This window comes from Kingella kingae ATCC 23330, assembly GCF_900111845.1.
In the GTDB taxonomy this organism is placed as follows: domain Bacteria; phylum Pseudomonadota; class Gammaproteobacteria; order Burkholderiales; family Neisseriaceae; genus Kingella; species Kingella kingae.
The window spans coordinates 1-41,530 of the sequence record NZ_FOJK01000008.1; the positions used below are offsets into that span (position 1 = coordinate 1).

Consider the following 41,530-nt stretch of genomic DNA (forward strand, 5'->3'; position numbering starts at 1 on the left):
CCCACTCCTTCCCATCTCGAACAGGACAGTGAAACAAACCAGCGCCGATGATAGTATAGTCCCTATGCGAAAGTAGGTCATCGCCAAACTCTTTATTACAAACCTCCTGCTAATAATCTATATTCGCAGGAGGTTTTGCTTGCTATCTGCATATTTGTTGCGTAACAAGATAAAACGAAAAAAATTCAGGCTGAATGCTTTGCCCCTAAAAAACAAAAAATAGCTGAAATCCCATCACAGAATTTCAGCTATTTTTTTATTTTCTCATTTTCTTGCCTAAATTATGTCCAAATTAAGCCTTAATCCACCCATTTCAGGGCATTTCTACCCTTTTAAGGCAGCAATAGACGCGACAAGCCTTAACTTGTTTGCCGCTTTGAGCAAATTCAAACAAATTACTTTTAATTGCAACTGACCTTGCACCTTGGCTAAACCAAAATAACTCGCTCTCTTACGCTTGAATCTGTTATGCAGTATGGCAAAACTCTGTTCTACACGATAACGAATTTTGGCTAATCTCTTGTTGCGTTCAATGTCTTGCTGCGATAAGGGCGTATTCCTTTTCGCCTTACGCATAATGCCGTCTTTTAAAGCCCTCTCTTCCAGCCATACTCGATTGTCTTAGCTATCGTAACCTTTATCGGCATAAACGGTCGTATTGGTTTTAACCTTATTCAATACAGGTTTTAAATTATTGACATCACCCGTACTAACATCAGTAAACATGAATTTCTTCAATAAACCCTCTCCATCTGTGCCGCGAATGCCGTCGGCATAATCATTGGCGATATTAGACGTGATTTGCAGCAACAGCACCGTGAGCAACACCCACACCAGCACGGCAACACGTGCATCAGCATCATGCCACGCCAAAGAGTTTGCTGTGATAACTGTTGTTACTGCCAATGGCAAAGTCCGCAAACGCATCAATGAAATCAGATTTTTGAACATAGAAATATGTATGTTTGAAAGATAAATAAAAAGTGCAGGCTGCTTTTTTCAGCCAAAGCAGCCTGCACTTTTAAAAGGGTGGTTAAAATAAATAACGCACATTTTGCGCCGCATCAATTTGAATATGGTTTTGCTCTTGTAAACCTGCCAAGATTTGCTCGGCAAATTCTGCGTTGTGGCAGCGTTGAGTTAGCAGGCGCAATAAATCATTTTTCTTTTTGGGACGATTTTTTTTCAGCGCGACCAAAGTATCGGATACATCGTGGTTTGGCTGCACGAGTGTATCGCCCAATAATGTGAACACAGGATTGGGCGCGGTATAACGCTGTGCCATAGTTTGAATGGCTTGGGCAGTTTGTTGTAGTGATGCAGATTCTGTCGTGTTTGACATAGTGCAGGCTGCTTGTTCGGCATGCAGTTGCGCCAACAATTCTTGTTGGTTTGGCTGATGATGTTGGTCGGATTGCGAGTCAATCACCAATGGATTGGGCTGTTGATTCAAAAAACGGCGTGTTTTTTTACCCAATTTCTTTTGATGAAAAATCGTGGCTTGCGGATAAGTCTTTTGCAGTTTGGCAAGCAAATCGGTTAATTTTTTGCGTGGCGAAACAATGGCTAATCGTGCTTGTGGGTGATGCGATAAAATCTCAAAAGCAGCCTGCACAATGCTGTGCGCTGCATTTTTATCGGGCAAAACATAAATGCCGTGTGGTTCTTCTGGGCTGGTTAGGCGTTTGGCGGCTTTGGGTCGCACAAACAAAGCTAAACGCGCTTGTTTAAATGGGATATCGCGTGTTTTGGTTGGCACTTTGGCAAGGTCTAGCAATAAATAATTCATGATTTCGCTCCAAAAAAGGGACAAGCAGCCTGCATTTTAGTCGCTTGTTCGTGTGTCTGCAAAGGCTTGAATAATGTTTTGAATCAGCTCGTATTTGGTTTTGAGTGCAGCTTTGTTCACCACCAAACGGCTGGAAATGTCTAAAATATGCTCCACTGCTTGCAAATTGTCGGCTTTAAGCGTGCCGCCTGTGGAAACTAAATCCACAATCGCATCACTCAATCCCACCAATGGCGCAAGTTCCATTGAGCCATATAGTTTAATGATGTCCACATGAACGCCTTTTGCGGCAAAGTGTTCGGCGGCGATGCTGGGGTATTTGGTTGCGTTGCTACACGCAAGCGTTTGCCTGCTTTGGACGCGCTGGCGTAATCAAAACCATTTTGGACAGCAACCATCATGTGGCATTTGGCGATGTTCAAATCCAAGGGTTGATATAAGCCTTCGCCACCGTGTTAGATGAGTACGTCTTTGCCTGCAATGCCCAAATCGGCTGCGCCATATTGCACATAAGTTGGCACATCGCTGTCGCGTACAATAACCAGTTGAATATTATCGTGATTTGTACCGATGATGAGCTTGCGTGATGCTTCTGGATTTTCGTTTGGCACAATGCCTGCGGCTGCCAATAACGGCAAGGTTTCTTCAAAAATACGCCCTTTGGATAGGGCAATGGTTAGTGTGGAAGTCGTCATTTTTTATCTATTTCATAGGAACAGGCAGCCTGCACAACAAATCGTATTGTACAGGCTGCTTTTTTGGGATTACTCGGCTAACAATTTGCTCAAATCGGCAGCAATTTGTGGTGCATGTGCGCCAAATGGTTCAAAAATTGCCACTTCGCCGTTTTTATCAATCAGATACGCGCCAGACGAGTGGTCCACGTTGTACACGGTATCCGATTGAATTTCGGTTTTTGCCGATACGATGCGGTATTGCTGTTTGACCATGGCAATATCGCGACCGCCATTGCTGTCGGTTAAGCCAATAAAGTTAGGATTGAACTGTGCAACATATTTGCCAATCAATTCAGGTGTATCGCGTTCGTAGTCCACGCTCACAAATACGACTGCCACGTCTTTGGCTTTGTCGCCCAGTTGTTTGAGCGCATCGCTATATGTTAGCAATTCGGTTGGGCAAACATCGGGGCAGTTGGTAAAGCCAAACGACAAAATCACAGCTTTGCCTTTGAGGCTGCTCAACGCAAAAGGCTTACCGCTGCCATCGGTTAGCGTGAAATCGCCGCCAATATTGTCTTTGCGAACATCTACGCTGGGTATGCCTGCATCGACAGCCGAAGCCGTTGTTGCGCTATCAGATACGGTGTTATCAGAAGCCGCAATCGTTGTGCTAGCTGTTTCGGAAGCAGCCTGCACCGTGTTGGTTTGACTTGCCGTAGCAGGTGTTGCCGCAGATTTGGAATCGCAAGCCGCCAAAGCGGCCGCCATCAATAAAGGCAAATATTTTAGTTTCATTTCTATTCCTTAATTATTTGGTTGAACAGGTTTCGCTGTGCGTCCACACATCAGGCGTGTAGTCAGCAGGGTTCACTGGGCTGTGGCGCGTGATGTAGTCTTTCATGATTTCTGCATCAACAAAACCTGATTCGTTGTATTTAGGCAAACCACGCAACACGGGATAGCCATCGCCACCTACTGCTAAATATGAAGCCACCGACAAAGTGTAGGTTTGATTGTCGTCCAAAGGCTTGCCCTTAACCAAGATGCTGGTCAAAGTGTTGTTTGCACCACAAGTTTGCACTTTCATGCCAATTAATTGTGGATATGCACCTTCGCCTTTTTTCTTGTGGACGATGTTTTGCAGATAATCGCGCAATTTCGCACCCTTTAAAGGTACGCTGGCAACGGTGTTACCAAATGGCTGCACTTTCAAAATATGTTTATAAGTGATGTCGCCAGCAGGCAAGGTATCGCGCAAATTGCCTGAATTAATCACACCCACATCGGCTTGAACACGTTCCATTTGGGCGCGACCAATTAACTGACCCAATGGCATTTGCTGGCTACGTACCAATTCGCGCTTGCCGTTAAATTCTTCGGTTGCTGTGCCAACTTTTACGCCCAACAATTTATCGCCTTGGTCTTGATAGGTTTTCAGTTTTGCCAACAAAGCGGCATTGGGGACGTATTCCGCGCCAACGATACGGTATTCGGTTTTGCCATCTGCCGTGGTGTGTTTGGCTTTCAGGTTGATTGGAATCAACTGATACGATACCAAACGGCTTTGACCGTCTTTAAACTCAAAGTCGGCGCGACCAATGTATTTGCCCCATTCGCCAGCCTGCATAATTGCCATGCCATTTTGTTGATTTGGATGACACGCTTGGGTCGGTTCGTATTTGCTTACCAATTCACCTTTGTCATCAACGCAAGCAATCGTGTGGCTGTGTCCGCCAATAATCGCGTTAAAGCTGCCTGCTGGCAGGGCTTTTGCCAACGCCACATCGTGTTCGTAGCCCAAATGCGTCAAGGCAATGCGAACATCAACTTTTTGGCGATTCAGTTGTGCCAAACTGCGTTGTGCTGATTCGGCAACAGGTAAGAAACGCACGTTTTTGGTGTAATCTGGGTTACCCAAATACGATGTTTCTTCGGTGGTTAAGCCCACTACGCCAAATTTCAAACCACCGCGATTAATCACAACGTGCGGTTTAACAAAATGGCGACCTGTGCGTTTGTTGATAATGTTTGCCGACAAAAATGGGAATTTTGCCCAGCCTTCTTGTTTGGCAAGCAGTTGGTTAGGGAAATCAAATTCGTGGTTGCCGAGAGCCATCGCGTCATATTTGATGGCGTTCAAACCTTCAATATCAGGGCGTGCATTGAGCAAGTCTGATTCTGGTACACCTGTGTTGATGTCGCCTGCGTGCAAAACCAGCACCGTGCCACCTTGTGCTGCGACTTCTTGGCGAATGTGGTCAATCGTGGTTTTTTGAGCCGCAAAGCCGTATTCGCCTTTTTCGTTTGCCCAGAAGCGACCGTGCGTATCGTTGCTGTGAATGACCGTATAGCGATAGGTTTTGCCCGCTTCATACGCTTGTGCGCCACTAGCAAACAGCAAAGACGTTAATAAAACGATGGTTTTGGTTTTCATGATGATGTCTCCTGAACGTTCGTCAAAAAAATAAAACAACAACAAAAAGTGCAGGCTGCTTTTGCTTACTCTGGCAACGCTGCTGAACCCATACGGCGCAAAATCACATTGGTTTTGCGTTTAAGTGCGGCATCGCGTGGATTATCCGCATAATAGAGTGGACGTGGCACGCGAGCGGCTAACTGAGCAGCCTGCACTTTGGTTAAGCGATGTGCAGGCTGCTTATAAAAATACTGCGCGGCAGCTTCTGCGCCATACACGCCATAACCCCATTCAATCACGTTCAAATACAACGTGTAGATGCGGTCTTTATCGGTGGTGGCTTCAATCATTGCCGTGAGCGCGGCTTCTTCTGCTTTACGAAAATAGCTGCGGCTTTCGTTTAAAAACAAATTCTTGGCAAGCTGTTGGCTAATCGTTGAACCGCCTGCGCGAATTTTGCCGCTGCGTTCATTGCGCGCCAATGCGTGTTTGATGCCGTTCCAGTCAAAGCCATCGTGTTCAGCAAAATTTGCATCTTCCGAAGCGATTAAGGCTTTTTTTAGGTTGATAGAAATTTGCTCGTAATCCACCCAACGATAGTCCAACGCCACATTGGGCTTTTGTTCCGCCAGCTCTGCCATACGCATATTCATAAATGCGGTGCGATGCGGCGCAAGGGCGCGATAGGCAATAATGTTGCCATAGGCATATACGTTGAACAAAATTAACACCAACACAGGCAAAGCTAGCAGCCACGTCCAGTTGATTTTCACGCGGTCATCTCCGCACGAATTTGGGCGATAACAGGTGCGATTTCGGGCGTGAATTGTCGCCATTGCTGATACGATGCCGCCGCTTGCCCGACCAACATACCCAAGCCGTCAGATGTTTGCTGTGCGCCATGTTGCGCGGCAAATTGCATGAACGCGGTGGGCTGGTTCGCATAAAACATATCGTATGCCAACGAGCAGCCTGCAAAAATATCGGGCGATACATCTGGAATGCTATCGTCTATGCTACCCGATGTTGCGTTGATAATAATGTCATAAGATTGATTTAATTGATGAAAGGGCAGAGCGGCAATATCAAACAACTGAGCCAATTCAATGGCTTTATCGTGTGTGCGATTGGCAATGGTGATGCTGGCAGGATTGCAGGCTGCTAGCGGCAAAACCACGCCACGAGTCGCGCCACCTGCGCCCAAAAGCAAAATGTTTTTATTGTGTAGATTGAATTGCAAGTGCTGGCATAAGTCGCGCACCAAGCCTTCGCCGTCGGTGTTGTCGCCCAGCAAAGTGCCGTCTGCTTGCGGAATCAGCGTATTGACTGCGCCCGCTGCCCGAGCGCGTTCGGTGTGTGCCTGCACCAAATCGTAGGCAAAACCTTTAAACGGCAGGGTCACATTTGCTCCACGTCCATTTTGTGCAAAAAAAGCGCGAACGCCATCGCCAAAATCTTGTGCGGTGTTTTCGGCAAAGGTGCGCGTGTATTCAATTTGTACGCCTTCTTGTGCGGCAAAGCATTGATGAATTTGTGGGGATTTGCTGTGTGCAACAGGATTACCAAAAACGGTGTAACGTGGTGTCATATTCGCATTCCCTAATCATGTGTTAAGTAAAGTTAATGCAAATGACATTGTAGCCTTGTTTGGCGCAAAAACCAAATATTGTCGCAAAAAAGCAGCCTGCACTTTAAATCACACTAAAGTGCAGGCTGCTTTTTACTATGTTTACATACACCCTTCGTTTTGCAACAAAGTAAACAAAGGCACATTGCTATCGCGAATTTTTTGCGCGCCTTCCAAATCGGTAAACTCCAAAATCGCGCAGGCTTCCACCACCACGCCGCCCAGTTGGCGAATCAAATCCACGCTTGCCAGCATCGTGCCACCTGTTGCCACCAAATCGTCCACCAACAACACACGGCTGCCGGCGGTGAGCGCATCGGTATGGATTTCAATCGTTGCTTCGCCGTATTCCAGCGCGTAGCTGCGCGACACAGTGTTAAATGGCAACTTGCCTTTTTTGCGAATCGGCACAAACCCTACGTTTAATTGATACGCCAGCGCTGCGCCAATAATAAAGCCTCGCGCGTCCAAGCCAGCAACCACGTCAATTTTTTGACCCATGTAGCGATAAGTAAACAAATCCACCAACAAGCGGAAATATTCTGGGCTTTGCAACACAGGCGTGATGTCGTGGAACAAAATGCCGTCTTGTGGCCAGTTGGGAACTTTGCGGATTTTGTGAGCAAGGGCATCAACGCCCATCACATCGGGGTGAAATATCATAATGATTTCTCTCGTTTGTACACAAAAAAATAAAACGGCATTTTAGCCCTAATCGCATAAAAACGCTATAATTCAGCCTTTTCATCTATAAGAATATAGTGGATTAAATTTAGATTAGGACAAGGCGACAACGACCGCCGTGTACATCTAGTACATAAGGGAGTTGGCAACACTGTACTAATCTAAATTTAATTCACTATGAATCAGAGGAACACTCATGTGCCAGCTACTCGGCATGAACTGCCACCTACCCACCGATATATCGTTTTCGTTTTCAGGTTTTGCCAAACGTGGCGGACAAACCGACCACCACACAGACGGCTTTGGCATCGGTTTTTTTGAAGGACGCGGCTTGCGCTTATTTTTGGACGACCACCCGTGCGCCCAATCGCCTGTTGCCGAATTGGTACGCAATTACCACATCAAATCCAAAAACGTAATTTCGCACATTCGCAAAGCCACGCAAGGACGCACATCGCTGGAAAACACGCACCCATTTCAGCGCGAATTGTGGGGCGGTTATTGGCTGTTTGCCCACAACGGCAATTTAAAAAGCACTTTTCAGCCCAAAACGTATTACTATCAACCTGTTGGCAATACCGATTCGGAACGCGCTTTTTGTTATATTTTAGACCGATTGCGCGAGCAGTTTCCCAGTAAACCCAGCCATGTTGAGCTATTTCACGCGCTGCAACCTTTGTGTGTCGAAGTGCAACAATACGGTATGTTCAACATGATTTTGTCGGACGGCGAGGTGATGTATGCACACGCCAGCACGCTGCTGCATTACATTGTGCGCGAAGCTCCGTTTGGACACGCGCATTTGGTGGACACCGATATTGAAATTGACTTTTCCAAAGTCACCACGCCAGATGACCGTGTGGCAATTATTACCACCTTGCCTTTGACCGATAACGAAACGTGGCATCAATTTGCCTGCAACGAATTGGCAATGTTCCAAGACGGCAAAATTATTTTGCGCCACTTGCCCGATAATCCGACTTATCTGACGATTGAAGAAGGCTTGGAAATTGCGCGTAAAGCGGGCGTTTGTCGCGAATAAAGTGCAGGCTGCTTTTTTATTTAACCAAAACTAAATCAACAAAATGACCGAACAAAACACTAACAACCCAACCCCCGAAGTCCCCCAAGAACATCGCCGTAGCATTAAATCGTTTGTGTTGCGACAAGGACACATGACTGCCGCGCAACAAAAAGCGATTGATGACAACTGGGCAAGCGTGGGCGTAGATTTTCAAAATTACGCCATAGACCTAAATCAAACCTTTGGGCGCAATCAACCCAAAGTGTTGGAAATTGGCTTTGGCATGGGCGTGGCAACTGCCGAAATCGCCCAGCGTTTGCCCGATTGCGATTTTTTGGCGATTGACGTACACGGGCCTGGCGTGGGCAATTTGTGTAAATTGATTGCCGAGCAAAATATTTCCAACATTCGCGTGATGCGCCATGACGCGGTGGAAGTGGTAGAACAAATGTTGCCCGATGGCAGCCTGCACGGCATTCACATTTTTTTCCCCGACCCATGGCACAAAAAACGCCACAACAAACGCCGTTTGATTCAGCAGCCGTTTATTGAAAAACTGTTGCCCAAATTGGCGCAGGGCGGTTATATCCACTTGGCGACCGACTGGGAAGAATACGCGGTGCAAATGCTGGAAGTGCTGCAAAGTTTCCCCGATAAACTGCAAAACACCGCCACCGATTACGCGCCCACGCCCGATTATCGTCCCGAGACCAAGTTTGAAGCGCGTGGTAAGCGGTTGGGTCACGGTGTGTGGGATTTGGTCTTCATTAAAAAATAACCATTCGTGCAGGCTGCTTTTGCTACAATCGCGGGCTTGCATCAACCTAACCAAGGATATAGATATGAATATGAAACGCTATTTAGTCGCAGGCATATTAGCAGCCTGCACTTTAACCGCCTACGCCGAAACTCGTGCTGTGATTGAAACCAATCTGGGCAACATAGAATTGCAGTTGGACGAAAAACGCGCCCCAAAAACCGTTGCCAACTTTGTGCAATACGCGCAAAAAGGCTTTTATAGCGGCACGATTTTTCATCGCGTGATAGACGGTTTTATGATTCAAGGCGGCGGTATGACGGCGGATATGCTGGAAAAACCAGCCACCCAAACCGTTGCCAACGAAGCGGATAACGGCTTGAAAAACACAGTTGGCACAATCGCTATGGCGCGTACGGCTGCACCGCATTCGGCAAGTAGCCAATTTTTTATCAACGTCGCCGACAACGATTTTTTGAATCATCGCGATAAAACCGAGCAAGGCTATGGCTATGCCGTGTTTGGGCGCGTGAGCAAAGGCATGGACGTGGTGCAACGCATTGCCAAAACACGCACCACCACACGCATGATGCACCAAAATGTCCCAACCCAAGCGATTGTGATTAAAAGCATTCGCATCGTAAAATAAACTTTTTGTAACAAGGAAAATAACTATGGCAGTGAAATTACACACCAATTTTGGCACGATTACATTGGAATTGAATCACGAACAAGCTCCAATTACGGTAGCCAATTTTGAACAATACGTTAAAGACGGTTTTTATGATGGCGTGATTTTTCATCGCGTAATCAAAGGCTTTATGATTCAAGGCGGCGGCATGGACGCGGATATGCACGAAAAAGACACGCGCGACAGCATTCAAAATGAAGCGCATAACGGCTTGTCTAACGACAAATACACGATTGCTATGGCGCGTACTTCGCAGCCGCATTCTGCCAGCGCACAATTTTTTATCAACACCAACGACAACGTGTTTTTGAACTACCGCGCCAAAGAATTGCACGGCAAAACGGTGGTGCAAGAGTGGGGCTACGCGGTGTTCGGCAAAGTAACAGACGGCTTTGATGTGGTGGACGCGATTGAAGGCGTGAAAACCAAAAGCCACGGTTTCCACGATGATGTGCCTGTTGATGCGGTAGTGATTACCAAAGCGGAAATCGTGTAATATCAATTAAGTTGATAAACAAAAAAAATCGGGTGGCATTTGGGTTGCCCGATTTTTTTGTGTGATAAGGAATCTATCCGATGAAATTAACGCTGATGTTTCGCCCCTATTGCGGTTTGTGTCATCAAATGCACGATGCGTTGCAGCCGTATCAAGCCGAATTTGGCTTTGAATTGGAGATTGTGGAAATTGACGACTTCCCCGATTTGGAACAGAAATACAATGAGTTAGTCCCTGTTTTGTTGCACAATGACCACGAAATTTGTCATTGGCATTTGGACGAAGTGGCTTTGCGCGAATATTTGGAAAAAGTGCAGGCTGCTTTGTAATCATGAAAAGCAGCCTGCACTTTGAATCAACCAAAAAGTGCAGGCTGCTTTGTTTAATCAATCATATGCCCAATGCGGCTCAAATCAGTTGGATTTAGCCAAATCAAAAAGGCTTTGCCCACCATCAATTTATCATCAACAAAACCCCAATAACGGCTATCGGCACTCGCATCGCGGTTGTCGCCCATGGCAAAATATTTGCCTTCTGGCACGGTGCATTTAAAGCCGCTGCCATCGGCTTCGTAAGTGCAATGTTGCTCCAAACCGCTGGCAAAGTTTTGTTTGTGCATCAAATCTTGATAATTATTCCACGTTCCTGCGTCCACAGATGGCATATTGTTTTCCTGCAAAATTGCAAATTCGCGTCCAAAAAATTGGGTGTTGAACTGGCTGGCCTCGCGCTGAATCATTGGTTCGCGGTCATCTGGATAAACATAATTGGACGCAGATGCTGGAATGGTGGTTTGTACTTCGCCATTAACCGTCAAAACTTTGTCTTTGTATTCAATCACATCGCCAGCCACGCCGACAATGCGTTTGATGTAGTTTAATTTGGTGTCCACAGGATAGGTAAACACGGCAACATCGCCACGCTGCACTTGCCCTGTCGGAATCAACACGCTATTGATGACGGGAATGCGAATGCCGTAAGCAAATTTGTTCACCAAAATAAAATCGCCTTTGACCAAACCTGGACGCATAGAGCTGGACGGAATTTGAAACGGCTCGGCGACAAAGGTTCGCAACACAAACACAATGGCGATAATCGGGAAAAAGCCTGCCATGTAATCGCGAAAATGGTTGTTGTCGGGAATGTCTTTGTTTTTATGCGAGATTTTTTTCCACAGCCATGTCGCGCCTGTGATGAGTGTGAACAGCAGCAAAACGGCGGTAAAACTCCACGCCAGCGAAAACGATAGCAAGCCAAAAATGCCCATCATCATGAGCAAATAGCCCCATTGCAAGGTGTTGCTCCACTCGTTTTCGGCGGTGCGCTGCTTGCTGCTGCTAAACAACATAATCGCGCCAACGCAAATAATGCCAATGGCGGCGTATGAGATTTGATTGAATTCCACGGTTAATCCTGTATTGCAAAAAATGAGCGGTATTTTAGCATGATTTAATGACTGGTTTTGAGCGAGCCTAAATAAATCGCCAACATGGTTAAAGCTGCGCCAAACCATTGCAATGTGTTGATGTCTTTGCCCAAAAAGATGAAGTCAATCAGCAGGGCGGCAACGGGTTCGCTCAACAATAACAGCCCTGCTAAATTGAGTGATAACAAGGGGATAGCATAAGCAATCATGCCCCACGCGAAGCATTGCATCACCGCGCCATACACCAAAATCCAGCCGATTTGCGCCCATGTTTGTGGCAAAAAATTGTGGCTGTTGAATACCAATGCTGGCAACAGTAATACCGCCACACCGCCTACGCTCACCAATAGCATCAGCGGAAAAATAGCAGTGCGTTCTACTTCGTGGGTTTTGCGAACAAACACCATAGACAGCGACAACATTAAGCCCGACACAATGCCCGATACAAAGCCCCACAGCGCGTTGCTATTGTGTCCAAATTCGGGGCTGCCGATGAGTGCCATGCCTGTTAATGCCATGATTAGACTGATGATTTGCAGGCGCGATAATTTTTCGCTAAACCAAATCCAGCCGATAAGCGATAGCCAAAAAATTTGCAAGCTGTTGAGTAGCGTAGAAATACCCGGCCCAACTGCGTAAATACTTTCGTGCCAGAGCGATAAATCCAAACCCAAAAAGCAGCCTGCAACCAGCGCGTATTGTCGTGCGGTGCGGTTTTGGGGCAATTTGTGTCCAAACCAGCGCGACAGCAGCACGAAAATCACGCCTGCAACCAGCAATCGCCAAAAGGCAATCGCATACGCGCCAACTGGAACGTGCGCGACAATCACGCTGCCCATGCCAAACACGATGCAGCCGACTACCAAGCCCAAAGGGGCGAGCTTTTTTTGTTGCTCAATGTTCATAAATAAGTATTTGTAAAGTTATAACAGGTTATTTTAATAAAAAATTGTTGGTAATGTGCAACAATTTAAAGGTTTTTGTTAAGAATAATTAAATTGTATTAGGTTTATCGTGTATATTAGTCATTCTATTTTAAGTGGAATGCCTAAACCCTTTTTTTCTTTTTTTGAATGGAATAATAGGATTATAAAATGAAGAAAACCAGTTTTGTTTTGGCTTGTTTACTGGTTTTGGCAGCATGTGGCGAGAAATCTGCATCATCACAAAGCTCAACCAACAATACCCCAGCTGTGCAAGCCAGCAGCACAAAAGCCGCTCCTGCTGCAACCGCAACCAAAAAAGCAGAGCATTATATTGTGGGTACAGATGCCAGCTATCCGCCGTTTGATTTTAAAGACGACCAAGGTCAAATTACTGGCTTTGATGTGGACATTTTACGCGCGATTGGTGAAGACCAAGGCTTTTCGGTTGATTTCATTTCAACCGAACGCGCACAATTATTCCCATCGCTCAAAGAAGGTCAGTATCAAATCTTGGCAGCTTGCTTGGGTCTGAGCGCGGAACGTTTGGCACAATCTGAAATGTCTGTACCTTATGCATTTGCACCAAACGTAATCATGGGTAAAGCAGGTGGCACTGAACCGCAAACTTTGGCTGATTTGGGTAGCAAAAAAGTGATTACCCAAGAAGGTTCACACACGCATGATGTGTTGAAAGCCGCCAATGTGCCTAATGTATCTACCACCAATGGCTTGTATAACGCTTACTCTACTTTTGTTCGTGGCGAAGCGGATTATGTTTTGGGCGATGCTGGTGTGTTGAGCTACCACCACAAAAATAACCAAGCAGCGAACAAACCGAAAGTTTATACTGCTGTGTACGACAAATCGGAAGACGTGCGCGTGGGCTTTGCCGTAAAAAAAGGCAACACTGCTTTGATCGGCAAAATCAACGAGGGTTTGAAAAACATTCGCGCCAACGGCAAATATGACGAAATCTATGCAAAATGGTTTGGCGATGACCAAACATTGCGCGTTCCACAAGCGAAATAATTGGATTTAATCGCGTAAAAAAGCAGCCTGCACTTTGTAAATAAGTGCAGGCTGCTTTGTTTACCAATCTCTACGTTTCATTCGGTCTAACTGACGGCGGTCGCGTTTGGTTGGTCGTCCGTCTGGATAGGCGGCGGTGATGCGACTGGCTTGGTCTAGTGCTTTTTGCGCTTCACGTTTGGCGATGGTGGGTGCGTCTTCTTCATACAGCAAACGTGCTTCGGGCGCAGGTCGGCGCTGATGATTGAGTGCCAACACTTTGATTTTGTAGGGCAATGAGTTGAGCGTTAAATCCACCACATCGCCTACCACAATATATTTGCTGGTTTTGGTTTTGATGCCGTTTACCGACACGCGCCCTAGTTCGATGTGTTTGCTGGCAAGGCTGCGGGTTTTGAAAAATCGTGCTGCCCACAGCCATTTGTCTAGGCGCATGGTGTCGTCACGTTCGTCTTCGTGTTGATGTTTTGACATGGGTTTCCTTTGAGTGCAGGCTGCTTTTTATGGCTTAAATTGCTGAATTGTTTTGATGATTTCGTCTTCATCGTCCAACACGTAAATCAAATCAAAGTCATCGGCATGAATCAAATTTTGCGTGAGCAGTTGTTCGCGCAGCCAATCCAACAAACCTTGCCAAAATGCTTTGCCCACCAACACCACAGGGCAGGGCTGGATTTTGCGCGTTTGGATTAGCGTGAGTGTTTCAAACAATTCGTCCAGCGTGCCAAATCCGCCTATCATCACCACAAATGCAAATGAGTGATTGACCAACATGGCTTTGCGCGATGGAAAATTTTCAAACGTGAGCGTAATATCTTGATATGGATTATTTTTTTGTTCGTGCGGCAAAATAATGTTCATGCCCACGGTTGGGCTTTTGCCTGCAAACGCGCCTTTGTTTGCCGCTTCCATAATGCCTGGCCCACCGCCCGAAAACACCGAAAAACCGCTATCGGACAGCAATCGCGCCAAACGCTCGGTTCGCAAATATTCAGGGTGGCTGGGGGCAATTCGTGCGCTGCCAAAAATGGTAACGGCTGGCGGCAGCTGGCTTAATAATTCGTTGGAGTCGGTAAATTCGTTGCAAATAGTGGCTGTGTTCATGTTTTGTCCTTGATTTAGATTTTTTGTACCACAATCAATTCTGGATTGTTTACCTGTTCTACCAAAATCGCTTGCACTCGCGCTTGCCACAGTTCGCCAAATCGCGCCAACGTATCGGCATCGGCTTGACCACTCACGGCTAGAGGCATGATGTCGCGCATTTCGGGTGCAAACGGCACGAGTTGTCCATTGAATGCCACGCTCACGCTTGCGCCTGTGTCTTGTCGGCGTAACACGATTTCGCCCGACAAATCTGGGGCAAACTGCAATAGATTGCGCCGTGCAAAACGGGCTGCTGCGCCAATGCCGCCAAAGCCCAAATCGGTTGCCGCGCCTGTGAGCAAAGTCGCGACTGATGCGGTTACGCCTGTCGTGCCTTGATTGCGTTCGCCACGAATTTGCACGCTGATGTTGCCGCGCTCGGGCATTTCATCGCCATACAAAGCCTGTATGCCGCGAATGGTCATCAGATACGCACTGGCAACGGTGGGGCAGGAATGTCCGCACAGTTTGACGGCATCTTCGTAGCGATAAGTGATGATGCCGCTGGCGGTCGCACCCAAAAATTGCGCCAATGGGTCGCGCAGTTGAATGGTGGGGGCTTGATTGAAAAAAGTGGGGAAGGTCATGTTTTATTTCCTTTTTGTTTACAAAATACATCATTTATCGGTAAATCGTGAAAATTCAGCAATTTGGTTCTCTCTCCTGTGAGAGAGAGCTAGAGAGAAGGTAAAACAGTTGCGTTACAGCAAATTGCTATCAAAATAATACAACGCTTTTCCCTCTCCCTAGTCCTCTCTCACGGGGAGAGAGGACGAGTTGGCGGTATTCAATCCAAACACACCCAAGCATTCTCTTGTGCGACATCGCGCCATTGCTGGGCGGTTTCTTGGTGCAGGCTGCTTTCGTTACCATTGTGCAGCAAACGCAACACCACACCGCTTTGGGCTTGGCTGGCAAGCTGTTGAATGCGGCGCACATTGCCGCGGTCGGGCAAACTGGCTGCGCGTATGCCAATCAATAATTGCACGTTTTCTTGTGCCAAAGCAGCCTGCACTTGGGTAAACTCGCTGCGTTCGGCAACGCTGCCATAGTCCACCCAATCGTGTCCCAAAGTTTGCGCGAACCAATTGGATTGATGTTGGCTGCTGGGCGAATCCAATAAAACTGCCCAATGCAAAGCGTTTTCGCTGAACACGATTTGTGGTGCAGGCTGCTTTTGTGGCGCATCGGGGCGATAGTCGTCTGCGCTATCGGTAATGCGTTGTTGCCATTTTTGCACGATGTTTTGGTAATACGGTAAACGCAAATCCAGCGTGGTTTGATGGCGTTTTTGTTGCGCCCAACACAGTAACCACGCCAACAAACGCGGTGCAATGCCATAGCAGATGATGCTGCCGAGCAATAAGTTTGCCCAAGCTGAAGCAGCCTGCACATTGGCTTGATTTTGCGTGGCGTACACCATTTGCTCGTTGGGTGTTTGCCAACCCAGTTGCGCGGGCAACCACGATAGCGCGTACACCCACTTTGCCAAAGTCGGGGCTTGCAACAGCGTGCTTTGCCAGTCAAACGTGTATTGGCGCACGGTTAGGAGCAGCAAAGTGGCGACAAACATACCAAGCAGGCTGCACAAGGCAAGTTGATGTGCGGTCGCGTCCATGCGCCAGCGTCCGTGCGGCGTTTGTTGCTGTTGCAGCGTGTGTTGCCATAAGGCTTGTTGGATTGGGTTGTCCGATTTGGGGCGCAGCAGCGCGTTTTGCCAAGCGTATCGCGTTTTGTTGGGTCGCAACACGCGCCACAGCCACCACAGTAACATTAGCGTATTTGCGCCCAACACGCCCCATAAAATCAGAAAAAATTGCAAATTGCTTTGCTGCATCAGCGCAAAAGTCGCCACAAAACCCAAAATCGCCCAAACCACGCACAACACGGTCTTAAACCACGCCAAACGCGATTGCCAATGGTGCAGGCTGCTTTGGATTTCTTGCGTTGCGTCCATGATTTTGGCACGTTGATGTAAACGGTGCAGCACATCGCCCGAAGCAGCCTGCACCAGTTGCGTTGCCTTGTCGGGTTCGCTGGCAAAACGATGGTTACGCTGTTCCAGCAGTCGCACCAGTTCAATATAATCTATCATATTGTTTATATACAAAAATTCAAAATATCCAACGGCTGATTGGCAGCGACATCATAACCCCACGTTTCGGGCGTATCGTGTTCGCCAATGTAGCCCCACGCCGCCAACACCGTTTTCATGCCAGCCGCGCGTCCTGCTTGAATATCGCGCTCTGCGTCGCCCACATACACGCACGAAGCAGCCTGCACGCCCAGTTGTTTGCAGGCATACAACATCGGCAACACGCTTGGTTTGGCTTCGGCGCAAGTGTCGCCACTCACCACCACCGCAGGCGGCACAGCAAAGCCCAGTTTGGGGACAAGGCGGTCGGTAAAGCGTTTGGGTTTATTGGTGATAATGCCCCACGCAAAGCCCTGTGCGTGCAGGCTGCTTATCAATTCGTTAATGCCGTCAAACAGCACCGTATCGCGGTCAAAACAACGGTCGTATGCTTGCAAATATTCTTCGCGCCATTGAGCAAAATCGTGGTGTTGCGCGGATATGCCTGCGCCAAATTGCAACAAAGCCGCGCTGCCGTGGCTGGCGTGTGGGCGAATGTCTGCCAACGCTTTTTCGGGCAAACCTTTTTCGCGCAATAAATCGTTGAGCGCACCGCCCAAATCCACTGCCGTGTCTGCCAATGTGCCGTCTAGGTCAAACAAAACTGCTTGAACGTTCATGTGATTTCCTTGTTGATGTGGGATTTCAATCGCGCATGATTTTGTAAAACATGAATTGTAGCCATGCTTGCAGCCATACCGCAAATACTTTACTATCCAACGCTTTGCAGCGCAAAAGCAGCCTGCACTTTTTATATTTTATTTTTGACGAAGTAACACCATGAATGCCACTCAACTCCACCACACCGCCACCGTATTAGCCCAAATGCTCACGTTTGCCGACCCAGCCGATGTTGTGCTATCCAATTATCTGCGCGACAACCGCAAACTCGGACGCGCCGACCGCCACGAAATTGCCGAAACCGCATTCGCCGCCATTCGCCATTATCAAAAAATCGCTGCAGCCTTGCGCCGTCCGCACGTTCAAGCGCGAAAAGCCGCTCTTGCCGCGTTGATTTTGGGACGCAGCGTCAATATTTCCCAAATTGAAGATTTATTAAACGAAGACGACAACGAAAAAGAATTTTTGAGCAGCTTAAAATCACGCAAAACCGAATTCGCAAGCAGCCTGCACACCGCAGCCGAGTTGCCAGAATGGTTGATTGAAGTGCTGCAAAAACACGATTCAGACGAACAAATCTTGCAATTTGGGCGCAGTGTGGCACAACCAGCACCGCTAGATATTCGCGTAAATACACTCAACGGCAAACGCGACAAAATTCTCGCGCAACTGCAAACCGAGTTCCCCAATGCCATTGCTACGCCATTCGCACCACACGGAATCCGCTTCAACGACAAACCTGCGCTGAACAAACACCCGTTATTTTTAGACGGCACGATTGAAGTACAAGACGAAGGCAGCCAACTGTTGGCGCAACTGGTGGGCGCAAAACGCGGTGAAATCATCGTGGATTTTTGTGCAGGCGCAGGTGGCAAAACACTTGCCCTTGGCGCACAAATGGCAAACAAAGGGCGAATCTATGCCTTTGATATTGCAGAAAAACGCCTTGCCAACTTGAAACCGCGCATGACACGCGCAGGTTTGACCAATATTCACCCCGAAAAAATTGGCAGCGAACACGACCCACGCATTGCGCGATTGCACGGCAAAGCCGACCGCGTGTTAGTGGACGCGCCGTGTTCTGGTTTGGGGACGTTGCGCCGTAATCCTGATTTGAAATACCGCCAATCGCCCGAAACGCTGGCGAATTTGTTGAAACAACAGCAAAGCATCGTGCAGGCTGCTTCGCAACTGGTTAAATCGGGCGGACGTTTGGTTTACGCAACGTGTAGCGTGTTGCCCGAAGAAAATGAAATGCAAGTAGCGCAATTTTTGCAAAACAATCCCGATTTTGAATTGTTAAATTGCGCGGAATTATTGGCGACGCAAAAGATTGATTTGGACACAGGCGAATTTTTGCGTATGGACACGGCGGTGCATAATACAGACGGTTTTTTTGCGGCGGTGTTGCAACGGAAAGCATAAATAAAACAACAGGAGCGAATGATGTTTCATTCGCTCCTATTTTTTTGATTTTGTACCCAATTATAGTGAATTAAATTTAGATTAGTACCGCGTTGCCAACCCCCTTATGTACTTACTAGGTGTACACGGCGGTCGTTGTCGCCTTGTCCTAATCTAAATTTAATCCACTATACTTTGGACAAAATCAAAGAAAGTGGCACGATTGTGTTGGGGCATCGCGACTCATCTATTCCGTTTTCGTATATTGCCGACCAACCCAATCAACCTGTTGGCTTTGCATACGATTTGCAATTAAAAATCGTGGAAGCGGTCAAAAAAGAATTGAATATGCCCAATTTGACAGTGCGTTATAACTTGGTTACATCGCAAAACCGCATTCCGTGGTGAGCAATGGTACGGTGGATTTGGCTTGTGGCTCGGCAACCAATAATTTGGAACGCCTGAACCCCACCAATATAAATACCCATACTCAAGCAAGATAAACAGGATAAAACGGGACAATTCAAAACAAAGTGGGATTAAAAACTGCAACGCCATTTCACACAGTGAAACAAAAAAACAAAGCGGACAACATCGTCCGCTTTTCGCATTTTTGAGCAAATCACAACCCACGAGCCAACGACGCTTTCACAATATCCAGCAAACGCTTCTCGCCGCCAGACTGTAACGCCCCTGAACCATCAATCGGTAAATAAGGACGAGCAGGAATGTGAACTTTACGCCCCCGCCCTGCTTGCCCACCTATGTGATGAATTGCTGCATACGGTTTATTAGACCCAATCCGTGCAAAATCATTACCCGACTGCGTAGTCAAACTCGCGGCAAGCTGACCACTTAATTGCAGTTTTTTGCCACCGCGATGGGTTTCTTTCCATTTATCTCCACCCCAGCTTTCGCTTTCAAAGTTATCTTCTGTCATCGATAACAATTCTGCTGCCACACTTGCCATCATCGGTCGGCGGTTTTGTATGTTTTGCAAGAGCTGGTTTAAACTGTGTTCTAAACTTTCACTTTCTACGCTGATTTTAATCATGGCATTAATCCCAGTAATTCAGCCACCCAAGCCAGTTCAGCCAAAGTCAAGGCATTGCGAAATTTTTCCTGTGCCATCATTTCTTTAACCGCTACACGAGCCAATTCGGGTGGTACGTTTTGTACTTTTTTTATCGCTATCCGTGCAGTGCGTTGTAGAAACGTCTGTCCTTGATTGGCATTGAAACCTGCATTGGGCGCAATAAATTGACCGTCCACACGAATGCCTGTACGTTGGGCGTAACGCTGCTCGCCCGTGTGTTTGTTTTCGCCAATATCTACGGTAATGGTTTCCAGTTTTGGGCTGGGTAATACTTGGCTTTCGCCACGCTCACGCGAGAGTGGACGAACCCGACAACGGCAACGGTAATCCAACGGTGGATACAAACTGTCCCATACGGGGTCATCTGCGGCATACACATGACCGTGCAATAGACGATGCGTTTCGCGTGTACGTTTGTCGTTGATGGCGACATATTGCCAATAGGGGTGCGTATCTTTGGCGGCAACCATTTCCGCGTATCGCCCTGCCATGTAAGCGGATTGCAAATTGGTTAAATAAATCGTTTTCAGGCGGTATGGGCTGCCAAGTTGTACGTTTTGAATTTCGCCCATATCGGGGTTCGGGTGTTCTTGTTTGCCCCACCAGCCTTTGCTTTGTAATACAGGCGTGAGTTCGCGTTCAAAATCTTTGAATGGTTGCCCTTGTTCGGCTGCCTTAACCACCGCTTGATAAATGTCGTTGGCTACGTCCATGCCAGCCGTTTTGGCTACCGTAAACGCGGCAACATGAGCATCGTCCAACATATCTTGCCAATCCCACGATACATCAACACGCTTTTGTTTTAGGTAGGCAATGGCATTTTCAGGTGTCATACCAAATAATAAGTAAATATCAGGTTTCATCAGTCAACTCCGCTTGCACTTCCAAACGCCCCACTAAATCCGCCAAGAAAATCAGTCGTGCCAATTCATCTTGTAAGGCTTGGTCGTTCATGTTTGGATAATTTTCGGCTAATTGATGTAACACGATTTCGGGCGTTGCACCGTTTTGTAAATTCTGAACAAATGTATTTGTGAAATCAGCTTTACCGCCTACGGCGTACCCTTTTATACCCAAATCAGAAGATTTGGACAAAAGGGCAAGGCTGCCCGAAACTGTGTTTTCAAAGGTTTGGTAAACATCGTTTTCGGCAAAATCTGTGCTTTCAGGCTGCTTTTCAGGCGGCAACAAGTCATCATCACGCAAACCATAAGCGCGCTTGTAATAGTGATTGGAAAAACGTGCGCCCATTTGATGTAGAAGTTGGTCGCGCTGGGCTAATTCGGTTGAGCCGTACTCTTCTGCTTCATGCAACACAAATTTAGGTCGCGTTACATCGCCGAAATTCAGCTCACAAATCCAGTCAATCAACTGGTTAAACGTTGCTTCAATCATGCGACTGTCGCTGTCGCGAATATCGTCCGTTACCTCCAAACCAGCCGATGCGCTGGCGTGATTGGTGTTGGCTTCGGTCGTTTGGTCTTGACCGAGCAAGGCGATGTTGATTTCTGAACGGCAATAGCGGATTAACTTGTCATACGCATCAACAGACGCGGATTTGCCTGTGGCTTCGTGAATTTCCACGCTGCTGTCATTGGGGATTGTGCCAATCGCGTTGCCCATTAAGGCTTCCAGTGCGTCCAGCAATTTGTCGGTGTCGGCTTGGGTGTTGGAACGCGGTTCTTTACCAATGAGCCACGGGCTACCGTATTTTTGCGTAAACTCCGCCCAAAATTTCAGCCCTGCACGTTTGAACGTAACCGCCCAAAACACCAAACCCAAATCACCTAAACCGTAGGGGTTGTCGTAGCTGGCTTCTTGTTTGGGGCAAAGAAATTTGTATTCAGGCAGCCTGTTATTATGCAAACCGTGTTCAATAAAATACATTTCGCCCTGTTCGCCAAACGCAAACCATTCTTGCGGTTTGACCACGATTTTTTCAGGCAGCCACAATTTGTCGCGTTGCCACACAATTTCAATCGGCTGATAACCGAATAAAGTCGCATTCAAAATATCTTTAATCAGGTTAAAAATATCTAACTGCTCAAAAGCAGCCTGCACCGTATCGCGGACATTTTGCGGTACGTCATCGCCGTCCAATCGCCATTCCAAACGTGCAACGGCTGCTTTGCGTCTGCGAACTTGTCCACCTACCAATGGGTCACGCAACAATTCGCGGTATACATCAATGTGTCGCCCCATTTTGCGTAAAATCGGGTCGGGATTGGGCAGCCAGCCGTTAAAGCCGTGCATACCAAATCGCGCTGAAACCGCGATTTGGCTTGCCATTTGTTCGGGTGTGGCAAGAATTGTGCCATTGGGGGTTTTGAGTTTAATGTGGGGTTTCATAAATCTTTCCAGTTTTCAGGCTGCCTGAAATCAAAATCCGTCTGTTAATCGGCTACTTCGGCGCACGGCTCGGCTGCTGACACGCACCGCACCAACATTTAACTCTCGGCTAGCATAATGCGCCAAAAGCAGTGCGATTGCGGTATCGCCGTGGCGTTTGTTGCCGTCCGCACCACGTGTGCGCGTGTCAGGAATGCGTGGGATACCTTTAATCAATTCAAAGGCGCGCAAGTCCGCCAAGATGTCTTCATCACGTGGTAAGCCGTCCAGCGTGCCGTCTTCCAATGCTGCTTTAAATGGTGCAGTGTGGCTGCGATACCAGTTTTCAGACAACATCACGGCTTGTACGCACTCGCCACCAAACTGGTCTTGCATGGCTTCGGCTAAATACTGACCATTACCACGAGCGTCCAACGCCGCACCCAATAAATTTGGCAAACCCACCAACAGATACGCGCAAATCTGCTCTTGCTGCTTAAACGGCATATTGCCCAATTCCAAGATAAACGGCGTTTTGAGCATTAAATCAGGCTGTTGAATGAGTGGCACAATTGCGGTGCGGTCGCCATTTCGGGCAAAATCTACACCGACAAAGCTGTGGCGCGTGTTGTCCAATTGCTGCAAATAAGGGTGCAGGCTACCTGAAAGCCAGTCTTGCACTTCGGCGGCGCGTTGATGTTCGGGCAGTAACTGGAAATTATCCGTTTGGTCGTAACGCAACACAGGCGTGAACGGCGACATTCGGCTTTCAATCAACGTGCGGTTCAGCCATTTACCACCACCATTTTTGGGAATGCAGTCCAGCTCTTCACTGGCATCATCGCCGTAACTGGCGCGGATTTCGGCAACCCATTCGCGTTCGGCTTGCTCCGTCCACTCTTTGCCTAACCGTAAACAAATGCGTTGATATAAGCCATCTTGTAGCGCATCATCAAAGGTAATGCGATGCATGGAATACGGTTTTTTGCCTGCGCGGCAGTCGTTGATTAACTCATTAAATGGGTTATCCACGCCATCGTGCGTGGAAATGATGTGAACCTGTCCGCCCCACATCAGCAACGCCATCGCTGCTTTGAGCAGCTCGGGCAAATCATCGTGGAACGCTGCTTCGTCCAAAATCACGCGCCCTTGTTTACCGCGCAAATTGTTCGGGCGGCTGGATAAAGCAGTAATGCGAAAGCCTGATGCAAAGCGAATAATGAACGCCAAAATCGCTTGTTTGTCATCGCCTTCTACAAACACTTCTTCGGTTTCTTCAATTTCGCCAGCCGCCAAGCCGTAAAATTTTGCCCAGTTGCCGCAATCGTTGATGAATTCCAATGCCATGTCTTTGTTGTAGCCGATGTACCACACGTTCATGCCGTTGGTTTGCGCGGCGAGCAATGCGCTATCCGCCGCCTCCGCCCACGACAAACCGATGCGGCGCGATTTTTCACAAACTTTGACGGGGTTGGTATCGGCAATCCAGCGTTGTTGATACGGCAGCAAAACCATTGGGGTGCGGCTTTCAGGCTGCTTGAAAATGGTTTCGCTCATGTCGCAATCCCTAGAATTTGTTTACGGATTTGTTCGGCGGTGTCGTCTGATAAGCCGCCTTTTTTCACGGCTTTGGCGACTTCATCGGCAGCGGCTAGGGCGCGTGATTTGACCTTGTTTTGATATTCTTTTAAGCGCGTGGATGCAGAAATCAACCCTGCAATACGTTTACCGCCCTCGCTCAACAAATCAAACCGCGCCTCGGGTGCAAGCTCTTCGCTGTCTTTTTCGCTGATGTCCACCAAGGCTTCAAACAACTGATTTTGCAACAATGCCATCAAGGCTTCGCTGCGGCTGTCGTTTTCATCATCGGCATTGGCGACAATTAACTTGGCGGCTTCGGTGCTTTCCTTAATGGCTTGCAAACGGCGTTGGATTTTGTATCCGTGGCGATGCACGGCGGAACGGCTAATTTGAAAACCCTGTTCATTGAGCCACGCCGCCAATTCGGTGTAATTGGCAAAACCGTTTTCAATCAAACGGCGTTCAAATTCGCGGCGGACGTTTTCAGGCAGCAATTCCATGCTACTGCGTGGCGACATATCAGCTCTCCCAGTATTTTTCAGGTCGGGCAATGCCAGCCTGACACTCAATCGTGTATTCGGCAATATCCACACCCAAACGGTTTAAATCGGCAAACCACATTCCGCTTGGCTGTTTGGTTAAATCCAAGAGTTTGCGGTCTTGCAAATATTCAAGCTGTTGGCGTAATTCTAGGGCGGTTACATTGGGATAAATGCCACGCATTACGTCCAATAAAAAGACTTCGCTTGATGTGTAGGGGCGAGCTTTGTTCAGCGTGTTGATGATGTGCCAACGCATACCTTCGCGGCGGTATTTTTCGTTCATTTTTTCGCGCTTTCCATTTTGTAAAGGTCGGTCAAAGTCTTTTGAATACTGTCCATTTTGGCTTCTAAAATCGCTTGATTGCGAATGTAGTCTTCACGCAAGACAAATTTTTCAGGCAGCAAGGCTTTTTGTTCGGCAAATTGCGTTTGTAGTTTTTCAAAGTTTTCAGATAGGCGGTCTTGCTGTCTTTGGCGTTCATCTTGTTGCGCCTGAAATTGACTTAACAGCATTTTGCCAAAGCCCCAGCACACCGCCAAAAACGACAACAAAAAGCTGACAAGTTGCCAAAATTCAATGCTGATAAAAGTTTTGTTATCCATTTATTTCTTTCAAAGTTTGGCAAATCACGCACAAACGGCAACCTGAAACAATGCGTTGTCGTGCTTCGGGGATTGGGTCGCCACATTCTTCGCAATGTGTGGCGGACGGCGCGTTGTTTTCAGGCTGCCTGAATTGCGCCAACGCTTGTTCGCGGAATCGCTCTTCGTTTTCGCAAGCGCGGTCAATAAAATCAGTCATGTTGGGCTTTCTTGTACCACGCCAGCCAGCCTGAAACTTGCGTTTCTAATTTTTGGCAATACGTGCCATAGCGCACTGCGTGGTTTAACAGTTGTTCGGGTGAGCCATCGGTGGGGCGTTCGGGACGCTCGTAAACCACCAATAGCTCGGAAGAGATGGGCAGTAACACCGCTCGTTTAATCGGTGTAGCCAAAGGCGCGGTTGTAGAGGTGCAGGCTGCTTATTTGAGCAACATAATGACGTTTTGCCGATAAATAACCGCTGCCCCACGCACACGCAATCAATGACAAAAACAGCGTGAAATAAACTGCGTAGCGGTATTTATTCAACATTGCCCACATCGTTTTGACCTTTCTGCGCGATTTGCGCCACTTGTGGCACGGCAGCAATGCCGCGTTTAATCAAAGCATAGCCGCCCACCATCATGCCGTATGCCCACCATTGCCATTCGGGCGCATTGGGCGTTTGCATGAATTTGTAGGTCATGCAGCCTGCGGCAATGTTTGCCCATAGCTTGGTATGGCTGATTTGCCCTGTGGCTGGGTTGCAAACCAATCCGCTAAACCATTTGAGTACCTTCATGGCTATTTACCTTTTTTACGCTGTTTACGCCGATTAGCAGCAACACCTGAAAAACGATGTGCGCGACGCTTTTGTGGAATAGCAGGCGCAGAGAGTTTGAGCTTCCAATTAGGAATGTGGTCGCTAACGGCTAATAAACTGAATGCGAGTAACATCTTTTTCATCTTTAATCTACTTTTGCATTAAAACCAATCCCTAGCGCGTAAACCACCGCCAAAAAGACAAACCAGCCTGCATACATCACACGGTTTGTAACGGCTAAATAGGCAATATAGGCAAATCCTAATTTGGATAACAAAAATGCAATCAATGCCAGAGTGTGTAATGTTAGTTGATTCATATGCAGGCTGCCTTTACGCTTCGTTGCGACTAAACTCGCCAGCCAGTTGCAACACAGGCAAGTCATAGCGCGATTCTTTGGGCAACGATGACACGCCGTCTTTGCCTAGCCACACATACGCGACCGCCCGTTCACGCGCAAACTTGGCAACAGACACGCGGTTGCCTTGATTACCACCCAAAATCCACAAATTGCCTTGTTCGTCTTGTCCAACACAAAAGCCCACATGACCGCCACCTTGACGCGCAAACACCACCACGCAACCATAAGCAGGCGCGTTCAATCGTGTGCCTGTGTTTTGCCAGTCCAACGCTCTGTACCAATGCTGGGGCAAATCGCGCCCTGTTGTGCGAGCGCAATGGGCAACAAACGTGCCACACCACGGCGTTTCATTGTCCGTCCACCACGCTTTTAAGCTGATGAGCCAGTTGCCAATGGTGCTGTTGTGTTGTTTGCCTGCGATTTCAGTTAAGCCAATGTGTTGTCGGGCTTCGGCAAGCCAAGGGAGTTCGGTTTGATTAGACATAAAAAAATCCCCATAACGGTTAAATCGTTATGGGGATTATGCTTTCAGGCTGCCTGAAAGGCTTTTAATGCGGATTAAAAAAGTGAGATTTATAAAATCATCCAAATAATAAAGATGACAACAGCCACAATGATACCTATACAACCTGTTTTTTCATTTTGCTTATTTGCATTTATGCTGTTGGGTGGCGAGGTGGGTATCTTGGGATTTGATGAACGATTTAAACTTGCTGAATCTTGAATTAGCCTTGCTGATATTCTAGGTTTGTTTGTTATAGGTTTAGATTCAGGCAGTGGTTGCTTGTTATCATCTAATTTCTTTTGTATCTCATCTGCTAATTCTTGATATTGCTTTGCAAGATTTTCAAAATATTCTGCTTGTTCATTCAATTTTTCGCGTTTAAAAGATAGGCGAATTTTGTCAAAAACTAGACTTAAATACAGATGATTGAGCCATTTTTTGTAAAGTGCTTTTTGATTGTGATATTTTGCCTCTCGTTCAACAATCTCACCTAACTGATTTATTAACTGGATAAACTCAAATTTAGAAGATTCAAAAAAACCTGCTTGTTGCAAGAACAATGGCAATCTCAAATAGTTGTGTATACTTTGCCACTCTCCATTTTGTCCGTCAATTTCTTTTGCCCGAAATAGACATTCTATTGCCAAATCCCACTGTGTTTTTTTGAATTGTGTAGCCGTGCCATGCAATTTCCACACACCTAATTGCAACAGTTCCCCTGTAAGTATTGATGGCTTTCGTTCATATGCTTTATTTGGTTCAAGCAGTTTTAGAAAATCATGGTCTTTTACTGCTAATTTTTTTGTCTTTTTTGCTGATGATGCAATTGGCACATTTGCTAATTGCTCATATGTTAATGCCAATAGGTAGCTTCGTCCTTGCTTACGGCGATAAATATCCTGACGCACTTCTGCATAATACAGTACATAGCGCAATACTTCTACTTGTTGTTCTCCAAAGTGATTTTTAACGTAAGCGGTCATATCACTTTGTAGAACAGGTTTATTTTGTTCTGCAATATATCCTCTAATTAGTTGAATACCTTGCCGATATGTTGGGTCTTCTCCTGCAAATTGAGCGACCTCTTGGGTAAAAGCATCTTGATTGGTTTTATCTGTACCATGAATGCCATAAGCTGCTTTTTGGTAATACATTCTCGCGGTATCAAAATCACCTACTTTCCATGCTTCTCTGGCTAAATAAACAAAATCCATTGCAAAAATCCTTGCTATTTAAAATGCATATTCTCGGAGCTTGTGGTTTTACACGTTCATCTACGTCCCATAATATCTTTGAATTTGATTATCTTGGTTTGCTTTTTTCTCTGTGCTACGCGCCACGCTTGAAATAACAAATTTTCCGTTATCACTGGCTTGGCGGTAGTTTTCCAGCAATTCTTTTTCATCTACATCTAACTTTATTTTTTCAGGCTGCTTTTCCTGAATAAATGGTTCGCCTATTCCACAGACAAGCCAATTTAGGTTTACACGCAATCGTGTACAAATAACTTCTAAACCTTCCGCATTTGGGGTGCGTGTACCGTTTAAATAGCTTTGAGCTGTTCTATATGGCAATTCTGTTAATTCTTGAAAATCCTTTAATTTCAAATTCTTATTTTCACAAATAAAAACCAATCTTTCTTTTATACACGTTTGCATCAAATATCCCTTTACTTTATACGCGAACGCGTATATTATGCACACATCGCAAACAAAAGCGCGATTTATCGCAAATAAATAGCGTGAATTTTATCACAACAAGGAGCTTAAAAATGGCTTTAACACCCGAGCAAGTTAAGAAAAATTTTAAACAAAAAGGCATCACGTTTTCAGGCTGGGCAAGAGAACATGGCTATCGTCCGCAAGAAGTTATCCGCGTCCTGAATGGTTTTTTCAAAAGCCAGCCGTGGTCAAGGACATGAAATTGCCGTCAAACTGGGTTTGAAATAGGAGCAACCTAATGGCAATCAGTAAAAAAGGCAGCCGTGTGCTGAAAGTATTTAAGGCTTTGGAAGCGCATCCGATTATCGGGTTGAGCAATAAAGAAATTGCGGACGGCTTGGGTATTTCTGCGGTTCATGTGAGCCGTGATTTGGAAGATTTAATCGCTGAAGGTTTGGTAACGAAACTAGATAACGGCAATTTTGCATACAGCATTAAAACCTTGCAGATTGCGGAGCGTTTCAGGCAGCAGCAAGCTCATTTGACTGCTAAATTGGAAGAAACCGCAGAACGTGTGAACAGATTTTAAGAAGTTCCGACGTCGGAACTTTTGGGAGATAAAAAAATGAGTAGTGAAGTGGAAGTGATTGATGTGAATGCAACCAGTAATCACGCAGCGATGCACAGCGTGATGGTAATGGAACAATGGGGAAACGGCGAAACCTATAACGAAGCAACTTGGATTGAACGTGGTCGTCATGCAGTCCGCCAAACATTGGAAGGTATGTTTGAACTGGGGCGTGCGTTGATTGTATTAAAAGAACATACCGAATACGGTCGTTTTGAAAGCATTGTTAAAGAACAATTTGGATTAGGTAAAGCAGAAACATCGCGTTTGATGAATGCAACTAAACGTTTCGCCACCCCACAAATGCAAAAAGCCGCGCCCAAACTGATGGACTTGGGCAAATCTAAACTGCTGGAACTCTTGGTAGAAGAAGACGTTACCCTAGTCGGTTTGGCGGACGGCGAAGAAGTAAACGGCATGACTTTGGACGATGTGGACAGAATGACGGTGCGCGAATTGCGAATTGCCCTGCGTGAAAACCGCGAGCAAATGCAAGCCAAAGACAAGGTGTTGGGCGATAAAAACGCCAAGATTGATGAACTTGCCGAAAAACTGGAAAAAGCCAAGAAAAAAGGCAGCCTGAAAGAACCCGACCCTGCCGATGTTGGCAATGAATTATACATGGCGGTCGGTGCAAAAGAAGTAGCGATTCGCAGCCACATTGTGCAACTGGGCGAATATTTCACGCAGCTTGCCGCACACGAGCAAGCCCACGGCATTTCACATCAGGCAAAAATGACTGGCGTCATCAATCAAATCATTATGGATTGTCAGCATTTACGCGACCAGTATGGGCTGCCTGAAACGATTCCCGAAGACGATATGCCCGAATGGCTGACTGGTAGCGATTTGCAGCCTGAAAGCGAGTAATCCCCAATGAATGCGGTATTAAACGAGCGATTAAACGCGATTGCCACGCAACTGGGTAAATTACCGCACGGTGGCAAAACGCCTTTTTTGCAAGCCGAAGCCGAGAAATTGGGCATGAGTGTGGCAAAACTTTACAAAGAATTGGAGCGTGTGATGGTTAAACCTCAACGTAAACGCCGTGCTGATGCAGGAAAAACGGCGTTGGAACTCAAAGATGCACAGATGATTTCCGCCGTGCTAATGGAAACCATGCGGAAAAACGGCAAACGTTTGATGACGGTGGAACGTGCGGTCCGACCAGTTGTTGCAGCCTGCACCTGTAACCAGTCTGCAAAGTTTGCACCCAAATCATGTTTGGCAGATTGACGCGAGTTTGTGTGTGCTGTTTTACCTGCCTGTATCGGGCAAGGACACAGGTTTACGCATGATGAATGCGGACGAATTTTACAAAAACAAGCCAAAAAATGTCGTGAAAATTGAGCAAGACCGCGTGTGGCGGTATGTCGTAACTGACCATTGTTCAGGCTGCCTGTTTGTGTGGTATGTGTTTGGTGGCGAGAACTCGGAGAATTTGTGCGAGACGTTTATTCAGGCAATGCAGCCGAAAGCGGAGCGTTTGCAAGACCCTTTTTGCGGTGTGCCTGTGAATGTGATGCTTGACCCAGGGTCGGCGAATACAGGGCATGGATTTAAGCACCTGAATAAACAGCTTGGCGTGAATGTGATTATCAACAAAGTGGGCAATCCACGCGCCAAAGGGCAAGTGGAAAATGGCAATAATTTGGTGGAAACGCAATTTGAAAGCCGCCTGAAACTGGTACGCATCAACAGCATTGAGCAGTTGCAGGGTTTGGCGAATCGGTGGATGCGTTATTTTAACGGTCAAAAAATCCACAGCCGACATGGTATGAGCCGTTACAAGGCTTGGCAAAAAATCATGCCCGAGCAACTGATTATTCCGCCGCCGACTGAATATTGTCGTGAATTGGTGTTGAGTAAGCCCGAAGAACGCAAGGTCAATCCCGATTTAACCATTGATTTTGGTGGACGCAAATATGACGTACGCAACGTGCCGTTTGTGCTGGTGGGCGAATCGGGTGCTGGTAAATCCACGCTGCGCGAAGACTTGCAAGACCGCATTAACCGAGAAGGTCGTCAAGTGGTGGTGATTGAGCCATATGTATTGGCGATGGAAGACAACGACCAAAAAGGCAAAACGCTCAAAGCGGTACACATTGCCGAAGCGATTTTGGAAGCCGTGTCGCCCAATACATCACCCAAACGCAGCCCCGAAGCGCGTTTCCGCCAAATTCACAAAGCCCTTGCCGATAGCGCGAAAGCTGGCAACAAGCACGTTTTAGTGATTGAAGAAGCGCATTGTTTGCCCATTCCCACGCTGAAACACTTGAAACGCTTTTTTGAACTGAAAAACGGTTTTGAACGCTTGATTGGGATTGTGCTAATCGGTCAAACCGAACTGGGGCAAAAGTTGAGTGAGAACAACCCAAATGTGCGTGAAGTGGTGCAACGCTGCGAAGTGGTAACGCTGTTGCCACTCACGGACGGCAAATTGCAAGGCTACCTGAAACACAAATTTGAGCGCGTAGGCGTGAACGTTGCCGATGTTTTAACCGACAACGCCATTGATGCCATTGCTGCACGGCTGACGGTTACCAGTCGCAACAAAAACCAGTTACAGCAGCAAAGTTTGTTGTATCCATTGGCGGTCAATAATTTGGTATCGGCGGCGATGAATGAAGCAGCTAGTTTGGGTTTTGCCAAAGTAGATGCGGATATTGTGAAAGGGATTTGAGATGGAGTTGCTTTATTATTTATCTGCCCTGCGTTTTTGGGAAACGGTAGAGCTGTTGATTAAAGTGTGTGTACTGGGTTTGTCCATTCGTTTTGTGCTGAAAGTGTGCATTTTGCAACCGATTGACGAAATGCGACGCACATGGAAACAATAATTTTTTTGCTTGTTGATTTTTATAACTATTTGATTTTAATTTAAAAGGAAAAATCAAATGATGACCGACCCAAATTGGATTATCCAAAAAATGAATGAGTGGGAAGAGAAATTGGCAGTAGCGCGTGATGAATCTGATTACAAATTGGAACAACGCGCCACAAGAGAAATCAAAGCCTACCGTCAATGGTTGGCAAGATTAAACACAGCGAAAGGGAAACCATGAAAACCCGATGCCCCTGCTGCGGAGCAGAAAACAGCCTAGACGCATTACTGGCACACGAAGAAGCAAGACAAGCTGTGTGGGCGGTAGCGCAAATCAACGGCGAATTAGGGCGACTAGCCGTGCAATACATTGCCTTGTTTCGCCCTAGTAAAACCGCGCTGACATTTGACCGCATGGCAAAACTGCTTGGCGAAATTCAGCCCGACATGGAACGTGGCGCAATCAATCGCGACCGCATTGAATACCCAGCACCGCCCGAAGCGTGGGGGTATGGCTTTCGTGAAATGCTATCGCGCCGAAATGCAGGCTGCTTGAAATTACCGCTCAAATCACACGGTTATTTGTATGAAGTGATGAGCGGTTGGAAAGGGCAAGGCTTGCGTAGTCCTCTCCCCACCCCTCTTCCAGAAGGCGAGGGAAATCCAAGCAGCCTGCAACCCGAAGCCAGCCAAACGCTGACCGCAGCCATGCAATTACAAGGATTGCGCCGATGAAACCACCGCGCAAAATGCCTGATTGGGCGTATAACCAAATGATAGAAGGCTTACAAAAATTACTCGTGTTGCGTTTACAAGGCGCACCGCCAGCCGATGCGATTGTTGCGCTTGCCTCGGTGTGGGAAGAAGCCCTCATCCCCCACACATGGTTTTACGATAGAGATTTAGACCACAACCGTTTGCCCACCGCCTTCAAGCGCGTGATTCAACACGCGGAAAAATGGGTGCAGCCAGCACAAGTTATCCGCGAAATTCCACCACGCAGCGAATCGGCTGTGTCAGGATTGATTGAACAAAAGCAGCCTGCACTATCCGAAGCCGAACGCGAGCGCAATCGGCAATATATTCAGCAGTTGTTGAACACGATTGCGCGAGCCAAACGCCCCAATGATAGTGAATTCACTTCAAACTAATACAGCGTTACCAACGCCCTTATGTACCACGCGTACACGGCGGTCGTTGTCGCCTTGTCCTAGTTTGAATTGAATCCACTATAACCCAAACAAGGAAATCCAAAATGAACGAAATTGATTTAAGCCAATACCGCCAAGACGCTCGCGGCAATTTAATCCCGATTGAGAACATCAAAGAAATTGATTTAGACCGCGATGAACTGGTCAAAGAAATTTTTGCAGCGATTGAAACGCCCATGCGTGAACTGGAACAAGCACGGCGCAACGGCATTGAAGATGTTCGCGCTTTCGTTGAATTAGCCGCCGAAAAATATGGCGCGAAACCGAGCAAAAAAGGCAACGTAACTTTGCATAGCTTTGACGGTGAATTACGCGTTACTGTGGCAATGGCGGACGTGCTGACCTTTGACGAACGCTTAACCGCCGCCAAAACGCTAATTGATGAATGCTTGGACGAGTGGACGCAAGACAGCCGCCAAGAATTGAAAACGATTGTGCAGCAAGCGTTTGATGTAAACAAAGAAGGCAATATCAGCACGGCAAAAGTGTTGGGCTTGCGTCGTTTGAATATTGAGCATGAGAAATGGCAACGCGCCATGACGGCGATTGACGACAGCATTCACACGCAAACCACACGCGAATATATCCGCATTCATCGGCGCGATGAAAATGGCGCGTATGTGTTGGTGTCGCCTGAATTGGGGAAAGCGTAGTTTGCCCTCTCCCTAACCCTCTCCCACAGGAGAGGGAATCAACTCGCAAACGGCGGAGCGGTTTTCCAAGCCGACTTGCAGCCTGAAAAGATTTCAACGTAAAGGAAAATACAATGTTTATTAAACAATTAAGCGTTTATCGCTTGAACCCTGAAACCGCTCCTAGTGTAGATAAGCTGGAAATGGCATTGGCAAAATCCCCTTTTTCGGAAGTAACGGGTTTAGATTGGTACAGTCTCGGTTTTGTACCTCCTCATGATTTTGGACACGAGCTGGTTTTTCAGGCTGCAAACACATGGTCGGTTAGCTTGAAAAAACAAGAACGTATTTTGCCTAATTCTGTCATTAAAGATGCGGTAGAACAGAAAATCACACATATTGTGCAGAATGAATGCCGTCCTGTTGGTCGCAAAGAACGCATTGAGTTAAAAGAACAAGTGATAGATGAATTGTTACCACGCGCTTTGTGCCGTAGTAGTCGCTTGATGGCGATGTGCCATGTGCCTAGTCAGTTGTTGTTGATTGGTAGTGCGAGCAGCCATGTTGCTGAGAATATGCTGTCAAATTTACGCGAGGCTTTGAGTGGATTAGATGCAAAGTTACCTCATACCAAGCAGTCGCTTATGTCTTTGATGACAGAATGGGTATTAGCCAGTAAAGCCGCAGGCAATTTTGAATTAGATGATTCGTGTCAATTAACAGGTGTTACGCGCTTTGATGGACTGATTAAAATCAGTCATAAGCTATTGAGTGATGAAGATGTGGTAATTCATGTCAAAAATGGTTTGAAAGTTAAAGAATTAGGCTTGATTTGGCGTGAACAAATTGCTTTTGTTTTAACGGAAGACTTTAAGTTAAAACGCATTTGCTTTTTGGATACTTTGCAAGAAAAAGCAGAATCACAGAGCGATGATGCAGCCAGTTTAGCTTTTGCTAGTCAAGTGATTGCAGCCGAAAGTTTGTCTAAATTGATTCATGAATTAGTTGCCATGTTAGGCGGATGGGGGGAATGACTTTCAGGCAGCCTAAAAGACCATTTTCAGGCTGCCTGAATTATTGTAGAATATTGATTATATTGTTGATTTTTGAAACATCGTTTCACACAGTGAAATAAATCACACGAAAGGACAGCCTATGGCAGACACCCGAGTTCCCGAATTAGTCGCCGATTTAGAAGCGCAAGCCGTAGCTTGTTTAATGGAAAACGTCCCCACGCTAGACGGTCAGACCGCCACCATCATCAGCAAAAAATTATCGCAGCATTTAAGTTGCAACTGGGGCGGACAGTTGATTTACTTTCCCAAAAACCAAGGCGGCAAATTAGACGAGCGCGATAAACAAATCTATGCCGAGTTTAACGGCAAAAATCATCAAGAGTTAGCCAGAAAATACAATTTAGCCGTGCAGCAAATTTACAAAATCGTCAAAGCCGTTGAGCAGGCGGAAGCGTTAAAACGACAACAGGGCTTGTTTGATGATGATTAAAATCCCTAATTCAAACTACAATGCGGTCAGGTTCGTTTCTGACCGCATTTTTAACGCGTTTAAAACTTGGGTTGGGGGTTTGCTTGGGTTTGGGGTAAAACGCGCTATAAACGCGAATTTGAGTGATTTAGAAAAGCAGCTATTTTCAGGCTGCTTTTTTTAATGTGCGTTAAAAGTTTTTCAGGCTGCCTGAAAGCATAATCCGCCCTATCTAAACAGATAAGGGCGTTTTTTTATGCAATACGAAATTTTCCGCGCTGGCAAACGCAAAGACGCGCACGGCACGGAAGTAAACATCACGGTGCAAGATTTGCAGCAAGCCGCCAACGCCTATAACGCCAATTTTCACGAAGCACCGCTTGTTATCGGACACCCAACCCACAACGCCCCTGCGTTTGGCTGGGTGGAAAAATTATCCGTTCAAGGCGATGTGCTGACGGCGGATTTTAAGCAGGTGGACGATGGTTTGGTGGATTTGGTGCGACAGGGCAAATACAAAAAAGTGTCGGCAAGTTTTTATCCGCCTACGCATTCGGCGAATCCTGTGCAGGGGTCTTGGTATTTGCGACATGTTGGCTTTTTGGGCGCGGCTGCCCCTGCGGTTAAGGGTTTGGCGGCGATTGAATTTGCAGATGATGAAGCTGGCGTTGTGGTGTTTAGTGAAGATTTTGCAATGACACAAAACGCGATTGCCCGAACTTTTCGCCGTTTGCGTGAGTGGATTATTGGCAAAGACGGCATGGACGCTGCTGACCAAATTATCCCAGCTTGGCAGATTGGCGAATGGGAACGCGCCGCCACGCAGCCTGAAGTTGTAACCCCTGATTTTAACGAAACGGAAACAAAGGAAACCGATATGGCAACCGAACAAGAACTCGCGGCGGCAAATGCTGCTCGTGAAAAAGCAGAACGCGAATTGGCAGAATTGAAAGCCGCGCAAGCCAAAGCGCAACGCGATGCAGTACATCAATCCAATGCGAATTTTTGCGAAGAATTGGTTAAGGCTGGCAGCCTGAAACCTGCGGATAAAGATTTGATGAATAAGGTGCTGGATTTTATGTCATCGCCTGAACAATGCGCGGATTTCAATGAAGAAAACGCGCTGGTCAATTCATTCAAAGCATTTTTGCAAGGCAAGCAAACGATTGTTGAAACAGGCGAAATGGCAACACCGCAAAACGCTGGCAAAGCGCAAAGCTATTCAGGCAGTCACGATTTTGCGGAATATGCCGAACCCAACGCCTTATCGCATCATGAACGCGCTTTGGCGTTGGCAGCAAAAGAAAACATTTCCTACGAAGAAGCGGCTCGCCGCACAGCTCAATAACAGAAAGGTAATACGATGAGTGCAGCACATTTACGCCAGTTACGCGGTCAGATTGACCCTGTATTGACCCAGTTGGCGGTGGGTCATAAACAAGCCAAGTTTATCGGCGAGAAAATTATGCCTGTGGTGTTTACCGAAAAAGAAGGCGTGAAAATCCCGACTTTTGGCAAAGGCTCGTTTGTGGAATATCAAACAGAACGCGCGGTAGGCGCAGCCAGTAATGTGGTAAGCATGGATAAAACCGTACTGTTGCCTGTTGTGTTGGAAGAACACGATTTAGCGATTGGTGTGGATTACCGCGAACAAGCAGAAAGCCTGTTTGATGAACGCGCCAAAGCCACGCGTCGCGCCGTGAACGGCATTCAGTTGCGCCAAGAAATTGAAACGGCAACGCTGTTGCAAAGTAAGGCGACTTACGAGAGCGGTCATTACAAAGATTTGTCGGCAGCAACGAAATGGAGTGACAAAACCGCCAACCCAATCAAAGACATTGCAGACGCAAAAGAAGTGGTACGCGCTGCCTGTGGTATGCGCCCGAATGTGTTGGTATTGGGTGCGAGTGTGGCGCACGCTTTGTCGTACCACCCTGTTTTGCAGGCTGCTTTGGGTAGCAATGAACGCAAATTGATTACGCCTGATATTTTGAAAATTTTGTTTGAAGTAGATGAAGTGATTATCGGCAATGCGGTTTCTGCTCCTGCGCCAAATAAACAAACGAAAGACGTTTGGGGTGCATTTGCAGCGTTGATTGTCCGCCCGAAAATCATGTCAAACGGCAATGACGAAGGCGAGCCAAGTTTTGGCTACACCTTGCGCCGTCAAGGCATGCCGTTGGTAGACCGCTACAACGAAGTGGGCGGTAAGGTGGAATACGCTCGTTACACCGACATTCGCAAAGTCGCGGCTGTGGGTGGTGCGTGTGGGTTCTTGTTTGATAAAGCAATTTAATTTTCAGGCTGCCTGAAACAAAAGGCAGCCTGAAAGAAAGGTAAAAAAATGACACTAACTAAAAAAGTCGTTTTGGTGGCAACCACCACCGCCCATGCCCCAATCATCGCCAATCGCCTGATTGGTTTTGACGGCAAACAAGCCAAAGCCAATGCTCCTGTGTATGGCGTAACGCCACGCGATGCGGACGAAGGCAACAGCGTGGCGGTGGAATGTGTCGGCATTGTGCTGGTGGAAGCTGGCGGTGCGATTACCGCAGGGGCAAAAGTCGCGGCGGACGGCAACGGTTGCGCGGTGGCTGGAGAAAATAATGCGTTTGGCGTGGCGGTATCGGCTAAGGCGGAAGCTGGCGAATTAGTCGCCGTGTTGATGAAAGGCTAAAAAATGGCAAACAAATATTTGGCAAATACTCCCTTGATTTTGCAAAACGAAAATGGCGAAGACGTGCGCGTTGAGCGTGGCGAAACGGTGGTTTTATCGGATACGCAATATGCGGAAGTGGCGGCACACGTTACGTTGATTGAAACGACGGAAAAGCAGCCTGAAACGGCAGAGCCAAAAGACAATCAGCCTGCACAATCCGCACCCGAAGTAACGCAGCCTGAAAAGCCGAAACGCAATTCCAAAGCGGAGCAGTAAGTCATGTACATCAACGCCGATGATTTAGCCAAAGCGATGAGCAAGGCGGAGCTGGTGCAATTAACCAATGACGAGCCGCGAGCCACAGAGCCAAACAATGAGATTATTCAGGCAGCCATTGCCTATGCGTGTGATTTGGTGGACGGCTATTTGCGTGGGCGTTACCCATTGCCCTTGCAAGACGTGCCGACTGTGTTGCCGCCATTGTGTATCAATATTGCCCGACATTATTTGCATTCTCGCCGATTAAATCGGGCGGATTTTCCGAAAGTGCTGGAAACGGCTTACAACGCCACAATCAAGGCATTGGAGCAAATCCGAGACGGCAAAATCCACATCGGCGTTGATAATTTGGCAAAACAAGCACAGCCCGAACGCGGTTCGTATCACGTTCGCGGCGGTGTGAAACACGATTGGGACGGTTACTAAATGAGTGCAACACGCCCGATTATTGACGCGGTTGCCACGCATTTACAGGCAGCGATTCCGTGGGTTAGCGTGGACGTATTCCCCGAAAACCCTGCGGATTATCAATTTATCCACCCTGTTGGGGCGGTGCTTGTCGGTTATCAGTCTAGCAAATTCACTAAACTGGAAAGTTTAGGCTTGATTGCCCAGCAGCGTGATGTGGTGCTGCATTTGACGGTTATCGGCTCGCATTTGCATGGCGATGATGGCGCGTTGGCGATTTTGGACGAGGTGCGTTTGGCAATCGTGGGCTTTAAGCCGCCCAATTGTTTGCCGTGTAGCTTGTTGCAAGAACGCTTTTTAAGCGAAGACGCAGGTGCATGGCAATACGAATTAACTGTGCAAACCACCACGCAGCAAGTGCAAGTTTGCCAGCCTGAAAACCTACCTACGCTAACACAAGTCCATCATCGCCACACACAAGACCCACTCAATCCCCATTTAAAACCCCAAACGCCATAGGAGAACAACATGGCAGCAGCATTTCATCACGGCTCGGAAACCATTCGCATTGACGGAGGTTCTAGCCCAGTTTACACGGTGGACGGCGCGATTACCGCCATCATCGGCACAGCACCCACAGGCGCAGTCAATGAATTGACCGTTTGCCAAACCAGTAAAGATTTTGCCCAATTTGGCGCAGAGCTGACCAATGCAGGTTTTACCATCCCCAATGCCACGAATATTTGGACACGTTACAAAAGCGGCATTGCTTATGTGGTTAATGTGTGCGACCCAAGTAAGCACAAGACCACCGTAACCGATGAAGTTTTGGTGGTGGATAGTGATACCTTGTCTGCTAAAACCAAAAAACCTGCTTTGCAAAGCGGTTGGGTGGTAAAAGATAGCACGTCCACTTTGACTGCTGACCGTTATGCGCTCAACGCTTTGACTGGCGAAATCCAATTTAAAACCAAACCTACCGACCCTAAAATTACCTACACGCACACCGACCCAACCAAAGTAACCGAAGCCGACATCATCGGCGCGTATGTTGCGCAAACAGGCAAACGCACGGGCATGGAATTGGTAACCGAAGGCTTTAACCGCTTTGGTGCAGACGCGAAAATCATTATTGCACCTGAATTTGACAAGACCGCCACTTGCGCGGCTGCTTTAACGGTTTTGGCGGACAAATTACATGGCATTGCGTATTACGATGCGCCCAAAGGCACAAAATTGAGTCAAGCGATTACAGGGCGTGGCAATCTTGGCACCATCAATTTCAATACATCCAGCGACCGCGCACAATTGTTTTATCCGCACGTGATTGGCGTGTTGGGCGTGGAAAGTTTGGCGACCCATGCCGCAGGTTTGCGTATGAAAACGGACGTGGAACAGGGGTATTGGTTTTCAACGTCCAACCGTGAATTGTCGGGCGTAACAGGCTTGGAAATCGGTTTGACCGCTCGTGTGGACGACCCACAGAGCGAAACCAATCGCCTGAACGAAAAAGGCATCACCACCGTATTTAACAGCTACGGTACAGGCTATCGCTTATGGGGCAACCGCTTGGCGTGTTTCCCCACCACATCACACATCAAAAACTTTGAAGTGGCGCAACGCACAGGCGATTTGATTGACGAGAGCATTCGCCGTTTTGAGCTGCAATACATTGACCGCCCAATTGATGACGCGCTGATTGACAGCTTGACAGAAGGTATCCGCACTTATTTGAGTACGGTGCGCGGTATTGTCGGTTACAGCGTGAGCTTGGATTATGACTATGATTTGGCGGAAGCATTTAGCAAAGGTCAAGTGCCGATTGTGTATGACTACACGCCCAAGCTGCCGATGGAACGCGCCACCAATACCAGCGTGATGACGCGCAAATATTTAATCAACTTGGTTGGCAACAGCTAGGAAGGACGGTAGAAAATGAGCGTAATCAACGCAATTTACAATGCCAACGTGTATGTGAACGGTGTTTCGCAACTTGGTCGTGCAAAAGAATTTAAGCTGCCTGAATTTGAAATCAAGCAAGATGATTACACAGGTTTGGGTATGTTCGCTGGCGTGAAATTGCCCAGCGGCGTGGAAGCCCCCGAAGGCGAAATCACTTGGAATGCCTTTTATCCTGATGCGGCGCGGATTATTAACCACCCATTTAAAGCGGTGCAACTGATGGTGCGCGGCAATTTGCAAACTTTTGATGCGACTGGCTTGGCAAAAGAAGTGCCGATTGTGACCACCGTGTCGGCATGGTTCAGCAAAAACGCGCTGGGTGGCTACAAACCGCATGAAAAAGCGGAATTTAGCAGCACTTATCAGGCGGTGGAAATTCGTCAGGTGGTGGACGGACGTGAAACCTTGTATTTTAACGCACTCAAAAACGAATACCGCGTGGACGGTGTGGACGTGTTGAGCCAGTTCCGCAAAAATATTGGCGCGTAGAGTTTGATTTTTGAATTTAAAAGTCCTAGTGGGTTGCTGTCCGCTAGGACTTTTTTTAATGCGCGTTAAAAGCATTTCAGGCTGCCTGAAAATAAAATACACCTGTTTTTACGACATTTTTTAAGGAAAAATCATGACACAAGCACAACAAATCAAACAAGAATTGAACGGCGAAATCACGGTAACGCTGAAATATCCCATGCGCTTGGCGACAGGGCAAACGCTGAACAAAGTAACTGTGCGCCGTCCGCGTGTGGGTGATTTGCGTGCAGTCATGCACATCGGCAACGAGGCGGAACAAGGTTTGGCGTTGGTGTCGCGTGTTACGGGTCTTGTTCCCGAAGATTTGGATATGTTGGATTTGAAAGATTTGGAAGCCATTCAAGCCACATTTCGTAGCGAAGAAGACGAGTAATCCGAAAAGTTCGCAGCAGCTCAATCAAGAATTACTAGCTGCTTGCGCCGATATGGCATGGTGGTTTGGGTGGAGTGTGCAAGAGATTTACGATTTGCCATTAGATGAATTTGCCGACTGGCTAGATGAAGTCAATCGGCAAATTAAGGCGAAGTATCAGAAATAGGATTAGGCGTTGCGCTCACGTTCGGCAGCAATTTCGTGCTGTAAAT

At 47.2% G+C, this 41,530-nt stretch carries 59 protein-coding genes, 1 rRNA gene and 3 pseudogenes; 31 read left to right on the forward strand and 32 right to left on the reverse strand.

Features of this window, described 5'->3' with window-relative positions:
* Nucleotides 1–89, forward strand: a 5S ribosomal RNA gene (rrf, locus tag BQ5809_RS11515); the annotation flags it as partial.
* Nucleotides 90–324: 235 nt separating this feature from the next.
* Here rrf and BQ5809_RS02805 read toward each other — a convergent pair.
* From BQ5809_RS02805 to BQ5809_RS02845, 9 genes and pseudogenes are all read right to left on the reverse strand, one after another.
* Nucleotides 325–606, reverse strand: a complete 282-nt coding sequence (locus BQ5809_RS02805; RefSeq protein WP_266105388.1) for a transposase — start codon at nucleotides 604–606, stop codon at nucleotides 325–327.
* A 15-nt stretch (nucleotides 607–621) separates the two neighbouring features.
* Complete coding sequence (locus tag BQ5809_RS11520; protein ID WP_003784983.1) at nucleotides 622–951, reverse strand: UbiA prenyltransferase family protein; 330 nt, start codon at nucleotides 949–951, stop codon at nucleotides 622–624.
* Between the two features lie 82 nt (nucleotides 952–1,033).
* Complete coding sequence (locus BQ5809_RS02815; RefSeq protein WP_003784984.1) at nucleotides 1,034–1,789, reverse strand: hypothetical protein; 756 nt, start codon at nucleotides 1,787–1,789, stop codon at nucleotides 1,034–1,036.
* Between the two features lie 36 nt (nucleotides 1,790–1,825).
* Nucleotides 1,826–2,484, reverse strand: a pseudogene (gene hisG, locus BQ5809_RS02820) (ATP phosphoribosyltransferase).
* Nucleotides 2,485–2,553: 69 nt separating this feature from the next.
* Complete coding sequence (locus BQ5809_RS02825) at nucleotides 2,554–3,264, reverse strand: SCO family protein (RefSeq protein ID WP_003784988.1); 711 nt, start codon at nucleotides 3,262–3,264, stop codon at nucleotides 2,554–2,556.
* Nucleotides 3,265–3,277: 13 nt separating this feature from the next.
* Complete coding sequence (gene ushA / locus BQ5809_RS02830; protein WP_032827648.1) at nucleotides 3,278–4,903, reverse strand: bifunctional UDP-sugar hydrolase/5'-nucleotidase UshA; 1,626 nt, start codon at nucleotides 4,901–4,903, stop codon at nucleotides 3,278–3,280.
* 65 nt (nucleotides 4,904–4,968) lie between these two features.
* Entirely contained in the window at nucleotides 4,969–5,658 is a 690-nt protein-coding gene (mtgA, locus tag BQ5809_RS02835; protein WP_003784990.1) for a monofunctional biosynthetic peptidoglycan transglycosylase, read from the reverse strand.
* A complete protein-coding gene (gene aroE / locus BQ5809_RS02840) occupies nucleotides 5,655–6,473 on the reverse strand; it encodes a shikimate dehydrogenase (protein ID WP_003784991.1) in 819 nt (272 codons plus the stop codon). The genes mtgA and aroE overlap by 4 nt, the downstream gene beginning before the upstream one ends.
* 141 nt (nucleotides 6,474–6,614) lie before the next feature.
* On the reverse strand, nucleotides 6,615–7,175 hold the full coding sequence (locus tag BQ5809_RS02845) for an adenine phosphoribosyltransferase (protein ID WP_003784993.1): 561 nt from the start codon (nucleotides 7,173–7,175) through the stop codon (nucleotides 6,615–6,617).
* 217 nt (nucleotides 7,176–7,392) lie between these two features.
* Between BQ5809_RS02845 and BQ5809_RS02850 the strand changes: the two genes are divergently transcribed.
* The 5 genes from BQ5809_RS02850 to BQ5809_RS02870 all read left to right on the forward strand — a co-directional run bounded on the left by BQ5809_RS02850 (nucleotide 7,393) and on the right by BQ5809_RS02870 (nucleotide 10,493).
* Complete coding sequence (locus tag BQ5809_RS02850) at nucleotides 7,393–8,238, forward strand: class II glutamine amidotransferase (RefSeq protein WP_003784995.1); 846 nt, start codon at nucleotides 7,393–7,395, stop codon at nucleotides 8,236–8,238.
* A gap of 43 nt (nucleotides 8,239–8,281) precedes the next feature.
* Nucleotides 8,282–8,998, forward strand: coding sequence for a tRNA (guanosine(46)-N7)-methyltransferase TrmB (trmB, locus tag BQ5809_RS02855; protein ID WP_003784996.1), 717 nt, complete (start codon nucleotides 8,282–8,284; stop codon nucleotides 8,996–8,998).
* Nucleotides 8,999–9,062: 64 nt separating this feature from the next.
* Nucleotides 9,063–9,626: a peptidylprolyl isomerase gene (locus BQ5809_RS02860; protein ID WP_003784998.1), complete on the forward strand. Its 564-nt coding sequence runs from the start codon at nucleotides 9,063–9,065 to the stop codon at nucleotides 9,624–9,626.
* A gap of 25 nt (nucleotides 9,627–9,651) precedes the next feature.
* Nucleotides 9,652–10,164 carry a peptidylprolyl isomerase gene (locus tag BQ5809_RS02865; protein ID WP_003784999.1) on the forward strand — a complete coding sequence of 171 codons (513 nt, stop codon included), beginning with the start codon at nucleotides 9,652–9,654 and terminating at the stop codon, nucleotides 10,162–10,164.
* Between the two features lie 80 nt (nucleotides 10,165–10,244).
* Entirely contained in the window at nucleotides 10,245–10,493 is a 249-nt protein-coding gene (locus BQ5809_RS02870; RefSeq protein ID WP_003785000.1) for a glutaredoxin family protein, read from the forward strand.
* Nucleotides 10,494–10,546: 53 nt separating this feature from the next.
* Here the strand turns inward: BQ5809_RS02870 and lepB are convergent, their stop codons facing one another.
* Together lepB and BQ5809_RS02880 are read right to left on the reverse strand one after the other, a co-directional pair.
* The gene (gene lepB / locus BQ5809_RS02875) at nucleotides 10,547–11,569 is read right to left on the reverse strand and encodes a signal peptidase I (protein WP_003785002.1); all 1,023 of its coding nucleotides are present in this window, start codon (nucleotides 11,567–11,569) and stop codon (nucleotides 10,547–10,549) included.
* Nucleotides 11,570–11,613: 44 nt separating this feature from the next.
* Entirely contained in the window at nucleotides 11,614–12,495 is an 882-nt protein-coding gene (locus BQ5809_RS02880; RefSeq protein WP_003785004.1) for a DMT family transporter, read from the reverse strand.
* 189 nt (nucleotides 12,496–12,684) lie between these two features.
* On the opposite strand from BQ5809_RS02880, the gene BQ5809_RS02885 reads away from it, so the two are divergent.
* Nucleotides 12,685–13,545, forward strand: coding sequence for a substrate-binding periplasmic protein (locus BQ5809_RS02885; RefSeq protein ID WP_003785007.1), 861 nt, complete (start codon nucleotides 12,685–12,687; stop codon nucleotides 13,543–13,545).
* Between the two features lie 60 nt (nucleotides 13,546–13,605).
* Here the strand turns inward: BQ5809_RS02885 and BQ5809_RS02890 are convergent, their stop codons facing one another.
* From BQ5809_RS02890 to BQ5809_RS02910, 5 genes are all read right to left on the reverse strand, one after another.
* Entirely contained in the window at nucleotides 13,606–14,019 is a 414-nt protein-coding gene (locus BQ5809_RS02890) for an RNA-binding S4 domain-containing protein (RefSeq protein ID WP_003785008.1), read from the reverse strand.
* 27 nt (nucleotides 14,020–14,046) lie between these two features.
* Nucleotides 14,047–14,649, reverse strand: a complete 603-nt coding sequence (locus BQ5809_RS02895) for an LOG family protein (protein ID WP_003785011.1) — start codon at nucleotides 14,647–14,649, stop codon at nucleotides 14,047–14,049.
* 14 nt (nucleotides 14,650–14,663) lie between these two features.
* Nucleotides 14,664–15,278, reverse strand: coding sequence for a hypothetical protein (locus tag BQ5809_RS02900; RefSeq protein ID WP_003785013.1), 615 nt, complete (start codon nucleotides 15,276–15,278; stop codon nucleotides 14,664–14,666).
* Between the two features lie 200 nt (nucleotides 15,279–15,478).
* Nucleotides 15,479–16,786 (reverse strand): DUF2868 domain-containing protein, encoded by a 1,308-nt coding sequence (locus BQ5809_RS02905; RefSeq protein WP_003785014.1) that lies wholly within the window; start codon nucleotides 16,784–16,786, stop codon nucleotides 15,479–15,481.
* Nucleotides 16,787–16,791: 5 nt separating this feature from the next.
* Nucleotides 16,792–17,445 carry an HAD family hydrolase gene (locus BQ5809_RS02910; RefSeq protein WP_003785016.1) on the reverse strand — a complete coding sequence of 218 codons (654 nt, stop codon included), beginning with the start codon at nucleotides 17,443–17,445 and terminating at the stop codon, nucleotides 16,792–16,794.
* 160 nt (nucleotides 17,446–17,605) lie between these two features.
* Here BQ5809_RS02910 and BQ5809_RS02915 point away from each other — a divergent pair, with 160 nt between their 5' ends.
* Nucleotides 17,606–18,871, forward strand: coding sequence for an RsmB/NOP family class I SAM-dependent RNA methyltransferase (locus BQ5809_RS02915; protein ID WP_003785017.1), 1,266 nt, complete (start codon nucleotides 17,606–17,608; stop codon nucleotides 18,869–18,871).
* Nucleotides 18,872–19,006: 135 nt separating this feature from the next.
* Nucleotides 19,007–19,258: a type 2 periplasmic-binding domain-containing protein gene (locus tag BQ5809_RS02920; protein WP_003785018.1), complete on the forward strand. Its 252-nt coding sequence runs from the start codon at nucleotides 19,007–19,009 to the stop codon at nucleotides 19,256–19,258.
* A gap of 214 nt (nucleotides 19,259–19,472) precedes the next feature.
* Here BQ5809_RS02920 and BQ5809_RS02925 read toward each other — a convergent pair whose 3' ends face one another.
* The 16 genes from BQ5809_RS02925 to BQ5809_RS02990 all read right to left on the reverse strand — a co-directional run bounded on the left by BQ5809_RS02925 (nucleotide 19,473) and on the right by BQ5809_RS02990 (nucleotide 28,326).
* Nucleotides 19,473–19,904, reverse strand: coding sequence for a phage virion morphogenesis protein (locus BQ5809_RS02925; protein ID WP_003785019.1), 432 nt, complete (start codon nucleotides 19,902–19,904; stop codon nucleotides 19,473–19,475).
* Nucleotides 19,901–20,809: a phage head morphogenesis protein gene (locus BQ5809_RS02930; protein WP_003785020.1), complete on the reverse strand. Its 909-nt coding sequence runs from the start codon at nucleotides 20,807–20,809 to the stop codon at nucleotides 19,901–19,903. Before BQ5809_RS02930 ends, BQ5809_RS02925 begins: the two co-directional genes overlap by 4 nt.
* Complete coding sequence (locus BQ5809_RS02935) at nucleotides 20,799–22,295, reverse strand: DUF935 domain-containing protein (RefSeq protein ID WP_003785021.1); 1,497 nt, start codon at nucleotides 22,293–22,295, stop codon at nucleotides 20,799–20,801. Before BQ5809_RS02935 ends, BQ5809_RS02930 begins: the two co-directional genes overlap by 11 nt.
* A 30-nt stretch (nucleotides 22,296–22,325) precedes the next feature.
* The gene (locus tag BQ5809_RS02940) at nucleotides 22,326–23,831 is read right to left on the reverse strand and encodes a terminase large subunit domain-containing protein (protein ID WP_003785023.1); all 1,506 of its coding nucleotides are present in this window, start codon (nucleotides 23,829–23,831) and stop codon (nucleotides 22,326–22,328) included.
* The gene (locus BQ5809_RS02945) at nucleotides 23,828–24,373 is read right to left on the reverse strand and encodes a DUF3486 family protein (protein ID WP_003785024.1); all 546 of its coding nucleotides are present in this window, start codon (nucleotides 24,371–24,373) and stop codon (nucleotides 23,828–23,830) included. The genes BQ5809_RS02940 and BQ5809_RS02945 overlap by 4 nt, the downstream gene beginning before the upstream one ends.
* 1 nt (nucleotide 24,374) lies before the next feature.
* Complete coding sequence (locus BQ5809_RS02950; RefSeq protein ID WP_003785025.1) at nucleotides 24,375–24,680, reverse strand: hypothetical protein; 306 nt, start codon at nucleotides 24,678–24,680, stop codon at nucleotides 24,375–24,377.
* Nucleotides 24,677–25,000, reverse strand: a complete 324-nt coding sequence (locus BQ5809_RS02955) for a hypothetical protein (protein WP_003785028.1) — start codon at nucleotides 24,998–25,000, stop codon at nucleotides 24,677–24,679. The genes BQ5809_RS02950 and BQ5809_RS02955 overlap by 4 nt, the downstream gene beginning before the upstream one ends.
* Nucleotides 24,993–25,199 carry a TraR/DksA family transcriptional regulator gene (locus BQ5809_RS02960; protein WP_003785029.1) on the reverse strand — a complete coding sequence of 69 codons (207 nt, stop codon included), beginning with the start codon at nucleotides 25,197–25,199 and terminating at the stop codon, nucleotides 24,993–24,995. The genes BQ5809_RS02955 and BQ5809_RS02960 overlap by 8 nt, the downstream gene beginning before the upstream one ends.
* On the reverse strand, nucleotides 25,192–25,392 hold the full coding sequence (locus BQ5809_RS10695) for a hypothetical protein (RefSeq protein ID WP_032827305.1): 201 nt from the start codon (nucleotides 25,390–25,392) through the stop codon (nucleotides 25,192–25,194). Before BQ5809_RS10695 ends, BQ5809_RS02960 begins: the two co-directional genes overlap by 8 nt.
* Nucleotides 25,376–25,531: a hypothetical protein gene (locus BQ5809_RS11075; RefSeq protein WP_003785033.1), complete on the reverse strand. Its 156-nt coding sequence runs from the start codon at nucleotides 25,529–25,531 to the stop codon at nucleotides 25,376–25,378. Before BQ5809_RS11075 ends, BQ5809_RS10695 begins: the two co-directional genes overlap by 17 nt.
* Nucleotides 25,521–25,781: a hypothetical protein gene (locus BQ5809_RS02970; protein ID WP_003785035.1), complete on the reverse strand. Its 261-nt coding sequence runs from the start codon at nucleotides 25,779–25,781 to the stop codon at nucleotides 25,521–25,523. Before BQ5809_RS02970 ends, BQ5809_RS11075 begins: the two co-directional genes overlap by 11 nt.
* 2 nt (nucleotides 25,782–25,783) lie before the next feature.
* Nucleotides 25,784–25,936, reverse strand: coding sequence for a hypothetical protein (locus tag BQ5809_RS10955; RefSeq protein WP_158529714.1), 153 nt, complete (start codon nucleotides 25,934–25,936; stop codon nucleotides 25,784–25,786).
* Between the two features lie 11 nt (nucleotides 25,937–25,947).
* Nucleotides 25,948–26,121, reverse strand: a complete 174-nt coding sequence (locus tag BQ5809_RS02975) for a hypothetical protein (RefSeq protein WP_003785039.1) — start codon at nucleotides 26,119–26,121, stop codon at nucleotides 25,948–25,950.
* A 13-nt stretch (nucleotides 26,122–26,134) separates the two neighbouring features.
* Nucleotides 26,135–26,647, reverse strand: coding sequence for an NlpC/P60 family protein (locus BQ5809_RS02980; RefSeq protein ID WP_003785041.1), 513 nt, complete (start codon nucleotides 26,645–26,647; stop codon nucleotides 26,135–26,137).
* 89 nt (nucleotides 26,648–26,736) lie between these two features.
* Nucleotides 26,737–27,882, reverse strand: coding sequence for a hypothetical protein (locus BQ5809_RS02985; protein WP_003785043.1), 1,146 nt, complete (start codon nucleotides 27,880–27,882; stop codon nucleotides 26,737–26,739).
* A 60-nt stretch (nucleotides 27,883–27,942) separates the two neighbouring features.
* Nucleotides 27,943–28,326, reverse strand: coding sequence for a helix-turn-helix domain-containing protein (locus BQ5809_RS02990; protein ID WP_003785045.1), 384 nt, complete (start codon nucleotides 28,324–28,326; stop codon nucleotides 27,943–27,945).
* A 113-nt stretch (nucleotides 28,327–28,439) separates the two neighbouring features.
* Here BQ5809_RS02990 and BQ5809_RS02995 point away from each other — a divergent pair, with 113 nt between their 5' ends.
* The 22 genes and pseudogenes from BQ5809_RS02995 (at nucleotide 28,440) to BQ5809_RS03095 (ending at nucleotide 41,484) form a co-directional block, all read left to right on the forward strand.
* Nucleotides 28,440–28,589, forward strand: a complete 150-nt coding sequence (locus BQ5809_RS02995; RefSeq protein WP_003785047.1) for a helix-turn-helix domain-containing protein — start codon at nucleotides 28,440–28,442, stop codon at nucleotides 28,587–28,589.
* 38 nt (nucleotides 28,590–28,627) lie between these two features.
* On the forward strand, nucleotides 28,628–28,918 hold the full coding sequence (locus BQ5809_RS03000; protein ID WP_003785049.1) for a hypothetical protein: 291 nt from the start codon (nucleotides 28,628–28,630) through the stop codon (nucleotides 28,916–28,918).
* 36 nt (nucleotides 28,919–28,954) lie between these two features.
* Entirely contained in the window at nucleotides 28,955–29,827 is an 873-nt protein-coding gene (locus BQ5809_RS03005; RefSeq protein ID WP_003785051.1) for a DUF3102 domain-containing protein, read from the forward strand.
* Between the two features lie 6 nt (nucleotides 29,828–29,833).
* Nucleotides 29,834–30,920: pseudogene (locus BQ5809_RS11525) on the forward strand (transposase); the annotation flags it as partial.
* A pseudogene (locus tag BQ5809_RS11530) lies at nucleotides 30,909–31,640 on the forward strand (ExeA family protein); the annotation flags it as partial. The pseudogenes BQ5809_RS11525 and BQ5809_RS11530, both read left to right, overlap by 12 nt.
* Nucleotide 31,641: 1 nt before the next feature.
* Nucleotides 31,642–31,794: a hypothetical protein gene (locus BQ5809_RS10960; RefSeq protein WP_003785056.1), complete on the forward strand. Its 153-nt coding sequence runs from the start codon at nucleotides 31,642–31,644 to the stop codon at nucleotides 31,792–31,794.
* 57 nt (nucleotides 31,795–31,851) lie between these two features.
* Nucleotides 31,852–32,019, forward strand: coding sequence for a hypothetical protein (locus BQ5809_RS03020; RefSeq protein ID WP_003785057.1), 168 nt, complete (start codon nucleotides 31,852–31,854; stop codon nucleotides 32,017–32,019).
* A complete protein-coding gene (locus tag BQ5809_RS03025; protein ID WP_003785058.1) occupies nucleotides 32,016–32,513 on the forward strand; it encodes a hypothetical protein in 498 nt (165 codons plus the stop codon). Before BQ5809_RS03020 ends, BQ5809_RS03025 begins: the two co-directional genes overlap by 4 nt.
* Nucleotides 32,510–32,929: a hypothetical protein gene (locus tag BQ5809_RS03030; protein ID WP_003785060.1), complete on the forward strand. Its 420-nt coding sequence runs from the start codon at nucleotides 32,510–32,512 to the stop codon at nucleotides 32,927–32,929. The genes BQ5809_RS03025 and BQ5809_RS03030 overlap by 4 nt, the downstream gene beginning before the upstream one ends.
* A 104-nt stretch (nucleotides 32,930–33,033) precedes the next feature.
* On the forward strand, nucleotides 33,034–33,642 hold the full coding sequence (locus BQ5809_RS03035; protein ID WP_003785061.1) for a DUF3164 family protein: 609 nt from the start codon (nucleotides 33,034–33,036) through the stop codon (nucleotides 33,640–33,642).
* A 113-nt stretch (nucleotides 33,643–33,755) separates the two neighbouring features.
* Nucleotides 33,756–34,655 (forward strand): recombination-associated protein RdgC, encoded by a 900-nt coding sequence (locus tag BQ5809_RS03040; RefSeq protein ID WP_003785064.1) that lies wholly within the window; start codon nucleotides 33,756–33,758, stop codon nucleotides 34,653–34,655.
* A 121-nt stretch (nucleotides 34,656–34,776) separates the two neighbouring features.
* Entirely contained in the window at nucleotides 34,777–35,127 is a 351-nt protein-coding gene (locus tag BQ5809_RS03045; protein WP_003785065.1) for a Mor transcription activator family protein, read from the forward strand.
* 235 nt (nucleotides 35,128–35,362) lie between these two features.
* Complete coding sequence (locus BQ5809_RS03050) at nucleotides 35,363–36,454, forward strand: hypothetical protein (RefSeq protein ID WP_003785069.1); 1,092 nt, start codon at nucleotides 35,363–35,365, stop codon at nucleotides 36,452–36,454.
* A gap of 15 nt (nucleotides 36,455–36,469) precedes the next feature.
* Nucleotides 36,470–37,402 (forward strand): major capsid protein, encoded by a 933-nt coding sequence (locus BQ5809_RS03055; RefSeq protein ID WP_003785071.1) that lies wholly within the window; start codon nucleotides 36,470–36,472, stop codon nucleotides 37,400–37,402.
* Between the two features lie 48 nt (nucleotides 37,403–37,450).
* Complete coding sequence (locus BQ5809_RS03060; RefSeq protein ID WP_003785072.1) at nucleotides 37,451–37,783, forward strand: DUF2190 family protein; 333 nt, start codon at nucleotides 37,451–37,453, stop codon at nucleotides 37,781–37,783.
* A gap of 3 nt (nucleotides 37,784–37,786) precedes the next feature.
* Complete coding sequence (locus tag BQ5809_RS03065; protein WP_003785075.1) at nucleotides 37,787–38,041, forward strand: hypothetical protein; 255 nt, start codon at nucleotides 37,787–37,789, stop codon at nucleotides 38,039–38,041.
* A 3-nt stretch (nucleotides 38,042–38,044) separates the two neighbouring features.
* On the forward strand, nucleotides 38,045–38,470 hold the full coding sequence (locus BQ5809_RS03070; protein ID WP_003785076.1) for a DUF1320 domain-containing protein: 426 nt from the start codon (nucleotides 38,045–38,047) through the stop codon (nucleotides 38,468–38,470).
* Nucleotides 38,471–38,971, forward strand: coding sequence for a Gp37 family protein (locus BQ5809_RS03075; protein ID WP_003785077.1), 501 nt, complete (start codon nucleotides 38,471–38,473; stop codon nucleotides 38,969–38,971). It abuts the gene before it with no gap.
* 9 nt (nucleotides 38,972–38,980) lie between these two features.
* Nucleotides 38,981–40,372, forward strand: a complete 1,392-nt coding sequence (locus BQ5809_RS03080) for a phage tail sheath family protein (protein ID WP_003785078.1) — start codon at nucleotides 38,981–38,983, stop codon at nucleotides 40,370–40,372.
* Nucleotides 40,373–40,387: 15 nt separating this feature from the next.
* Complete coding sequence (locus tag BQ5809_RS03085) at nucleotides 40,388–40,903, forward strand: phage major tail tube protein (RefSeq protein ID WP_003785079.1); 516 nt, start codon at nucleotides 40,388–40,390, stop codon at nucleotides 40,901–40,903.
* Between the two features lie 133 nt (nucleotides 40,904–41,036).
* A complete protein-coding gene (locus tag BQ5809_RS03090; RefSeq protein ID WP_003785080.1) occupies nucleotides 41,037–41,318 on the forward strand; it encodes a phage tail assembly protein in 282 nt (93 codons plus the stop codon).
* Nucleotides 41,319–41,370: 52 nt separating this feature from the next.
* Nucleotides 41,371–41,484 carry a GpE family phage tail protein gene (locus BQ5809_RS03095; RefSeq protein ID WP_003792207.1) on the forward strand — a complete coding sequence of 38 codons (114 nt, stop codon included), beginning with the start codon at nucleotides 41,371–41,373 and terminating at the stop codon, nucleotides 41,482–41,484.
* The last annotated feature ends 46 nt before the right edge of the window (nucleotides 41,485–41,530 follow it).

Coding starts and splice junctions, on each gene's coding strand:
- BQ5809_RS02865 (WP_003784999.1), top strand. CDS start 9,652: ATGGCAGTGAAATTACACACCAATTTTGGCACGATTACATTGGAATTG.
- BQ5809_RS03000 (WP_003785049.1), top strand. CDS start 28,628: ATGGCAATCAGTAAAAAAGGCAGCCGTGTGCTGAAAGTATTTAAGGCT.
- BQ5809_RS03005 (WP_003785051.1), top strand. CDS start 28,955: ATGAGTAGTGAAGTGGAAGTGATTGATGTGAATGCAACCAGTAATCAC.
- BQ5809_RS02975 (WP_003785039.1), bottom strand. CDS start 26,121: ATGAATCAACTAACATTACACACTCTGGCATTGATTGCATTTTTGTTA.
- BQ5809_RS02955 (WP_003785028.1), bottom strand. CDS start 25,000: ATGGATAACAAAACTTTTATCAGCATTGAATTTTGGCAACTTGTCAGC.
- BQ5809_RS02925 (WP_003785019.1), bottom strand. CDS start 19,904: ATGATTAAAATCAGCGTAGAAAGTGAAAGTTTAGAACACAGTTTAAAC.
- BQ5809_RS03055 (WP_003785071.1), top strand. CDS start 36,470: ATGAGTGCAGCACATTTACGCCAGTTACGCGGTCAGATTGACCCTGTA.
- BQ5809_RS11520 (WP_003784983.1), bottom strand. CDS start 951: ATGTTCAAAAATCTGATTTCATTGATGCGTTTGCGGACTTTGCCATTG.
- BQ5809_RS02825 (WP_003784988.1), bottom strand. CDS start 3,264: ATGAAACTAAAATATTTGCCTTTATTGATGGCGGCCGCTTTGGCGGCT.
- BQ5809_RS02885 (WP_003785007.1), top strand. CDS start 12,685: ATGAAGAAAACCAGTTTTGTTTTGGCTTGTTTACTGGTTTTGGCAGCA.
- ushA (WP_032827648.1), bottom strand. CDS start 4,903: ATGAAAACCAAAACCATCGTTTTATTAACGTCTTTGCTGTTTGCTAGT.
- BQ5809_RS10955 (WP_158529714.1), bottom strand. CDS start 25,936: ATGTTACTCGCATTCAGTTTATTAGCCGTTAGCGACCACATTCCTAAT.
- BQ5809_RS03030 (WP_003785060.1), top strand. CDS start 32,510: ATGAAACCACCGCGCAAAATGCCTGATTGGGCGTATAACCAAATGATA.
- BQ5809_RS02980 (WP_003785041.1), bottom strand. CDS start 26,647: ATGTCTAATCAAACCGAACTCCCTTGGCTTGCCGAAGCCCGACAACAC.
- BQ5809_RS03045 (WP_003785065.1), top strand. CDS start 34,777: ATGGCAGACACCCGAGTTCCCGAATTAGTCGCCGATTTAGAAGCGCAA.
- BQ5809_RS02895 (WP_003785011.1), bottom strand. CDS start 14,649: ATGAACACAGCCACTATTTGCAACGAATTTACCGACTCCAACGAATTA.
- BQ5809_RS03050 (WP_003785069.1), top strand. CDS start 35,363: ATGCAATACGAAATTTTCCGCGCTGGCAAACGCAAAGACGCGCACGGC.
- BQ5809_RS02860 (WP_003784998.1), top strand. CDS start 9,063: ATGAATATGAAACGCTATTTAGTCGCAGGCATATTAGCAGCCTGCACT.
- BQ5809_RS11075 (WP_003785033.1), bottom strand. CDS start 25,531: ATGTTGAATAAATACCGCTACGCAGTTTATTTCACGCTGTTTTTGTCA.
- BQ5809_RS03065 (WP_003785075.1), top strand. CDS start 37,787: ATGGCAAACAAATATTTGGCAAATACTCCCTTGATTTTGCAAAACGAA.
- BQ5809_RS02945 (WP_003785024.1), bottom strand. CDS start 24,373: ATGTCGCCACGCAGTAGCATGGAATTGCTGCCTGAAAACGTCCGCCGC.
- BQ5809_RS03040 (WP_003785064.1), top strand. CDS start 33,756: ATGTTTATTAAACAATTAAGCGTTTATCGCTTGAACCCTGAAACCGCT.
- BQ5809_RS02970 (WP_003785035.1), bottom strand. CDS start 25,781: ATGAAGGTACTCAAATGGTTTAGCGGATTGGTTTGCAACCCAGCCACA.
- aroE (WP_003784991.1), bottom strand. CDS start 6,473: ATGACACCACGTTACACCGTTTTTGGTAATCCTGTTGCACACAGCAAA.
- BQ5809_RS02910 (WP_003785016.1), bottom strand. CDS start 17,445: ATGAACGTTCAAGCAGTTTTGTTTGACCTAGACGGCACATTGGCAGAC.
- BQ5809_RS02995 (WP_003785047.1), top strand. CDS start 28,440: ATGGCTTTAACACCCGAGCAAGTTAAGAAAAATTTTAAACAAAAAGGC.
- BQ5809_RS02960 (WP_003785029.1), bottom strand. CDS start 25,199: ATGACTGATTTTATTGACCGCGCTTGCGAAAACGAAGAGCGATTCCGC.
- BQ5809_RS02845 (WP_003784993.1), bottom strand. CDS start 7,175: ATGATATTTCACCCCGATGTGATGGGCGTTGATGCCCTTGCTCACAAA.
- BQ5809_RS02940 (WP_003785023.1), bottom strand. CDS start 23,831: ATGAGCGAAACCATTTTCAAGCAGCCTGAAAGCCGCACCCCAATGGTT.
- BQ5809_RS03085 (WP_003785079.1), top strand. CDS start 40,388: ATGAGCGTAATCAACGCAATTTACAATGCCAACGTGTATGTGAACGGT.
- BQ5809_RS02950 (WP_003785025.1), bottom strand. CDS start 24,680: ATGAACGAAAAATACCGCCGCGAAGGTATGCGTTGGCACATCATCAAC.
- BQ5809_RS02870 (WP_003785000.1), top strand. CDS start 10,245: ATGAAATTAACGCTGATGTTTCGCCCCTATTGCGGTTTGTGTCATCAA.
- BQ5809_RS03025 (WP_003785058.1), top strand. CDS start 32,016: ATGAAAACCCGATGCCCCTGCTGCGGAGCAGAAAACAGCCTAGACGCA.
- trmB (WP_003784996.1), top strand. CDS start 8,282: ATGACCGAACAAAACACTAACAACCCAACCCCCGAAGTCCCCCAAGAA.
- BQ5809_RS03035 (WP_003785061.1), top strand. CDS start 33,034: ATGAACGAAATTGATTTAAGCCAATACCGCCAAGACGCTCGCGGCAAT.
- BQ5809_RS02990 (WP_003785045.1), bottom strand. CDS start 28,326: ATGCAAACGTGTATAAAAGAAAGATTGGTTTTTATTTGTGAAAATAAG.
- BQ5809_RS03080 (WP_003785078.1), top strand. CDS start 38,981: ATGGCAGCAGCATTTCATCACGGCTCGGAAACCATTCGCATTGACGGA.
- BQ5809_RS02815 (WP_003784984.1), bottom strand. CDS start 1,789: ATGAATTATTTATTGCTAGACCTTGCCAAAGTGCCAACCAAAACACGC.
- BQ5809_RS02935 (WP_003785021.1), bottom strand. CDS start 22,295: ATGAAACCCCACATTAAACTCAAAACCCCCAATGGCACAATTCTTGCC.
- BQ5809_RS02905 (WP_003785014.1), bottom strand. CDS start 16,786: ATGATAGATTATATTGAACTGGTGCGACTGCTGGAACAGCGTAACCAT.
- BQ5809_RS02880 (WP_003785004.1), bottom strand. CDS start 12,495: ATGAACATTGAGCAACAAAAAAAGCTCGCCCCTTTGGGCTTGGTAGTC.
- BQ5809_RS02930 (WP_003785020.1), bottom strand. CDS start 20,809: ATGAAACCTGATATTTACTTATTATTTGGTATGACACCTGAAAATGCC.
- BQ5809_RS03070 (WP_003785076.1), top strand. CDS start 38,045: ATGTACATCAACGCCGATGATTTAGCCAAAGCGATGAGCAAGGCGGAG.
- BQ5809_RS03075 (WP_003785077.1), top strand. CDS start 38,471: ATGAGTGCAACACGCCCGATTATTGACGCGGTTGCCACGCATTTACAG.
- BQ5809_RS02850 (WP_003784995.1), top strand. CDS start 7,393: ATGTGCCAGCTACTCGGCATGAACTGCCACCTACCCACCGATATATCG.
- BQ5809_RS02915 (WP_003785017.1), top strand. CDS start 17,606: ATGAATGCCACTCAACTCCACCACACCGCCACCGTATTAGCCCAAATG.
- BQ5809_RS03020 (WP_003785057.1), top strand. CDS start 31,852: ATGATGACCGACCCAAATTGGATTATCCAAAAAATGAATGAGTGGGAA.
- BQ5809_RS02985 (WP_003785043.1), bottom strand. CDS start 27,882: ATGGATTTTGTTTATTTAGCCAGAGAAGCATGGAAAGTAGGTGATTTT.
- BQ5809_RS03095 (WP_003792207.1), top strand. CDS start 41,371: ATGGCATGGTGGTTTGGGTGGAGTGTGCAAGAGATTTACGATTTGCCA.
- BQ5809_RS02890 (WP_003785008.1), bottom strand. CDS start 14,019: ATGTCAAAACATCAACACGAAGACGAACGTGACGACACCATGCGCCTA.
- BQ5809_RS03060 (WP_003785072.1), top strand. CDS start 37,451: ATGACACTAACTAAAAAAGTCGTTTTGGTGGCAACCACCACCGCCCAT.
- BQ5809_RS03090 (WP_003785080.1), top strand. CDS start 41,037: ATGACACAAGCACAACAAATCAAACAAGAATTGAACGGCGAAATCACG.
- BQ5809_RS02900 (WP_003785013.1), bottom strand. CDS start 15,278: ATGACCTTCCCCACTTTTTTCAATCAAGCCCCCACCATTCAACTGCGC.
- BQ5809_RS10960 (WP_003785056.1), top strand. CDS start 31,642: ATGGAGTTGCTTTATTATTTATCTGCCCTGCGTTTTTGGGAAACGGTA.